The 56484-nt window shown below is 67.4% G+C and carries 49 protein-coding genes and 3 tRNA genes (2 of these 52 only partly in view); 31 read left to right on the top strand and 21 right to left on the bottom strand.

All coding sequences use genetic code 11. The annotated features are described in order from the left end of the window. Nucleotides 1-1301, top strand: partial view of a nucleotide 5'-monophosphate nucleosidase PpnN gene (ppnN, locus tag ACJQWL_RS04175; protein WP_330967578.1) — the 3' portion only. It extends 82 nt beyond the left edge of the window; only the last 1301 of its 1383 coding nucleotides appear in the window; its start codon lies off the left edge, out of view; its stop codon occupies nt 1299-1301. A gap of 45 nt (nt 1302-1346) precedes the next feature. On the opposite strand, the gene ACJQWL_RS04170 is transcribed toward ppnN, so the two are convergent. Further along, complete coding sequence (locus ACJQWL_RS04170; protein WP_330967579.1) at nt 1347-2387, bottom strand: sensor histidine kinase; 1041 nt, start codon at nt 2385-2387, stop codon at nt 1347-1349. Nucleotides 2388-2541: 154 nt separating this feature from the next. On the opposite strand from ACJQWL_RS04170, the gene ACJQWL_RS04165 reads away from it, so the two are divergent. The 6 genes from ACJQWL_RS04165 to ACJQWL_RS04140 are packed head-to-tail and all read left to right on the top strand — an operon-like array spanning nt 2542 to nt 8904. Further along, entirely contained in the window at nt 2542-3138 is a 597-nt protein-coding gene (locus ACJQWL_RS04165; RefSeq protein ID WP_330967580.1) for a GspH/FimT family pseudopilin, read from the top strand. A gap of 14 nt (nt 3139-3152) precedes the next feature. Then, nucleotides 3153-3635, top strand: coding sequence for a type IV pilus modification protein PilV (pilV, locus tag ACJQWL_RS04160; RefSeq protein ID WP_330967581.1), 483 nt, complete (start codon nt 3153-3155; stop codon nt 3633-3635). A gap of 1 nt (nt 3636) precedes the next feature. Beyond that, nucleotides 3637-4635 carry a PilW family protein gene (locus tag ACJQWL_RS04155; protein ID WP_330967582.1) on the top strand — a complete coding sequence of 333 codons (999 nt, stop codon included), beginning with the start codon at nt 3637-3639 and terminating at the stop codon, nt 4633-4635. Beyond that, a complete protein-coding gene (locus ACJQWL_RS04150; RefSeq protein ID WP_330967583.1) occupies nt 4632-5177 on the top strand; it encodes a pilus assembly PilX family protein in 546 nt (181 codons plus the stop codon). Before ACJQWL_RS04155 ends, ACJQWL_RS04150 begins: the two co-directional genes overlap by 4 nt. An 11-nt stretch (nt 5178-5188) precedes the next feature. Beyond that, nucleotides 5189-8446 (top strand): pilus assembly protein, encoded by a 3258-nt coding sequence (locus ACJQWL_RS04145; RefSeq protein WP_330967584.1) that lies wholly within the window; start codon nt 5189-5191, stop codon nt 8444-8446. Nucleotides 8447-8460: 14 nt separating this feature from the next. Then, nucleotides 8461-8904 carry a type IV pilin protein gene (locus tag ACJQWL_RS04140; RefSeq protein ID WP_330967585.1) on the top strand — a complete coding sequence of 148 codons (444 nt, stop codon included), beginning with the start codon at nt 8461-8463 and terminating at the stop codon, nt 8902-8904. 87 nt (nt 8905-8991) lie between these two features. Here ACJQWL_RS04140 and ACJQWL_RS04135 read toward each other — a convergent pair. Then, nucleotides 8992-9068 (bottom strand) — tRNA-Asn (locus tag ACJQWL_RS04135). A gap of 69 nt (nt 9069-9137) precedes the next feature. After that, nucleotides 9138-9674, bottom strand: coding sequence for a GspH/FimT family protein (locus tag ACJQWL_RS04130; RefSeq protein WP_330967586.1), 537 nt, complete (start codon nt 9672-9674; stop codon nt 9138-9140). Nucleotides 9675-9825: 151 nt separating this feature from the next. On the opposite strand from ACJQWL_RS04130, the gene uvrB reads away from it, so the two are divergent. From uvrB to ACJQWL_RS04115, 3 genes are all read left to right on the top strand, one after another. Further along, nucleotides 9826-11886 (top strand): excinuclease ABC subunit UvrB, encoded by a 2061-nt coding sequence (gene uvrB, locus ACJQWL_RS04125; RefSeq protein ID WP_330967587.1) that lies wholly within the window; start codon nt 9826-9828, stop codon nt 11884-11886. A gap of 82 nt (nt 11887-11968) precedes the next feature. Further along, the gene (lysM, locus tag ACJQWL_RS04120; RefSeq protein ID WP_330967588.1) at nt 11969-12484 is read left to right on the top strand and encodes a peptidoglycan-binding protein LysM; all 516 of its coding nucleotides are present in this window, start codon (nt 11969-11971) and stop codon (nt 12482-12484) included. 80 nt (nt 12485-12564) lie between these two features. Beyond that, nucleotides 12565-12639, top strand: a tRNA-Val gene (locus ACJQWL_RS04115). A 68-nt stretch (nt 12640-12707) separates the two neighbouring features. Here the strand turns inward: ACJQWL_RS04115 and ACJQWL_RS04110 are convergent. Next, nucleotides 12708-13118 carry a hypothetical protein gene (locus ACJQWL_RS04110; RefSeq protein WP_330967589.1) on the bottom strand — a complete coding sequence of 137 codons (411 nt, stop codon included), beginning with the start codon at nt 13116-13118 and terminating at the stop codon, nt 12708-12710. 39 nt (nt 13119-13157) lie between these two features. On the opposite strand from ACJQWL_RS04110, the gene ACJQWL_RS04105 reads away from it, so the two are divergent. After that, on the top strand, nt 13158-13529 hold the full coding sequence (locus tag ACJQWL_RS04105) for an MGMT family protein (protein WP_330967590.1): 372 nt from the start codon (nt 13158-13160) through the stop codon (nt 13527-13529). 75 nt (nt 13530-13604) lie between these two features. After that, on the top strand, nt 13605-14237 hold the full coding sequence (locus ACJQWL_RS04100) for a rhomboid family intramembrane serine protease (protein WP_330967591.1): 633 nt from the start codon (nt 13605-13607) through the stop codon (nt 14235-14237). 175 nt (nt 14238-14412) lie between these two features. Here the strand turns inward: ACJQWL_RS04100 and ACJQWL_RS04095 are convergent, their stop codons facing one another. Then, nucleotides 14413-16410 carry a M13 family metallopeptidase gene (locus ACJQWL_RS04095; protein WP_330967592.1) on the bottom strand — a complete coding sequence of 666 codons (1998 nt, stop codon included), beginning with the start codon at nt 16408-16410 and terminating at the stop codon, nt 14413-14415. 167 nt (nt 16411-16577) lie between these two features. After that, nucleotides 16578-18683 carry a M13 family metallopeptidase gene (locus tag ACJQWL_RS04090; RefSeq protein WP_330967593.1) on the bottom strand — a complete coding sequence of 702 codons (2106 nt, stop codon included), beginning with the start codon at nt 18681-18683 and terminating at the stop codon, nt 16578-16580. A 185-nt stretch (nt 18684-18868) separates the two neighbouring features. Between ACJQWL_RS04090 and ACJQWL_RS04085 the strand changes: the two genes are divergently transcribed. Together ACJQWL_RS04085 and ACJQWL_RS04080 are read left to right on the top strand one after the other, a co-directional pair. After that, nucleotides 18869-19831, top strand: coding sequence for an aspartyl/asparaginyl beta-hydroxylase domain-containing protein (locus tag ACJQWL_RS04085; RefSeq protein WP_411300734.1), 963 nt, complete (start codon nt 18869-18871; stop codon nt 19829-19831). A gap of 289 nt (nt 19832-20120) precedes the next feature. Next, nucleotides 20121-21437: a DEAD/DEAH box helicase gene (locus ACJQWL_RS04080; protein ID WP_330967595.1), complete on the top strand. Its 1317-nt coding sequence runs from the start codon at nt 20121-20123 to the stop codon at nt 21435-21437. A 130-nt stretch (nt 21438-21567) separates the two neighbouring features. Here ACJQWL_RS04080 and ACJQWL_RS04075 read toward each other — a convergent pair whose 3' ends face one another. From ACJQWL_RS04075 to trxA, 5 genes are all read right to left on the bottom strand, one after another. Next, a complete protein-coding gene (locus ACJQWL_RS04075) occupies nt 21568-23400 on the bottom strand; it encodes a DUF885 domain-containing protein (protein ID WP_330967596.1) in 1833 nt (610 codons plus the stop codon). A gap of 174 nt (nt 23401-23574) precedes the next feature. Further along, nucleotides 23575-24255 (bottom strand): DUF502 domain-containing protein, encoded by a 681-nt coding sequence (locus ACJQWL_RS04070; protein WP_330967597.1) that lies wholly within the window; start codon nt 24253-24255, stop codon nt 23575-23577. 38 nt (nt 24256-24293) lie between these two features. Next, nucleotides 24294-26327, bottom strand: a complete 2034-nt coding sequence (locus ACJQWL_RS04065) for a bifunctional serine/threonine-protein kinase/formylglycine-generating enzyme family protein (protein WP_330967598.1) — start codon at nt 26325-26327, stop codon at nt 24294-24296. Nucleotides 26328-26409: 82 nt separating this feature from the next. Beyond that, nucleotides 26410-26859, bottom strand: coding sequence for a DUF4442 domain-containing protein (locus tag ACJQWL_RS04060; protein WP_330967599.1), 450 nt, complete (start codon nt 26857-26859; stop codon nt 26410-26412). A 99-nt stretch (nt 26860-26958) separates the two neighbouring features. After that, nucleotides 26959-27831: a thioredoxin gene (gene trxA / locus ACJQWL_RS04055; protein ID WP_330967600.1), complete on the bottom strand. Its 873-nt coding sequence runs from the start codon at nt 27829-27831 to the stop codon at nt 26959-26961. A 90-nt stretch (nt 27832-27921) separates the two neighbouring features. On the opposite strand from trxA, the gene ACJQWL_RS04050 reads away from it, so the two are divergent. Continuing rightward, a complete protein-coding gene (locus ACJQWL_RS04050; protein WP_330967601.1) occupies nt 27922-28521 on the top strand; it encodes a DUF998 domain-containing protein in 600 nt (199 codons plus the stop codon). 15 nt (nt 28522-28536) lie between these two features. Here the strand turns inward: ACJQWL_RS04050 and ACJQWL_RS04045 are convergent, their stop codons facing one another. Further along, a complete protein-coding gene (locus ACJQWL_RS04045) occupies nt 28537-29832 on the bottom strand; it encodes a metal-dependent hydrolase family protein (RefSeq protein WP_330967602.1) in 1296 nt (431 codons plus the stop codon). 67 nt (nt 29833-29899) lie between these two features. After that, nucleotides 29900-31597, bottom strand: coding sequence for a sensor domain-containing diguanylate cyclase (locus tag ACJQWL_RS04040; RefSeq protein ID WP_330967603.1), 1698 nt, complete (start codon nt 31595-31597; stop codon nt 29900-29902). A gap of 298 nt (nt 31598-31895) precedes the next feature. Between ACJQWL_RS04040 and ACJQWL_RS04035 the strand changes: the two genes are divergently transcribed. Next, nucleotides 31896-32045: a hypothetical protein gene (locus ACJQWL_RS04035; RefSeq protein ID WP_330967604.1), complete on the top strand. Its 150-nt coding sequence runs from the start codon at nt 31896-31898 to the stop codon at nt 32043-32045. A gap of 189 nt (nt 32046-32234) precedes the next feature. Here the strand turns inward: ACJQWL_RS04035 and ACJQWL_RS04030 are convergent, their stop codons facing one another. Continuing rightward, nucleotides 32235-34343 carry a TonB-dependent receptor gene (locus ACJQWL_RS04030; protein WP_330967605.1) on the bottom strand — a complete coding sequence of 703 codons (2109 nt, stop codon included), beginning with the start codon at nt 34341-34343 and terminating at the stop codon, nt 32235-32237. A 101-nt stretch (nt 34344-34444) separates the two neighbouring features. Between ACJQWL_RS04030 and ACJQWL_RS04025 the strand changes: the two genes are divergently transcribed. Then, the gene (locus ACJQWL_RS04025) at nt 34445-35155 is read left to right on the top strand and encodes a site-specific integrase (RefSeq protein WP_411300733.1); all 711 of its coding nucleotides are present in this window, start codon (nt 34445-34447) and stop codon (nt 35153-35155) included. A 16-nt stretch (nt 35156-35171) separates the two neighbouring features. Here ACJQWL_RS04025 and ACJQWL_RS04020 read toward each other — a convergent pair. Beyond that, a tRNA-Phe gene (locus tag ACJQWL_RS04020) sits at nt 35172-35247 on the bottom strand. Nucleotides 35248-35484: 237 nt separating this feature from the next. Here ACJQWL_RS04020 and ACJQWL_RS04015 point away from each other — a divergent pair. Beyond that, nucleotides 35485-36033: a DUF6491 family protein gene (locus ACJQWL_RS04015; RefSeq protein ID WP_411300732.1), complete on the top strand. Its 549-nt coding sequence runs from the start codon at nt 35485-35487 to the stop codon at nt 36031-36033. Here ACJQWL_RS04015 and ACJQWL_RS04010 read toward each other — a convergent pair. From ACJQWL_RS04010 to ftsY, 4 genes are read right to left on the bottom strand one after another with little or no spacing between them, the layout of a single operon-like run. Then, on the bottom strand, nt 36003-36284 hold the full coding sequence (locus tag ACJQWL_RS04010; RefSeq protein WP_330967607.1) for an oxidative damage protection protein: 282 nt from the start codon (nt 36282-36284) through the stop codon (nt 36003-36005). The two genes, ACJQWL_RS04015 and ACJQWL_RS04010, sit on opposite strands and share 31 nt — an antisense overlap. Before the next feature lie 33 nt (nt 36285-36317). Further along, nucleotides 36318-37400: an A/G-specific adenine glycosylase gene (gene mutY, locus ACJQWL_RS04005; RefSeq protein ID WP_330967608.1), complete on the bottom strand. Its 1083-nt coding sequence runs from the start codon at nt 37398-37400 to the stop codon at nt 36318-36320. A gap of 40 nt (nt 37401-37440) precedes the next feature. Then, complete coding sequence (locus tag ACJQWL_RS04000) at nt 37441-38712, bottom strand: AsmA family protein (RefSeq protein ID WP_330967609.1); 1272 nt, start codon at nt 38710-38712, stop codon at nt 37441-37443. 39 nt (nt 38713-38751) lie between these two features. Continuing rightward, nucleotides 38752-40056 (bottom strand): signal recognition particle-docking protein FtsY, encoded by a 1305-nt coding sequence (ftsY, locus tag ACJQWL_RS03995; protein ID WP_330967645.1) that lies wholly within the window; start codon nt 40054-40056, stop codon nt 38752-38754. Between the two features lie 66 nt (nt 40057-40122). On the opposite strand from ftsY, the gene rsmD reads away from it, so the two are divergent. The 7 genes from rsmD to ACJQWL_RS03960 all read left to right on the top strand — a co-directional run bounded on the left by rsmD (nt 40123) and on the right by ACJQWL_RS03960 (nt 45937). Next, on the top strand, nt 40123-40782 hold the full coding sequence (rsmD, locus tag ACJQWL_RS03990) for a 16S rRNA (guanine(966)-N(2))-methyltransferase RsmD (protein WP_330967610.1): 660 nt from the start codon (nt 40123-40125) through the stop codon (nt 40780-40782). Nucleotides 40783-40836: 54 nt separating this feature from the next. Beyond that, entirely contained in the window at nt 40837-41340 is a 504-nt protein-coding gene (coaD, locus tag ACJQWL_RS03985) for a pantetheine-phosphate adenylyltransferase (protein ID WP_330967646.1), read from the top strand. Nucleotides 41341-41390: 50 nt separating this feature from the next. Further along, the gene (locus ACJQWL_RS03980; protein ID WP_411300731.1) at nt 41391-41888 is read left to right on the top strand and encodes a hypothetical protein; all 498 of its coding nucleotides are present in this window, start codon (nt 41391-41393) and stop codon (nt 41886-41888) included. Between the two features lie 206 nt (nt 41889-42094). Further along, nucleotides 42095-42346 carry a YfhL family 4Fe-4S dicluster ferredoxin gene (locus ACJQWL_RS03975; RefSeq protein WP_330967611.1) on the top strand — a complete coding sequence of 84 codons (252 nt, stop codon included), beginning with the start codon at nt 42095-42097 and terminating at the stop codon, nt 42344-42346. A 46-nt stretch (nt 42347-42392) separates the two neighbouring features. After that, a complete protein-coding gene (gene ggt / locus ACJQWL_RS03970; protein WP_411300730.1) occupies nt 42393-44153 on the top strand; it encodes a gamma-glutamyltransferase in 1761 nt (586 codons plus the stop codon). A 102-nt stretch (nt 44154-44255) separates the two neighbouring features. Continuing rightward, nucleotides 44256-45146 carry an MBL fold metallo-hydrolase gene (locus ACJQWL_RS03965; protein ID WP_330967612.1) on the top strand — a complete coding sequence of 297 codons (891 nt, stop codon included), beginning with the start codon at nt 44256-44258 and terminating at the stop codon, nt 45144-45146. Continuing rightward, entirely contained in the window at nt 45143-45937 is a 795-nt protein-coding gene (locus ACJQWL_RS03960; protein ID WP_330967613.1) for a TMEM43 family protein, read from the top strand. Before ACJQWL_RS03965 ends, ACJQWL_RS03960 begins: the two co-directional genes overlap by 4 nt. A gap of 30 nt (nt 45938-45967) precedes the next feature. Here the strand turns inward: ACJQWL_RS03960 and upp are convergent, their stop codons facing one another. After that, the gene (upp, locus tag ACJQWL_RS03955; protein ID WP_330967614.1) at nt 45968-46600 is read right to left on the bottom strand and encodes a uracil phosphoribosyltransferase; all 633 of its coding nucleotides are present in this window, start codon (nt 46598-46600) and stop codon (nt 45968-45970) included. 364 nt (nt 46601-46964) lie between these two features. Beyond that, complete coding sequence (locus tag ACJQWL_RS03950; RefSeq protein WP_330967615.1) at nt 46965-49130, bottom strand: AAA family ATPase; 2166 nt, start codon at nt 49128-49130, stop codon at nt 46965-46967. 557 nt (nt 49131-49687) lie between these two features. Here ACJQWL_RS03950 and thrS point away from each other — a divergent pair. The 6 genes from thrS to pheT all read left to right on the top strand — a co-directional run. Further along, nucleotides 49688-51589 (top strand): threonine--tRNA ligase, encoded by a 1902-nt coding sequence (thrS, locus tag ACJQWL_RS03945; protein WP_330967616.1) that lies wholly within the window; start codon nt 49688-49690, stop codon nt 51587-51589. Between the two features lie 92 nt (nt 51590-51681). Beyond that, nucleotides 51682-52206: a translation initiation factor IF-3 gene (gene infC, locus ACJQWL_RS03940; RefSeq protein ID WP_411300765.1), complete on the top strand. Its 525-nt coding sequence runs from the start codon at nt 51682-51684 to the stop codon at nt 52204-52206. 307 nt (nt 52207-52513) lie between these two features. After that, complete coding sequence (rpmI, locus tag ACJQWL_RS03935) at nt 52514-52711, top strand: 50S ribosomal protein L35 (protein ID WP_166295503.1); 198 nt, start codon at nt 52514-52516, stop codon at nt 52709-52711. Nucleotides 52712-52723: 12 nt separating this feature from the next. Beyond that, the gene (gene rplT, locus ACJQWL_RS03930) at nt 52724-53083 is read left to right on the top strand and encodes a 50S ribosomal protein L20 (protein WP_330967618.1); all 360 of its coding nucleotides are present in this window, start codon (nt 52724-52726) and stop codon (nt 53081-53083) included. A 225-nt stretch (nt 53084-53308) separates the two neighbouring features. After that, on the top strand, nt 53309-54319 hold the full coding sequence (gene pheS, locus ACJQWL_RS03925; protein ID WP_330967619.1) for a phenylalanine--tRNA ligase subunit alpha: 1011 nt from the start codon (nt 53309-53311) through the stop codon (nt 54317-54319). Between the two features lie 60 nt (nt 54320-54379). Beyond that, nucleotides 54380-56484, top strand: partial view of a phenylalanine--tRNA ligase subunit beta gene (gene pheT / locus ACJQWL_RS03920; RefSeq protein WP_330967620.1) — the 5' portion only. 283 nt of this gene lie beyond the right edge of the window; 2105 of the gene's 2388 nt are visible here — the first part of the coding sequence; its start codon is at nt 54380-54382; its stop codon lies off the right edge, out of view.

Here is a 56484-nt window from a genome sequence, read left to right as displayed (position 1 = left end):
ACGAGGTTGCGCGCCTGCGCGATGTTTCCACGGGAATGCACGACCTGCTTCGCCGATGCGCGCTCGCGGTGCTGACCAGCGGCAGCACGTCCGACGACCCGCGCGCGGCGCAGGAGCTGTATCCGGATTTCGATGTGCAGGTCGAACAGCAGGACCGGGGCCTTCGCATCGACCTGAAGAACGCTCCGGGCACCGCCTTCGTTGACGGCGAGATCATCCGCGGCGTGGCTGAACTGCTGTTCGCGGTGGTGCGGGACCTGGCGTACACGGCGATCGAACTAGACGGTGATGCGGGGGGGCGGGACCTGTCCACCAGCGCGGGCATCACCGACGCGGTGTTCGACCTGCTGCGCAACGCCCGCGTGCTGCAACCGGCCGATCCCAACCTTGTGGTGTGCTGGGGCGGGCACTCGATCAACCGCGACGAGTACATGTACACCAAGGAAGTGGGTTACCAGTTGGGCCTGCGCGCGCTGGACATCTGCACCGGCTGCGGTCCCGGCGCCATGAAGGGGCCGATGAAGGGTGCGACCATCGCCCATGCCAAGCAGCGGGTCCGGCGGGGTCGCTACGTGGGCGTGACCGAGCCGGGAATCATCGCCGCCGAGTCGCCCAACCCGATCGTCAACCACCTGGTGATCATGCCGGACATCGAAAAGCGCCTTGAGGCCTTCGTCCGCATCGGACACGGCATCATCGTGTTCCCCGGTGGCGTCGGCACCGCCGAAGAGATCCTCTACCTGCTGGGCATCCTGCTGCGCGAGGAGAATGCGACGGTTCCGTTCCCGCTGATCCTGACCGGCCCCAGCAGCTCGGCGCCGTACTTCGAGCAGATCGACCGCTTCCTGCGGCTGACGCTGGGCGAGGCGGCGACCTCGCGCTACGAGATCATCATCGGCGACCCGCCGGCCGCGGCGCGCCGGATGGCCGCCGGGATCCGCAAGGTTCGCGAGCACCGGCTGACACAGCGCGACTCGTTCTTCTTCAACTGGTCGATCGACATCCCGCTGGAGTTCCAGCAGCCGTTCGTGCCCAGCCACGAGGCGATGGCGGCACTGGACCTGCACCACGGCCGCAAACCGTCGGAACTGGCCGCGGACCTGCGCCGCGCGTTTTCGGGGATCGTCGCCGGCAACGTAAAGGAGGACGGCATGCGCCGGATCGAGGCGCACGGGCCGTTCGAGATCCACGGCGATCCCGACATGATGCAGTCCCTGGACGCACTGCTGCGCGCATTCGTCGAACAGCGCCGGATGAAGATCGCCGGGCAATACCAGCCCTGCTACCGGGTCGTGGCCTGACACCGGGCCCCATGCCCGAGGGCGCACTGGCGCCGAGCCGGCGGACTAAGTGGACGGGTGGCGTGGGATGCGCACGGTGGCCTCGTAGCGCCCGTCGACCTCGCGGGTGGTGAGCCGTCCACGGCCATCGGTCAACGCTTCGATGCGCGCACGCGAGGACCGCAGCCCGACGTGGTGCCCTTCCCGCACGGCGGCAGACCCCGTGGGGCCCGGCAGGGGATTGGTGACGGTCACGACCACACCGTCACCGTCGTCGATCACCGATACCGCCACCTCGCCACCGCCCGGCACGCGCTCGACGCCATGGCGGATGGCGTTCTCGACCAGTGGCTGGATCGACAGGGCGGGCACGGCCACATCGGGGAGGGAGTCCGGCAGCAGCCACCGCACCCGCAGCCGGTCGCCGAACCGCAACGCTTCGATCTCGAGGTAGCGGCGCGCCAGGGCCAGCTCATCGGCCAGGGGTATTTCCCGCGGACCGCCCAGGGCCGCGCGAAACAGGTCGGCCAGGTCAACCAACAATCGCTCGGCGTCCCCGGGGCGCTGGTGCACCAGCGCGGCCCCCGTATTGAGCGTGTTGAACAGGAAGTGCGGCCGGATTCGTGCCTGCAGCGCCTCCAGCTCCGCCTGCTTGGCCCTGACCGCCAGCTGCCGGGCGCGCCAGTGGTTCTGGAACGCACCCAGGCCGAGCGTCCCGACCACCAGGATGATGCCGGTCAGGCGCGCGACCAGGCTTGCCCATCCTCCGGGCGTCAGGGACCAGGCCTCGCCCATCAGCCACCATGCCAGCGCGCAGACCAGCCATGTGTTGAGCACCAACAGCGCCAGTGCGAGGTAGGCGACCCGCAACGCGCGCGTGTGCGACAGGCCGTGGCGCAACAGGTAAAGCGAGCCCAGGGTGAGCAGGGCGATCCATTCGATGGCCATTGCCGCCAACCCGAAATACACCGCCCGGTCAGCGGTGACGCCCGGCGCGAGCGCCAGTACCGTCGCCAGGCCCAGGCCGCCCAGGACCACCCAGATCAGGGTAGGCGCCTGCCACAGGCCATCCAGGGGGTGGGATCGGGGCGCGATGGGGGCTGCCATGGCGGAATCCGCTGCGCGGCGCTCCATGATGCCGCATTCGCAAAGGTGCGGTCTCGCCACCGCCCGCGCCGGCATACCGGCCGTCCATCGGGCATTGCTGGATCACAGGGGTAGGGAGCCGTACGGTAGTCAGGCCAAACCATGGGAGGGGTCAATGCAGCACGTGGCAATAGTAGTCCACCCGGACGCCCAGCGACGTTCCGCGCGCGCGACCTCAGGCTTCACCCTGATCGAGCTGCTGGTCGCGATCGCGGTGCTCGCGATCATGATCGCCTTGGCGGTTCCCAGCTTCACGGGGCTCATCAACGGCAACCGGCTGACCGCCAACTCCAACGAGATGGTCGCCTCCCTGCAGCTGGCCAAGATGGAATCGCTGCGTCGCAACCTGCGCGTAGCTGTTTGCGAGAGCGATGATGGCGCCACCTGCACCGACGGTGACGAGTGGGGCCAGTGGATCACCATCGCCGACTCCAACCGAGATGGCACGTACGACCAGGTATTGCGCGTGAGCGTTGTCGAACAGCCGGTGCAGGTGCGGGCCGCCGACACGATCACCGGCAACGGCAACCGCATCGAGTTCCGCGCCGATGGCATGGCGCGGGCCGCCGATGGTGCGCTGCTGGATGCGCTGGTCAGCGTTTGCCTGCCCACGACCCAGCCGCCCCAGAACGAGCGCCTGGTGGAGCTGGCATTCGGTAGCCGCATCAACAGCCGACGCAGCGACGCCGGCGGCGCGTGCGTCGCTCCATGAACGGACAATTGAAGATGGGCAACACAATTCATTCGCGTCAGCGCAGCATCAACGTCTCCCGGGCGTCCATCCGCGGGGCGGGCCTGATCGAGGTGCTGGTAGCCGTGCTGATCATGGCGATCGGCCTGCTCGGCATCGCCGCAATGCAGGCAACGGCGCTGCGTAACAGCCAGAGTTCCCTGGAGCGGAGCCAGGCGGTGGTGCAGAGCTACAGCATCATCGATGCCATGCGTGCCAACCGCGTGGTCGCCCTGGCGGGCGGCTACAACATGGGCATGACCTGCGCCCCTCCGGGTGGAGGCGGCAGCCTGGTGGCCAACGACCAGGCCATTTGGATCCGCGACCTGCAGGACACCATGGGCAGCACCGCTTGTGGCGAAGTCGTCTGCAACGCGGGCAACTGCACCGTGACGGTGCAGTGGGACGACAGCCGTGCGGGGCCCCAGGGCGCCACCGGCGATACCGAGCAAGCCGTAGAAACCCAGACCCGGATCTGACATGACACGCAAATCGACCAATCGCAACACCTACCAGAGCGGCCTGGGTCTCGTCGAACTGATGGTGGCGCTCGTGCTGGGCCTGCTGGTAGTCGGCGCGGCCATCGGCGTTTTCATGTCCAACCGCCAGACCTATACCGCCACCGAGAGCCTGGGGCGCGTCCAGGAGAACGCCCGCGTCGCGTTCGAGCTGATGGCGCGCGACCTGCGCGAAGCCGGTGGAAACCCCTGCTCAAGTCGCCTGCCCATTGCGAACGTGCTGGAGAACCCCACGAGCACCTGGTTCACCAACTTCGGCGACGGGATCCGCGGAGTCGAGGGCGCGTTTGCACTGGAGGAGCCGGGCAATCGGGTGGCAGGCACCGACGCGGTCGAGCTGATGTCCGGCGAAGGCCGGGGTGTCACCGTCGCGAGCCACAACCCCACGGCCGCCGCGTTCCACCTCAATACGCCAGACCACGACCTTGTGGTCGACGAGGTGCTGCTGGTCTGCGACAACCGTCAGGCCACGATCTTCCAGATGACGGGGCCCAGCGCGACGAATGCGACCGTCGTCCATAACACCGGCACCGGGACCGTTGGCAACTGCACCAAGGCGCTCGGAGTGCCGGTGAAGTGCGCTTGCACGGGCAGCCCCACCAACCTGTGCAACAACTACGAGTACGGTGAGAACTCGCAGATGGTCCGGCTCAAGGCGGTTCGCTGGTTCATCGGCGAGAACCCGGCCGGTGGGAACTCGCTCTATCGCAGCGTCCTGCGGAGGGGCGTGATGGGGCCCCCGGAAGAGATCACCGACGGCGTCGAGGACATGCAGATCAGTTACCTGCTCCCCGGGGCAGCAACGTATGTCGCCGCCGGTGCGGTGGGCACGCGTTGGGGCGAGGTGCTTGCCGCACGGATCGAACTCGAGCTGGAAGGTGAAGACCGCGTCGGACTGAACGGCGAAGTGATCGGCCGGCAGCTGGTCCACATCGCGACCCTCAGGAACAGGAACGCATGAACATCCGCATGATCCGCGCCCCGAAGAAGCAATCCGGCGCCGCCCTCATGGTGGTCCTGATCCTGCTGTTGGTGATGACCCTGCTGGGTCTGGCCAGCCTGCGCGGCACGCTGATGGAAGAGCGCATGAGTGCCAACCTGCTTGATCGGAGCCTGGCGTTCCAGGCTGCGGAAGCCGCCCTCCGGGAGGGCGAGGCGGCCATCCTGGCCAATGGTCGCGCCGGTTTTCCGGTCATCGGGTCCGGAGGCTGCAACGGCAACCTCTGTGACCAGCCGACCCAAGCGGAGTTGGAGGCCGGTTACGTGCCGCGCGCCGACCGCAACGGCGCGCACTGGGGTGGCGCCCTTGTGGATGTCGGCGACGTGGCGATCCAGCCCGAGTTCTTCATCGAATACATGGGCGAAGCCCCCAGCTGGCCGCGTTGCGACAGTGAAATCCCGCAGCACCCGAGTTGCCTGAAGCCCCGTTACCGGGTTTCGGCCCGTAGCACCGCCGCCGACCGCGCCCAGGTCGTGCTGCAATCCAATCTCGCCGGCTCTTGATGGAGGCCGACATGAAATCCCCCGCAGTGAAATCTCCCAGCCGTCGCAAGCTGCCGCACCTGCTCAACGGGGTGACGCTCGCCTTCTTTGCGACGCTGCTTGCCCTGCCGGTCCAGGCCGCTCTGACCGTCGACAATGTGCCGCCGCAGTCCGGCAACGGAGTGCTGCCCAATATCCGGTTCATCCTCGACGATTCCGGCTCCATGACCTGGGAACGGATGCCGCAGAATGGCAACCGCGACAGCGGTGGCTTGGCCAATACGATCCAGAACCGGTCGTTTGCGTTCAACGCGATCTACTACGATCCCCGCATCACCTATCAGGCCTGGACGACGGCGGATGGGACCCGGATGACCGGTGGCATGTCCTACGACGCCGCGTACGCGGATTTCAGCAAGGTGGGTGGGGGGACCATCAACCTCTCCGACACTGGCAGTTGCCAGTGGTCGAGGCAGAACGGACAGTGGTTCCAGGTATGTGGCGGCGTGCAGACGTTCTACGTGCCGCGGGACATGAGCCGCACGGACTCCACCTACCTCAACAATGCGGCGAACTTCTTCCGCTACCAGATCCTGCAGGACCTGCGGGTCCGCCGATGCGATCGCGTGGGAACAGGCTGGGGCAATTGCAGCGATGCCACCCCTACGGGTCGCTCGCCGGCTGACGAGCGTCGGAACTTCGCCATCTGGCAGTCCTATCACAGCACGCGCATGAAGGTGGCCAAGGGCGGCTCGGCGGATGCATTCGCACGCCTGGACGGCGGCAAATACCGTGTTGGTTACGACAGCATCTGGAACCGTGAAGAATTCAATATCCCGGTTGATTCCAGCAACGGCGTCTTTACCGGCACCAACAAGAGCACATGGTACGCCCGGCTTTTCAACGCAGAGGGTAGCGGTAACACCCCCTTGCATGGGGCTCTCCAGAGGGCGGGCCAATATTTCTCAGATGGCAGTTCTGGCGGCCCGTACGGCGGGCTCACGGATGGCGATGGCAATCAGTATGCCTGCCGCCAGAACTTCTCGATCCTGACGTCGGACGGCTACTGGAACAACTTTTCCGGCGCCACCGACTCGGGAAACTCCGACAACACGCAAGGTGAGCTGATTTCAAAACCCGAAGGCTCCAGCTACCGGTACACGCCATCCACGCCGTACATGGACAGCAATAGCAACACGCTGGCCGATATGGCCATGCGGTTCTGGAAGCAGGACCTTCGCCCGGACATGGATAACATCGTCCCGGTTTCATCCGCCAACCCGGCGTTCTGGCAGCACATGGTGACCTTCGGGATTTCGATCGGGCTCCGCGGCACGCTGGACCCCGATACCGATCTTCCGCGACTGCTGGCCGGAGACATCAACTGGCCCAATCCCATGGACGCCGAGAACCAGGAGCGCATCGACGATCTCTGGCATGCCGCGGTCAACGGCCGGGGCGAGTTCGTTGCGGCGACCGATCCTGCCGCCTTCGCCTCGGGACTGGAAGAGGCCCTGGCGAAGATCTCGGAGCGTACTTCGTCGAGCTCGAACGTGGCTGCCAACAGCACGACGCTGAGCACGAACACGAAGCTGTTCCAGGCTCGCTACATCGGTGGGCAATGGACGGGTGAACTCCAGGCGTTCGCGGTCACGAGCGGGGGCATCAACGAAAACCCGCCGCTATGGGAAGCATCCGACGGGATCCCGGGTTACACGACCCGTGACGTCTTTACCCACAACGGCACCTCGGGAGCGAGTTTCCCCACCACCGCGCAGCAGACGGCGCTGGCGTACGGCAGCAATACCGGAGCTGCGGTCGCGAACTACCTCAAGGGCCAACGCTCCGGCGAGCAGCGCTTCGATGGCGGCGTCTTCCGAAACCGCAACAGCCTGCTGGGAGACATCATCCACAGCTCCCCGGTGTACTCGGCCGACAGCAACACGATCTTCGTGGGTGCCAATGACGGCATGCTCCACGCGATCGACGCCGACACCGGGGCTGAGAGGTTCGCCTACGTACCGGGCTCGCTCGACATGGCCCGTCTGCGGACCCTGAGCCAACCGTCATATCCCCACTATTACTTCGTCGACGGTCCGATCGTCGTTTCCAACAAGCGCCAGACGCCCGGCAAGAACATCCTGGTGGGAACGCTGGGACGTGGCGGTCGGGGTGTCTATGCGCTGGATGTGACCGACCCGGACTCCTTTGGCAACGCGGACGTCGAGTGGGACGTCAGCAACATCGCGGACCTCGGCCACGTAACCGGCGAGCCCTTCATCGCGAAACTGAATAACGGACGCACGGGTGTGGTGATCGGCAACGGCTTCAACAGCGACAGCGATCAGGCGGTATTGCTGGTCCTGGACCTCGCCGACGGCTCCGTCATAGCTCGCATTCCCACCGGTGGAAGCCTCAACAACGGCCTTTCCGCACCCCGCGGCTGGGACCAGGACGCCAGCGGCACGGTCGATTACGTCTACGCCGGCGACCTCCAGGGCAACCTCTGGAAGTTCGACCTGACCGCGACCAACAGCAATAGCTGGGGGGTTGCGCTGGGAACCAAGACCAATCCCCGCCCGCTGTTCATTGCCACCGACGATGACAACAAGCGCCAGCCGATCACCGGTGGCGTGACGATCGGCATCGACCCGGCGACCTACAAGCAGTGGGTGTTCTTCGGCACCGGCAAGATGATCGAGCCTGGTGACCCGGCCGATCGTTCGGTCCAGAGCATGTACGGCATCATCGATGACGGGGATCGGGTCGCTGATCGCGACACTTCCCTGGTCGAGCGCACGACATCGGCGGTGGGGACCATCGCAGGTCGGACGGTCCGGTCATTCGAGTCTTCCAGCGTGCAGATGCCGGCGGACAAGGACGGCTGGTACATCGACTTCGCCCCCCCGGCACCCGGCACTGCGCAGGGGGAGCGCATCATCGGCGATCCGGCAGTGGTAGCGAATGTGCTGCTGTTCTCCAGCATCATTCCCGATGCCAATCCGTGCCTCCCTGGTGGTGAGGGCTTCCTGAATGCCTTGAACGCTTTCACCGGTGGCAGCGTCCCGGACCACTTCTTCGATGTGGACGGGGATGGCCAATACACCGACGACGAGGTAGGTGGCAACGCAGTTGGCTCCGTTAACACCGGAGTGGGCATGCCCACCGACGGCCTGCTCATCGAGAAGATCATTGGCGTGGGCGGTTCCGGCGGTAACACCGGTTCGGTAGGCGTCAACAACCCAGCTGCGTCGGGCCGCGTGTCCTGGCGTGAACTCGTGACGGATTGACCATGACCAACCCAATGAAGCCAGACCGCCTCCACACCCAGGCGCCGCACCGGCGGCACGTCCGGGGTTTCACCATGATCGAGCTGATGATCACGGTGGCAATCATCGCGATCCTTGCAGGTCTTGCAGTCGCCAGTTACGACGCCTCGGTGACCAAGTCGAGGCGCTCAGCGGCGGCCGCCTGCCTGATGGAACGTGCCCAGGCGATGGAGCGCTACTACACGATCAACCTGACTTACGTGGGGGCGCCCGACCCCCCGGCCTGCGGCCCCGACATCTCACCGGACCATTACACGGTGGCGTTCACGGCGGTACCAACGGCCACCGCTTTCTCCCTGGAAGCCGTTCCCCAGGGCGGCCAGGCATCCAAGGATGGAAAGTGCGGGACGCTTACCCTCGACGCTCAGGGCACCAAGGGGATCGATGGCGGGACCGCGGACGCCGACTACTGCTGGTAACAGTGCGCCACGGGTGGACCGACTGCACCCGGCGCCATCAAGAAAAAAGGGCCGCGGAATCCGCGGCCCTTTCTTGTTCTTGAATACTGGCGCCCGAAGTTGGACTCGAACCAACGACCCCCTGATTAACAGTCAAGTGCTCTAACCGGCTGAGCTATTCGGGCGGGGGCGCATATCGTAAGGGTGGCCCCGGGCAGGGTCAAGCAGGCCGCCGCCTCGCGGCCAGCGCGTCGCTATTGATAGGCGCACTGATCTGCGGCTGCGGCGGTTGGGCGCCCGCTGCGCAGGTGTCCGGTATTGGCCATGACCAGCGTGATCGCTTTCCTCGGGCCTCGCTTGTCGCACAGGGTGAAGGTCACGTTGGACCCCGCCGTGCTGCCCCCCGGCTGGAAGACCAGGCGAGCACGGCCACGGGTGGACCGCAGCCTGACCCCGCCCTCCAGTGCGGCCTCCCTGCGAATGAGTGGCTCGTGGGGCCCGCGCTGGCGGCTCCCGTCTATGTCCGCGAACGACATCCAGCCTACGCTCCAATCCGGGTCCCCCGTGCACGAGAGCCCGTCGAGCGAGGGGCAGGTCACGACCTCCGCGCCACCCACCGTTGCGTTGCGCATGGCGTCCAGCAGGGTGGTGGCGATCAGGCTCCGGGCCTTCCCGGCATGCGCGGCGGAGACCGCGTGGCTCATCGCGGGGACGGCGACGGCCAGCAGCACGCAGGCCAGCCCGAGGGCGATCAGCGCTTCTATCAACGTGAATCCCCTGCGGCACTTCATGCGACATCCCTGTCATGGAACGACGCGCAGGGTGCGTCAATCGATGCCAAGGCGATATCGGGGGCTGGGGGCCGGAGGGGTAGGGAAAGTCCGCGCGCGGCCCCATCTATCCGGCCTCGCTACACTGCTCTGTCCACCCAGGCCGATGCCCATGAACGACAGCACCCCGCCCCAGCCCGGCAGACCCGTAGTGGAAGAAGGGCGGTTCCAGCTCGTCTCCCCCTACCAGCCCGCCGGCGACCAGCCGGCCGCGATCGAGCGGCTGGTGAAAGGGTTCGAGGGCGGGCTGGCCCACCAGACACTGCTGGGCGTGACCGGTTCGGGCAAGACCTACACCATTGCCAACGTCATCGAACACGTGCAGAAGCCGACGCTGGTGATGGCGCCCAACAAGACCCTGGCCGCCCAGTTGTACGGCGAGTTCAAGTCGTTCTTCCCGAACAACGCGGTCGAGTACTTCGTCAGCTACTACGACTACTACCAGCCCGAGGCATACGTGCCTTCGAGCGATACGTTCATCGAGAAGGACAGCTCGGTGAACGAACACATCGAACAAATGCGCCTGTCCGCCACCAAGGCACTGCTCGAGCGCCGCGACGCCATCATCGTGTGCACCGTGTCGGCGATCTACGGGCTGGGAGACCCGAACGAGTACTTCCGGATGGTGCTGCACATGGTGCGCGGCGAGCGCATCGACCAGCGCGAGCTGATCCGTCGCCTGACCGAGATGCAGTACAGCCGCAACGACACCGAGTTGCGGCGCGGCACCTATCGCGTGCGGGGCGAGGTGATCGACGTGCACCCGGCCGAAAGCGACGACGAGGCGATCCGGATCGAGCTGTTCGATGGCGAGATCGAGTCGGTCACCGCCTTCGACCCGCTCACGGGAGAGGCGCTGCGAAAGCTGCAGCGCTACACCATCTACCCCAAGTCGCACTACGTGACCACGCGCCGCACGGTGCTTGATGCCGTGGATGCGATAAAGGACGAGTTGAAGATGCGGCTGGAGCAGCTGTACTCGGCCAACAAGCTGGTCGAAGCGCAGCGGTTGGCGCAACGCACCCAGTTCGACCTGGAGATGCTGGCCGAGGTGGGGTACTGCAATGGCGTGGAGAACTACAGCCGCCACCTGACCGGGCACATGCCCGGCGAGCCGCCGCCCTGCCTGTTCGACTACCTGCCGCCCGATGCGCTGCTGGTCTGCGACGAGTCGCACGTGACCGTTCCGCAGATTGGCGCGATGTACAAGGGCGACCGCTCGCGGAAGGAAACGCTGGTCGAATTCGGCTTCCGGCTGCCCTCGGCGCTGGACAACCGGCCGCTCAAGTTCGAGGAGTGGGAGGGTCGCTCGCCCCGGGCGATATTCGTCTCCGCGACGCCGGGCCCCTACGAGCTCGACAAGTCCGAGGGCGAGGTGGTCGAACTGGTCGTGCGGCCGACCGGCCTGATCGACCCGGTGGTCGAGATCCGTCCCGTTGCGACGCAGGTCGATGACGTCTTGGGCGAGATCACCGAGCGCGTTGCCATGGGCGACCGCGTGCTGATCACCACCCTGACCAAGCGGATGTCCGAGAACCTGACCGAGTACCTGGGCGAGCACGGGGTCAGGGTGCGCTACCTGCACAGCGACATCGACACCGTGGAGCGCGTGGAGATCATCCGCGACCTGCGACTGGGAAAATTCGACGTACTGGTGGGCATCAACCTGCTGCGGGAAGGCCTGGACATGCCGGAGGTCTCGCTGGTGGCCATCCTGGACGCCGACAAGGAAGGTTTCCTGCGCTCGGGCGGGTCGCTGATCCAGACCATCGGCCGCGCCGCCCGCAACGTGCGTGGCAAGGCGATCCTGTATGCGGACCGGGTCACCAACTCGATGCGCAAGGCGATCGACGAAACCGACAGACGCCGCGCCAAGCAGGTCGAATACAACATTGAACACGGGATCACCCCGCGCTCGGTCATCCGGCCGGTGGTGGACATCATGGAAGGCGCACGGGCCGACCCCGACTCGGCAAAGGGCAAGGGCCGCGGCAAGGGCCGCAAGGCCGCCGAGCCGGCGGTCGACTACGCGACGCTGGCACCCGCCGAGGCCGCCGTCCGCATCAAGGCGCTGGAGCAGCAGATGTACAAGCACGCGCGTGACCTGGAGTTCGAGGAGGCCGCCGCGGTACGCGACCAGATCCGGCAGATCAAGGACATCGCATTGCACTGAGGGCGGCGCGGGCGGGCAGGGATGACCGCCCCGTCACGGCCCGGGTGCGAGGGTCGCGGTTCCCCCACAACGGAGACGCCCCATGGGTATGTTCGACTTCATCAAGGATGCGGGCGCCCGCATCTTCGGCCGTGACCACGACCGTAGCGCCACCGATTCCACCAAGCCGCTCAGCACCCACCTGCGTGAGCACGGCATCGACCCCGACGGGATCCGGTTCCGGTTCGAGGGCGACACCGTGGTGATGGAAGGCACCGTGCGCGACCAGGACACCCGCGAGAAGGCCGTGCTCATCGTCGGCAACGTCGAGGGCGTTGGCCGGGTCGACGACCGCCTGAGCATCGGCGCGCCGGGTTCGAACGTCGGATACGCGGGCGGCTCGGCCGGGCAGTCCCACGCGTCGGCCGGCAGCCCGGGCGGCGAATGGACCAGCAAGACCTATACGGTCGAATCCGGCGACACGCTGTCGGGCATATCCAAGAAGGTCTACGGCGACGCCGGCCAGTACAACCGCATCTTCGAGGCCAACAAGCCGATGCTCAGCGACCCGGACAAGATCTATCCCGGCCAGGTCCTGCGCATCCCGCCGCAGGCCTGACGCGGGCTGGCAGGCAGTTGCCGGCCGCCCGCGCGCGGGCTACACTTCGCGCCCTTCGCCGGGTATGTCTGCCGGCGGATGGGCGGTTAGCTCAGCGGTAGAGCACTACCTTGACATGGTAGGGGTCACAGGTTCGAACCCTGTACCGCCCACCAGACATCGAAAAGGCCGTCCCTCGCGGGGCGGCCTTTTTTAGTTGTCCTGCCCGCGCCGCCCGCGGCGGTCAGAGCAGGTCGCCGCCCGCCGACAGCATCCGCTCCATGCGATCGCCCAGCCCGCCGATCTCCAGCACCAGCCGGTCGATCTCCGCGCCGTCAAGACCGTCGTAGGGGCGGTTCTCGCACAGTTGCAGGTAGGGCACGCCGTCCATGTCGCCGATGGCCAGGTAGCCCACCCGGCTCTGCCAGTTGAAGACCAGCGAGCGGCGCGCATCCAGCCCGGTGGTGGGGGCGACGGCAGTGCTGACGCGCAGGTAGGGCCGGCCGTCGTCGTCGTCAAGCTCCGACAGGAAGATCGCCTGGTGCCGCGTGCCCTTCTCGAGGGATAGCTCGATGCAGAGCACCTCGTCCTCCTGCATGCGGATCTGGAAGCCGGCGGACTTGATGTGCCTGCGGATGGATTCGAAATTGCGCACGGGCGGCTCCACTGGGGGCAGGCCCGTATCCTAACCGGCATGGCCCCCACCCACGACTCCAGCGATGCGCGCCCCTGCCCATGCGCCCGGGAGCGTGTCCTAGAGGCCGTGCGAGCCATACCGCCAGGCCAGGTGGCGGGCTACGGGGAGGTCGCACGCAGGGCCGGTCTGGACGGTCGCGCCCGCTGGGTGGCGCGTTTGCTGTCGCTCAACGAAGACCCTGGGCTGCCATGGCATCGCGTGCTGCGTTCCGACGGCCGCATCGCCCTCCCAGAGGGCTCGGACGGCTACCGCGAGCAGTGCCGGCGCCTGCGGGCCGAAGGCGTGCGCATCGAGAACGGACGGGTGCGCGGCCAGCCCGCGGCCGCCAGCGTGGACGCGCAGATTTGGGGGGCGCCGCGAGCCCGGTAGGGCAGGGCAGGCTGCGGTCAGGTGAAGCGGTGGCGGGTGCCTGCCGCTACCATGTCGCATCCCCCGGGAGTTGAAATGTTCTCCAATCTTCCGCCCGTTACGCGGGCCCTGTTGATCGCCAACGGCGTCGCATTCCTGTTGCAGCTGGTCCTGGAGCGGACCGCGCTGGGCCCCCTGATGCTGTGGCCGCTGGGCGACGGTTTCATGCCGTGGCAACTGGTCACCTATGCCTTCCTGCATGGCGATATCGCGCACCTGCTGTTCAACATGCTGGCGCTGCTGATGTTTGGCGCCCCGGTGGAACACACCTGGGGGCCCAAGCGCTTCCTGACGTTCTACTTCGTCTGCGTGGTGGGCGCCGCGGTGTGCCAGCTCGCGGTAGGCGCCTGGACACTGTCGCAGGGTGGGCCCGCGTATCCGACGTTGGGCGCGTCGGGTGGCGTCTTCGGCCTGCTGCTGGCCTACGGCATGCTGTTCCCACACCAGCGGGTGATGCTGCTGATCCCCCCGATTCCGATGAAGGCGCGCACGCTGGTGATCGTCTACGGCGCGATTGCGCTGCTGCTCGGGTTTACCGGCCTGCAGCCGGGCGTTGCCCACTTCGCCCACCTGGGGGGCATGCTGTTCGGCTGGTTGCTGATCCGCTACTGGCGCGGCCATCCGCCCTTCGGCAGGCGTAAGCCGCCGCGTCCACGCATCGTGCGCTGACCGGGGCCGGCCATCGCCGGGTCCGCCTCCTGCAGTCCGATGGCCTCACCCGGAATGGCGGCTTGCAACCCCCACGCGAAGGCCCGTCGTCCGGTGACGCTCACCCGCCCGTCCAAATGAAAAACGGCGCGGGAGTCCGCGCCGTTCTCATTGATGCCGGGCCGGTGGGCGCGACTCAGGGCCAGAGCACCACGCGCTGCCCGTCGGCCAGCTGCATCGGGTCGCTTGCCTTGCAGCCGAAGGTCTCGGCGAAGGCCGCGTGGTTCATCAACGGCGCATTGGTCCGCCACTTGCCGGGGGCATGCACGGAACTGGCGGCGCGGCGGGTCGCTTCGGCCGGGCTGACGTGCTCGGCCCAGATCGAGGCCCATCCCTCGAAGAAGTCCTCTCGGCCCTCCTTGGGTGCATCGGGACGCGCCGCCGTGTAAGCGGCCCACGCCAGCTCCACGCCCGCCAGGTCGGCGATGTTCTCGTCGCGGCTCTGCGCCCCGTTCAACCGGATGCCCTCGATCACCGGGTTTTCCAGCGCGCCGTACTGGGTGATCACCCGGTTGCCCAGCGTGTCCCAGGCGCTGACGTCCGCCGGCGTCCACCAGTCGCGCAATTGTTCGCGCGCGTCCACCAGGCGGCCGCGGACGTCGAACCCGTGGCTGATCTCGTGGCCGACCAGCGCGCCGAAGCTGCCGAACTGCGATGCGGTGTCACGGGTCATGTCCAGCACTGGCGCCTGGAGTATCGCCGCGGTGACCACCAGGCGGTTCTGGGCGATGTCGTACGCCAGTGCCGGTTCCTGCGGCAGCACGTTCCAGCGCCGGTCGGCGTTGTCCGCGCCGATCCGCCGCATCTCCTGCGCGCGGTGCCAGGTGGAGGCAATGAGCATGTTGCCGCCGAAGCTGCCACGGCCCATCGGCTGGATCGTGTAGTCCAGGTCGCGCGATGGCGTACCGACCTCGATCTTCATCGCCGCCAGCTTGGCCTTTGCTTCGGCCTTGGCCTGCGGGCCCAGCCGGGTGTCGCGGTCGAGCGCGGTGCCCAGGGCGTTGCGCACCGCGGTGGCGATCTCTTGCGCCCGCGACTTGGATTCGGCGGGCAGGTAGCGGTTGGCGTACTCGCGGCCCAGCATCGGCCCCGCGGCATGGTTGATTGCATCCAGCACCATCTGCTGGCGAGGGAGTGGGGCGGTACGGCCTTCCAGAACGCGACCGCGGAAGTCGAAGCTCGCATCGCGCCAGGCGCGGGCCATGTAGGGGGCCATCGAATCGCCCACGCGCCAGCGCAGGTAGGCCTTCCACTGCTCGGGCTTGAGTTCGCGCACCAGTGTGTCGACGTGGGCGAACAGCTCGGGATTGGCGACCGACACGGTGTCGTCGCTGACAGACTGGGTATTGAGGAACTCGCCCAGCTTGAGGTTCGGGTAGGCCTTGTCGAGGTCTGCGGTGGCGACCGGCGCGAAGTTGCTGAGCGGGTCGCGAAGCTGCGCCAGCGGGCGGGTCACGTTCGCGATCCGGGTTTCCAGGTCCACCACCATCTGGGCCTGCGCAGCCACGTCCTTCTCCGGCGTGCCGGTCAGCGCGAGGATCTTCTGCACGTATGACGTGTACTGGCCGAGCAGGTCACGGGTGGGCGCGTCGGTGCGGATGTAGTACGCCGGGTCGGGCAGGCCCAGACCGCCCTGGCTGAAGTAGCCGATGTGGCGCTTGAGGTCACGCAGGTCGACGTCGGCGCTGAAGTTGAACGCCACCGGGATGCCGACCTGGTGCAACGCGGCAATGGCCGGCGCGATGTCGCGGTGGCGGCGGATCGCATTGATCCGCTGCAGCAGCGGGGCGATAGGCTGGGCGCCGTCGCGTTCCACCGACGCCAGGTCCACGCCGCTGGCCCAGAAGTCGCCCAGAAGTTGCTGGACGTTGCCCTGCGGCGACTGCATCGCTGCATTGAGCAACTCGACCTGCTGGTGGCGGGCGCGGTCGGTCAGCTGGCCGAGCGCGGAGATCGAGTCGGCACCGGCGGGCAGCGGGTTGTTCTGCAACCAGCTGGCGTTGGCGTGACCGTGGAAATCGGTGCATGCCGCTGGCGGTTCGACCGACTGTGCGTGGGCGGCGGGCCCGGCGACGGTCGAGGCCAGGGTGAGGGCAAGGGCGAGGGCGAGCGGGCGCAGGGCGTGGCGGGGCATCGCGTATTCCATCTGGATGACCGCCGGAGTCTATCAAGCGGGAATCGCCCGGCCATGAACGGCCCGGCGGCGACCCGAATGCGGGTTCGGGCACGCAAACAACGAAGGCCCGGGGATGCCGGGCCTTCGGGGGCCCGGATCACTCCGGGCAGGTCATCGATCCACCGTTACCAGATCACGACCTGGTCGTCGCCGCCACGCACCATCGCGTCGCCGGCCTTGCACTCGTATGCCGCGGCGAAGGCCGGCAGGTTGCTCGGCGCGCCCATCGCGCGGAAGTTCGCCGGTGCGTGCGAGTCGGTGGCCAGGCGCACGTCCAGCTCCTTGTCGGTGAAGTTGCGGCGCCACACCGTTGCCCAGTTGGCGAAGAAGCGCTGATCGCGGGTCATGCCTTCGGTCATCGGGTCGGCGCTGCCGTCGGTGGCCTTCTTCATCGCGTCGTACGCCACCGCAAGGCCACCCAGGTCGGCGATGTTCTCACCCAGCGTCAGCCGGCCGTTCACCATCTTGCCGGGCTTGGCCTCGTAGGCGTTGAACTGCTTTTCCAGCTTGCCGGTGAGGCCACTGAAGCCGGTCGCATCGGATTCGGTCCACCAGTTCTCGAAGTTGCCGGTGGGCCCGAAGCGGCTGCCCTGGTCGTCGTAGCCGTGGATCATTTCGTGGCCGATCACCGCGCCGATGCCGCCATAGTTGAGTGGTGCGTCGGCGTTGGGGTCGAAGAACGGCGGCTGCAGGATCGCGGCCGGGAACACGATCTCGTTCTGCAGCGGGTTGTAGTAGGCATTGACCGTCTGCGGGCTCATGCCCCACTCGGTCTTGTCCACCGGCTTGCCGATCTTGGACAGCTGCCACTTGTAGTTGAACTCCTGCGCGGCCAGGACGTTCTCGATGTAGCTGTCGCGGTCGGTGGCCAGGCCGGTCCATTCACGCCACTTGTCCGGGTAGCCGATCTTCGGGGTGAAGGTCTCCCACTTGGCGATCGCCTTGGCCTTGGTTTCCTCGCCCATCCACTCCAGGTTTTCGATGCGCGGCTTCAGGGCGGCGCTGAGGTTGTCCACCAGCTCCTGCATCTTGGCCTTGGAATCGGCCGGGAACGCCACGTCCACGTAGAGCTGGCCCAGTGCTTCGCCGGCCTGGCTTTCGATGGTGTCGAGCACGCGCTTGCCGCGCTCCTTGAGTTCTTCCTGCCCGCGCATGGTCTTGCCGTAGAACTCGTAGTTGGCCTGCACGAACTCGTCGGAGAGGTACGGCGATGCGCCGTCGACCGTGTGGAAGCGCAGGTAGCTTTGCCACTGCTCGACCGGTACGTCCTCCAGCATCTCGCTGACTTCAGCGTGGAAGGCCGGCATCGCCAGCGAGAACATGGCCGGTGCGGCAACGCCCTGCGAGTCGAAGAAGCGGGTCCAGCTGAAGTTCGGGGTCAGTGCGTCGGCCTCTGCCGGGGTGACCGGGTTGTAGTACAGCGAGACGTCGCGCGACATCTCCTCCTGCGACTTGGACACGCCGGCCAGGCGCTTCTCGAATGCGACCACCTGTTCGGCCTGCGTGGCGGCGTCCGCCGCGGGCACGCCGGAGAGCTCCAGCACATTGGCGACGTGCTGCTCGTAGGCGGCCAGCTTGTCGGCCTTGTCGGCGTCGAAGTAGTAGGTCTTGTCCGGCAGGCCGAGCCCGGCCTGCATGGCGTAGGCGATGTTGTTCGCGGAATCCTTGAAGTCCGCTTCCGGGCCGAAGCCGAACAGGACGTTCTGGCCCTTGGCGGCCGTGGTGCGCAGGTGCTCGGCGACGGCTTCACTGCTGTCGAGGGCGGCGATGGCGTCCAGCCGGTCCTTGATCGGGGTGATGCCGGCGGCGTTGATCGCCTCGGCGTCCATGCCGGTGGCCCACAGGTCGCCGACGATCTTCTCCACGCCATTGGCGTCATCAAGCGCGGCCGCCTGTTCGGCCAGCTGGCGCTGCACGGCCTTGGAGCGTTCGTCCAGCATCTCGAATGCGCCCCACGAAGTACGGTCGCCCGGGATGTCGTTGGCCGCCAGCCACTTGCCGTTGACGTGCCCGCCAAAGTCGGTGCAGGCGTCGACGGCCGGATCCAGGTCGGCCTGGGTAAAGCGGTTCACCGGCGGCAGGTTGGTCTCGTCCACGGTGAAGCGGGCGGTTTCGGCGGCGGTGTCGGTGCTGCCGGTGGCCGGGGTGTCGGCGTCCTGGCGGTTGCAGCCGGCAAGCACGCCGGCGATGGCCAGCGACAACAGGAGGATCTTGGGGTTCTTCAGGTTCACAGTTGCTCCGGCCTTGCAGGCATGGGAAGGGTGGCCCCGGAAACGGGGCTGCCCACCATCTTGGACCCGAACCCGGGCCGGTGGGGGTGTCGAAGGTCATAGTCGGCACCCGGTTGACGACAGAGGCATCCGTCGCGCGCTGCCGCCATGGGAGACTGCGCACTGTCATGCAGCAGGGGCGGCCCGTGGCCAGCAGCGCAGAACTCGATTTCCTTGGCCGCATCGAAGCGGCGGCGGACCGCAATGAGGTTCATGACGCCTGTCGTCGCCTGCGCGCGGACCGACGGGCAGCCGGGCAGGCGCCTGCCCGCAGCGAAGTCCAACTGGCTGGCGCCGCCTACGCCTATCTGCGCGGCATCTCCACCCATCCCGCGTTCCAGCGCTGGGTGGAGAGCTACTTCGGTCGGCGCACCGAGACCTTTCGCTCGGGACAGCAGAAGCCTGCTTTCCTGTATTACGCGGCCCTGGAGCCCGTGCCCTGGTTCGCAACCTCGCAGGTGCCGGACCTGGCGGGCGTGCGGGAAGGCATGCCGGGGCTGCGGGAAGAGCTGCTCGGGGTGGTGGCCGCGGAGCGGAACTTCTCGCCCTATGTGCAGGTGGAGGCCGCCCGCGACCCCCTGTGGCGAGGGCTGGCCGGCAGCTCCGACTGGCTGGCCACACACCTGCTGCAGGGTGGGCGATGGAATTCGGCGCTGATGCAGCGCCTGCCGCGGACGCGGGCCTTCCTGGACCAGGTGCCGCTTGCGCAATGTCCGCCGCACGCGCCCGAGTGCTTCATCTCGCGGCTGCGGCCGGGCGTGGAGCTGCCCCCGCATTACGGCCTGTCGAACATCAAGCTGACAGTGCACATGGCCATCGAGCTGCCGACTGCCGGCTGCTCGATCACGGTGGGCGGCGTCACCCGGACCTGGACACTGGACGACTTCCTCATCTTCGACGATTCCTTCCTGCACACCGCCGCCAACCGCTCGCGACAGGACCGGACCGTGCTCATTTTCGACGTATGGCACCCGGGGCTGTCGGCGGACGAGCGCGATGCCGTCGCCCACGCGATCGCGGTGCTGGACGAGATGCGTTCGGCCTGGGGTGGCCTGGACGAGGGCGCGATCCCTGCAGCCGAACAGGCCGCGCCGCAGGGCAGCGGCTGAACGAGCGGGGCGTACCGGGCTGGCGCCGGAACGGGCGGTAGCGTACGATTCCCTCCGTTCAGCGCACGGCTGCCTCCCCGCAAGGGGTACGTTTCCCAGGTTGCCTGTCGCCTCGCCGGTCGCAATGACCCCGACGCGACTATTTATCCCGCACGTCTTTCGTAGCGCCGACACGGTCCCGGAGCATCCGGTACCGTTTAAAACCTGATTACTCGCAGCGCGGTTTAGGGAACGCTCCGGGTTACTCCGCGACATTGGCTCGCGGATCGCACACCTGGAGTTCCAACACATGTCTTTTGAATCCCTCGGGCTTTCGCCCGCGTTGCTGCGCGCGTTGTCCGAACAGGGCTACGACACGCCCACCCCCATCCAGACCCAGGCCATTCCCCTGGTGATGGCCGGCCACGACCTGCTGGGCGGCGCCCAGACCGGCACCGGCAAGACCGCCGCGTTCGGCCTGCCGCTGCTCAACCTGCTGTCCAAGCAGACCGGCGTCAACGGTCCGCGCAAGCCGCGCGCGTTGATCCTGGTCCCGACCCGCGAGCTGGCCGTGCAGGTCAATGACAGCATCCGCAGCTACGGCAAGCACCTGCGCCTGGGCACCACCACCATCTTCGGCGGTGCCGGCATGGGCCCGCAGGTCGATGCACTGCGCCGGGGCGTGGACATCCTGGTGGCCACCCCCGGCCGGTTGATCGACCACATCGAGCGCGGCACCGCCAAGCTCGACGGGATCGAGATCCTGGTCATGGACGAGGCCGACCGCATGCTCGACATGGGCTTCCTGCCGGCGATCAAGCGCATCCTGGCCCGCCTGCCGCGCGATCGCCAGACGCTGCTGTTCTCGGCCACCTTCGAGGCACAGCTCAAGGCACTCGCGCTGGAGTTCATGCGCAACCCGCAGCAGGTGCAGGTGGCGGCCAACAACACCATCATCGAGACCATTGCGCACCGCGCGCACCCGGTGGACTCGGGTCGCAAGCGTGACCTGCTGGTCGATATCCTGGCTTCGCGGCCGAACGACCAGGTCATCGTGTTCGGCCGTACCAAGCACGGCTGCAACCGCTTGTCCGAGCAGTTGGAGAAGGCAGGCCTGAAGGCGGTCGCGATCCACGGCAACAAGAGCCAGGCGGCACGGCAGAAGGCGCTCAATGCGTTCAAGGCCAACCGCGTGCGGGTGCTGGTGGCGACCGACGTCGCCGCGCGCGGCCTGGACATCCCCGACCTGCCGCTGGTGATCAACTTCGACCTGCCGATGGTGGCCGAGGACTACGTGCACCGCATCGGCCGCACCGGTCGCAATGGCGCGACGGGCGAGGCGATCTCGCTGGTTTCGCCCGACGAGGGCGGCCTGCTGCGGCAGATCCAGCGCATCCTCAAGGACGACATCGAGATGGTGACGGTTGACGGGTATGCGCCCAGCCGCCCGATCCGGCTGGATATCGCCATTCCCAACCCGCGCAGCCCGGGTGGCCGCAACAATGGGCCGCGCAAGCCGGCGCACCGCCCGCACGGCAAGCCTGCCGCGCGCCATGCGCACGCGGGCCCGAAGCAGCACCGTGGCGGCGCCGGCCGCAGCAGTGCGCGCCGGGACGTGGGTGCCTGACGCACCTGCGGACTTGATGTAACGAAGGGCCGGCAGCGATGCCGGCCCCTTTTTTGTTCCCTGGGCCTGGTGCTACGCGCGGCGACGGCCTCCAGCGCCCTGGCGGACCGGTGTTCGCCTGGCTTGCGGGTCAGCCCTTGCGCGCCGCGATCCAGCGGTTGATCTTGCCTTCCAGCACGTCCAGCGGCACCGAGCCGTCCTTGAGCACTTCGGCATGGAACTCGCGGATATCGAAGCCCGCGCCCAGCTCGGCCTCGGCCTTCGCCCGCAGTTCCTTGATCTTCAGCTCGCCGATCTTGTAGGCCAGTGCCTGGCCGGGAATGGCCATGTAGCGCTCGGTCTCGGAGATGGCAGGCGTTTCCGCGGTGGCCGAGTTCTCCAGCATGTAAGCGATCACCTGCTCGCGGGTCCAGCCCTTGCTGTGCAGGCCGGTGTCCACCACCAGGCGGATCGCACGCCACAGTTCGTTCTGGAGGTAGCCGAAGTAGTTGTACGGGTCGGAGTACAGGCCCAGGTCCTTGCCGAGCGACTCCGCGTACAGACCCCAGCCTTCGGTGAAGGCGGTTTCGCCGCCGAACCTGCGGAATGCCGGAAGGCCGGTCAACTCCTGCTGCAACGCCAGTTGGAAGTGATGGCCGGGGATCGCCTCGTGCAGGAACAGGTCCTCGGCATCCCAGGTTTGCCGGGAGGGCAGGTCATAGGTGTTGACGTAGAAGATGCCCGGGCGGCTCCCGTCCTCGCTGGGTCGCATGTAGGAGCCGCCGGCCGCGGACTGGGCGCGGAACGGCTCGACCGGACGGATCTCGAACGCCGCCTTGGGCGTGAGCGAGAACAACTTGGGCACATGCACGTTGACCTTGTCCTCCAGCGACCGGTAGTAGGTCAGCAGCGCCTCTTCGCTCTCGAACTGGAAGCGCGGGTCGTTCTTCATGAACTCGAAGAACGCCTGCATGTCGCCCTGGAAGCCGACCTCGGCCATCACCTTGCGGATTTCTCCGTGGATGCGGGTGACCTCGTCCAGGCCGATCCGGTGGATCTGGTCGGGCGTCAGGTCGGTGGTGGTGGAGTTGCGCGCGTTGTAGGCGTACCACTCGGCCCCGCCGGGCAGCGCGCCCAGGCCGGCGCTGTCACGGGTGCGGGGCATGTATTCGTTGGCGACGAACGCACGCATCTCCCGGTAGGCCGGCATCAGCTCGTCCTCGATCATGGTCCGGTACTCGGCCGTGATACGTGCGCGCTCGGCGGCCGGGAACGTGTCGGGCATGGTCTCCACCGGGCGCCAGAACAGGGTCTGCTCGGCGTCGTCCTTGATCAGCGCGTCAAGCTGCGGGATGACCTTCTCCATCAGCGCACGAGGTTGGACGATGCCGCTTTCCATGCCGGTGCGGCTGTTGGCGATGGCGGTGTCGAACAGCGCCGGGATGCGCGAGGCACGCTTGCGCCAGTTGTCGTAGTCCTCGACGGTCTTGAACGGCTGCGCGCCGGTGCCCGAACCCAGCTGCACGGCGGTGGAGGCGAAGTTGTAGAACTGGTTGATGGGTTGCTGCCAACCGGGGAAGCGCTCGCCCGCCAGCTCGTTCTCCGCGTCACGCACGAAGATCTGGTAGCTCAGCAGGTCCTGCCCTCGCAGTCCCTCCGGCCCAATCGCGCGCACGGTGTCGAGCCAGCGCTGGGTGAACGCGCGCGATTGCTCGCGGTACCCGGCCGACAGGAAGTCGGGCAGGCGGTCGTTGTAGCGGCTGTCGCCCTGGTACGTGGCGGCCAGCGGATTGAGTTCCAGCAGTTCTTCCCAGTACTGGGCGTAGAGGGCATCAAGGCGCTCGGCCTTGGTTTCGGCAAGCGCTGCGGCGCCCGCTGGGTCGATGGACGCGGACGTGGGCGATTGCGCGGTGCTTGCGCAGCCCAGCAGGGCGGTCGACAGGGCCAGGGCAAGCAGGGAGCGGTGCAGGGCAACGGGCTTCATCGCGTTCTCCAGTTCGGGTCGGGGCATCGGGCCGGACAGGACCGTCCCGCAGCATAGCCCCCGAGCCTCGCCCGGCGAGATGGCGCCGGCATGGGCCGAAGGTCACCGCAGGGGTGGCCGGCTGCGTGAAACCGCGGAGCAACGGTTGCGCGTCTTCCGCCGGCCGCGACGGGTTCAGGCTGGTGCGTCGTGCCGGGGAGGGGAGAACGGGATCGTCTCGGGGGAAACCGCGCCGCCGGAGATGATGAAGCTCATCGCCTGGTCCACGCTCCAGTCGGTGGGGGTGAGTTTCTCCACCGGCACGATCTCCAGGTAACCCGACGTGGGATTGGGCGTGGTGGGCACGTACACCGCGGCCAGCTCCCGGCCGGTGCCCTGCTCCTTCAATACCCGGGTGACGAAGCCGATCGACTTCATCTCGGTGTGCGGGAAGTCCACCAGCACCACGCGCTGGGTGCCATCGGGCTTGGTCTGGAGGATGTCCAGCAACTGCCGTGCGCTTCCGTAGATGGTGCTGGCGAATGGAATGCGCCGGATCAGCGATTCGAGCCATCGCAGCATGCGCTGGCCAAACACGCGACGGGTCATGACGCCCGACAGCAGGATCACCAGCACGGTGGCGACCAGTGCGATGCCGTGGTCGACCCAGGGCTGCACCAGCCAGCCCCAGGCGGTGGGGTTGGCCTTGGCCAGGCTCTGCAGTACCGGGCCGGTGATGGGCCGGCTGATGTCCGACAGCAGCACGAAGACGAACTTCACCACCACCCAGGTCAACCAGATCGGCAGCAGGGTGAGCAGGCCGGTGAGGAGGGTGGCCTTGAAGCTGGCGCGGGGCAGGGCTGTGGGATGCGACATGGCGCGCATTGTAGGGGCGCCCCGGCGCGAGGCCGGGGTCAGAGCTCGCGCAGCAGCCGGAAGCCGACGTCGTCGTAGCCACGCGAGGCGGCCAGCGCGCGCTGGCCCTTGCCGTCGCGCCACGAGCCGCCGAGCACCTGGCGCTGTTGGCAGTCGGTGCCGCAGTCGCGCACCCAGAGGGAAAGCGGCCGGCTGCCGACCTGGCTGGCCAGCTGTCGGGCTTCGGCGCTGCTGGGCAGCCGGTAGCGGTGCCCGCTCTGGCGGCTGTACCAGCCCGCGAAGGCTTCTGCATCGGCGACCGATACACAGACCACCGGGTCGTTGTTGCCCTGTGCGAAGCCCGGTTCACGCCAGCTGCGGGGGTCGATCACCCGCAGCAGGGATACGCGCTCCCGGCACAGGGAAGCCTCGCGTCCGGTGGATTCGATGAAGCGTGCGTACAGCGCGCGCGACACCGGCCGCCGCGCAAGTGCGGCCGAGTCATCGATGATGACCGCCCCCAGCGGGTCGCCCGCCACCGCCTGGCCACGCCGGGGAATCGCATCGGCGCGCGCGCGCAGGGCGTCGGCCTGCGCTTTGGACAGGCCCAACTCCACCCCCAGCGCGGCCAGGCGCTGGACAGCGGCGGCGTCGTGATCGGCGACGGCGGCGTCGGCACGGGCTGCAAGCGCCTGTCCGATGCCTTCGCGCATGCGACCGAGCGCGTCCGAGTCGGTGGTGCGCGTCGTGGTGGCCAGCTGCGTGGCGTGACCGAGGTACTCGCGCGCCCGGTCGTCCCGCCCGGCCCGCAGGTGCGAGGTCAACTCCCCGGCGAATGCATCGGTCAGCCCGGCAATGGCGGTCTGGACGTTGGGGTTGTCGGGCTCCACGCGCCAGGCGCTGAGCACGCTGGCGTAGGCGTTGTTGCCCTCGGGTTCGGTGAGGTTGCGGGCGGCCATCTGGCGACGGGCGTTTTCCAGCGACGTCTGCAGGGGCGCCTCGGGCAGGGGCCGTAACATCGCGTCGGCGACATCGACGCCGTTCGCCGGCGGACCGGCGGCCTCGCCGGGTGCCAGCGAGGCGCGGAAAAAACCGTCCCCCTCGGCGCGATCTCCGGCCAGCAGCCACGCGCCTGCCCCCACCACCGCAAGCAGCGCGGCGGCAATGGCAACCGCCCGCGGCCTGCGGCGGAGACCCGCCAGGCCGCGTCGCATCGGCACCAGGCCTGGCAGCGGACGACGGCCTTCCACCTTGTCGATGGCCTCGCGCATTTCCGCCACGTTCTGGAACCGCGCCGCAGCCTGCTTGGCGAGCGCACGGTTCATGAAGCGCTGCCAGTGACGCAGTTCCGCCGGCAGTCGGGGAATCGGGTCCTGCGCGTGCATCACCGCCATCGTCAGCGCATCGCCGGCCTTGAACGGCAGATCGCCGGTCAGCATCTCCCACAGCAGCACGGCCAGGCTGTAGAGGTCGGCGCGTCCATCCACCGTCTCCCCGCGCGCCTGTTCGGGGGCCATGTACGCGGTGCTGCCCACGGCCATGCCCGCCGAGGTCACGCGCGGACCGAATCCGCGGCGCAGGGCGATGCCGAAATCGGCCAGCATCGGCCGTTCGCCATCGTCGAACAGCACGTTCTCGGCCTTGACGTCGCGATGGACCACGCCGCGGCCGTGGGCATACTCAAGCGCCGACAGCAGCGCACGGGTGATCCCAAGCACGCGGCGCTCGTCCCCCCGCCCGACGTCCTCGCGGAAGCTCCGCTGGCCCAGGTGCCCGCGCGGCATGTGCGGCATGGAGTAGTAAGGCAGCCCGTCGCGGGTGCGCCCGACCTCGTGGATGCCGACGATATGCGGGTGTTCCAAACGGGCGATGGTGCGCACTTCGTTCTCGAAGCGGCGGCGGCTGACTTCGTCGGTCAGCGCCTGCGGCATCATCACCTTGACCGCGACCTCGCGCGACAGCGCGACCTGCTCGGCCAGGTACACGGTGGACATGCCGCCGTGGTTGATGACGCGCAGCATCCGGTAGCCGGCGATATCCGGCAGCGGCGATGGATCGTTGTCGTTGTCGTCGTCGGACACGAGGTTCGACATGGGCCGCCCCCTGTTGCGACCACCGAGCATACCGCGCTCCGGCACTCGGCGCGTTCCCAGAGCGAAGCAGGGGCCCCTCGGTCTAGCGCCCCCGCTTGCGCCGCACGTAAAGCTGCTTGCGGATGCGGGCAACCACCTCGCCGTCCGCGTCGCGAACGTCGGTGTCGAACCAGCGCAGCGTGCGGTCGCCGTCGGCGGTGGCATGGCGCAGTTCGTCGAGTACGGCGTCCTCCAGGACGAACTGCGCATGCACCGTGCCGCGCCCGGGCTTGACGAACTCGATGGTGCCGGCCTTGTCCCAGACGATGTACTCGCGCCCGATCGATTTCATCGCCAGCAACATCCAGAACGGGTCGGTCATCGCAAACAGGCTGCCACCGAAGTGGCTGCCGACATAATTGCGGTTCCAGGGCCGCATCCGCATCTCGACCCGGGCACGCCGGAAGTCATCCGACATCGTGGTGACGTGGATGCCGGTGAACAGGAAGGGTGGCCAGAAGTTGAGCAGGTGCCGGAAGGTGCTGGCTTTCATGCGGGTGCGGGCAGGAGGGGGTGCCCAGCCTGCCATACGCGGGCGTACAGTCAACCCGTCTTTTAGTGGAAGGCCCCGGCGCCGGTGGCCTTGCCCCGCTCAGAACAGCAGCGAGGACATGCGTCTGCGGTAGCGGCCCACCAGTTCGGCGTCGTCGATGATGCGGAAGGCGTCGATCAGCACCTTGCGTGGCAGCCCGTCGTCGAAATCGCGGTCGCGCCGCAGCATTTCCAGGAACTGCTCCAGCCCCAGCTCGGCGCGCCCGCCGACCACGTGGTGCACTCCCAGCAGGTGCCGGGCACGAAGGTCGTCGGCGTCGGTGGACACGGCCGACTCGAGTTGCGCGACCGTGGGCGCATCGGCCAGCAACGCGGCAAACGCCAGGCGCGCACGTGCGCGCTGGGCGCGGTCGTCGGTGGAGAGGTTGGCGGGCAGGGCGTCGAGCAGGGTGCGCGCTTCGTCGCTCGCGCCGGTCTGCAGCAGCGCCACTGCCAGCTCCAGCTTGTGTTCGTCGTTGCCGGGCGCGGCCTCGAGCTCGGCGCGCAGGCGCTCGACTTCGGCGTGCGGGTCAAGCGGCGCGGCTTCGGTCTCCGGCGGTGGCTCGGCATCCTTGGCAGGCAGCGGTTCAATGCCGTGCTGCTTGAGGAACTCGCGCAGCTGCCCTTCCGGCAGCGCGCCCGGGAAGCCGTCCACCAGCTCGCCCCCCTTGACCAGCATCACCGTGGGGATCGAGCGGATCTGGAACGCGGCCGCCAGCTGCTGCTCCTTGTCGACATCGACCTTGGCCAGCTCGAATGCGCCGTTGTAGTCGGCCGCCAGCTTCTCCAGCACCGGTCCGAGCTGCTTGCATGGCCCGCACCACTCGGCCCAGAAGTCGACCAGCACCGGCACCTGCAGGGACCGTTGCAGGACCTGCGTCTCGAAGGCATCGGCAGTGGCATCGAATACGTGGAGGGCGGCATCGGCGGTCATGGGCGGCACTCGTTCGGGGTCGTACGGCAGATGGGGGCGCGCGTGGCCGGACGCAACCGGCCGCGGGGGCGCGCACGCTAGCATGCGCGGATGGATCGGAACGATGGGATGCAGGACATCATGCGACATGCGGGCACCGCGACGCTGGCCCTGTGCCTGCTGGCGCTGCTGGGACTGGCCGGCGCGCTGGACGGGTATTCGCACCTTGAGCACCCGGTGGGGTTGCCCGGCGCCGCCGGCATGCCCGCTGCCGCCACCTTCAACGTGCTGGTGTTCGTGCTGCCGGGTGCCATGGCGGCCGTGCTGGCGGTGCGACTGCGCGGCCGCTTGCCAGCCGGAGCAAGCCCGCTGGCGGGGATCGGCTGCTGGATGCTTGCGCTGTCAGGCCTTGCGTTCGCCGCGCAGGGCCTGCTGCCGCTGGACGCGAACCAGCTGGACAGCCCGGCCAGCCAGCGTCATGCGACCGCCTGGCCGCTGTGGTGGGTGGCATTCGTGCCCGCGAGCGCCGCGCTTGCCCTGGGGCTGCTGCGCTGCGCCGACTGGCGCGGGTTCGCGCTCACCCAGGCCATGCTGGGCGCCGTGGTGCTGTTGATGGTGCTGGCGCCCACGCCGTGGTGGCCGGCGCCGGTATCCCAGCGCGTCGCGCTGGTCGCATGGCTGCTCGCGGTGGCGCTCGCCGGGCGACGCTGAGGCCGGCTGCCGTCCTCAGCCCCCGGGAGACGCGTGGATGGTGCCGTCCTTCATCACGAAATCCACCCCCAGCACCGCGTTGATGTCGTCCACCGGATTGCCGGGCATGGCGATGATGTCGGCCCGCTTGCCGGCCTCGATCACCCCTTGGTCGTCGACGCCGAGCACTTCGGCAGCATGCACGGTGGCCGACTGCAGCGCCACCGCGGCGGGAATGCCGGCCTCCACCATGTAGATGAACTCTCGCGCGTTCTCGCCGTGCGGGCCCACGCCCATGTCGGTGCCGAAACCGATCTTGACGCCGTTGCGATATGCACGTGCCGCGGTGTCCTGGATCAGCGCGCCGACGCGCGCGGCCTTGGGCCGCACCACTTCCGGGAAGTAGCCGTCGATCTTGGCTTTCTCCGCCACGAAGCGTCCCGCATGGATCGTGGGCACGTACCAGGTGCCATTGCGCTTCATCAGCGCCATCACCTCGTCGCTCATGTAGGTGCCGTGTTCGATGGTGTCGACCCCGGCCGCCACCGCCCGGCGCATGCCTTCCTCGCCGTGCGCGTGCGCGGCGACCTTGTAACCGTAGTCGCGCGCGGTGGCGACCACTGCGGCCACCTCGTCCTGCGTGAACTGAGGGGCGTCGGCGGAGCGTGCGTAGGACAGAACGCCACCGGTGGCGGTGATCTTGATCACGTCGCTGCCCTCCTTGTACCGCTGGCGCACCGCCTGGCGGGCCTCCTCGGGCGAGTTGATGACGCCCTCGGTCGGGCCGGGCGGACCCATCAGGTGCGACAGCGCGTCGTTCACGCCGTTGCTGGGGTCGGCGTGGCCACCGGTGGTGGCAATCGACTTGCCCGCTGCCCAGATGCGTGGCCCCACGATCAGGCCCTCGTTGATCGCATCGCGCAGGTGCGGACTGACTTCACCGCCCAGGTCGCGCACGCTGGTGAACCCGGCCATCAGCGTCTTGCGTGCGTAACCCACGGAGCGGAACGCGTAGTCCACGGGGTCGAGCCGGAATCCTTCCGAATAGCTCTCCGGGCTCGACTGGCTGCCCAGGTGGACATGCAGGTCGGTCCAGCCCGGTGAGCAGCTGTGGCCCGACAGGTCCACGGCCCGGGCGCCCGGCACCTCCACGCGGCCCGGCTCCACCCGTTCGACCAGGCCGTTGCGCACCACCACGGTGTGCGCATCCAGCATGCGCCCGGCGCGGGCATCGAACAGCCGGCCGCACTGCAGGGCGACGGGCTCCGCAGCGGCGACACTGCCGGCGGCAAGGGCACTGATTGCAAGCGCAAGGCGGGCGATGCGGGTCATTGCGGGGTTCCCCAGTCGACAGACGCTGGATTGAACCACACGGCGGCCAGGGTCGCTTCCCGGCTACTCAGCCAGACACCACCCGGTCACGGCCCTCGGACTTGGCGCGATACAGCGCCGTGTCGGCCACCTCGAGCAGCCGGGCCGGCGCGTCGCCGTCGTTGGGGAAGGTGGCCACACCGATCGAGGCGGTGTTGGGTCCGAGTGTCTTGCGCAAGTGGCTGACCGTGGTGGCGCCGATCGCGGCACGGATTTCGTCGGCTCGCCGCCGTGCGCTTGCGGCGTCGGCTTCCGGCAGCACCACGGTGAACTCCTCGCCGCCGTAGCGGCAGGCGATGTCTTCGTCGCGCGTGAGTTGCTGCAGTGTCTGGCCGATGCGCGACAGCAGCGCATCCCCGGCCGCGTGGCCGTGCTCGTCGTTGAAGCGCTTGAAGTGGTCCACGTCGACCATCAGCACCGACAGCGGCAGCCCGCGCCGTTCGCAACGCTGGAGCTCGCGGTGCAGGTTTTCTTCCAGGTAGCGCCGGTTGAACAGGCCCGTGAGCGGATCACGAAGGGACTGCACGCGCAATGTCTCGCGAAGCTGCAGGTTGACCATCGCCAGGCTCAGTTGTTCGCCGATCGCCTCCAGAAGCGCGATGTCGCCATCGTGGCCATTGCCGTTCTCGGGTCCGGTGACGTGCAGCAAGCCCAGCGACGTGCCCTGGGCCATCAGGGGCACGCAAAGGCTCCATGCTTTCGGCCGCCCCGGCTCCACCCGCAGGTGCGGGCAGTGGACGTGGCCATGTTCCTCGCCGGTGCGGTGGGGTTGTCCGCGGCGCAGCGCCCAGCAATCTTGGGGCTGCAGGAGTTCCTCGCTTGGAATCAGCTCATCGCCGAAGCGTGCAGTGGACTCGGCCATATTCTGTGATGAGCGCAGGGTGTAGCAGCGGCCACCCGAGTCCGGCAGCAGTTCGGCGATCACGCTGGCGGTCAGCGTCATGGCCTCGTCCAGGCTCTGGCAGCTCTGCAGCAGGCCCGCATACACGCCAAGGCTCCGGCGCTGCTCGGAAAGCCGGTCGCTCAGCACCACTGTCGCTTCGAGGTCCCGCATGGCCTGGCGTGCCTCGCGTTCCAGCGACCGGCTGCGACGGGTTTCCTGCACCAGGCCAGCCAGCAGCAGGCCCAGCAGGGCCAGCGGCAGCACGATGCCCAGCGCGATGAAGCCGATCAGGAAGTTGGCCCTGAGCAGGGTCTCGCGGCGGCTGGCGTCCAGCAAGGCGCGTTCCGCGGCCCGCATGCGCGTGGCCAGTCCGGCCAGTCGGGTGGTTTCGCCCAGGCCGACGCCCGCCATTGATGAAAGCCGGGCTTGCTCGGCTCCCTGCATGTTCTGCAGCTGGACCAGGGCAGCCAACTCCCCCAGCCGGCCTTCCACGCTTGCCCGCAGCTCGCGCGCACGACCGGACTGGGCGGGGTCGCCACGCGTCAGAGCTTCAAGTTCCGCCACATGGGCCAGGGCGGCGGGGACGGCAGCCAGATATTCGGCCTGCTGCTCCGGACGGTCGGTCAGGCGATATCCCCGGGCGGCCGACTCGACGGTGCGCACCGAGGTTTCAACCGCGTCGATTCCCGCGATGACCTGGTAGGAGTGCTCGACCCACTCCGCGCTGCGGGCAAACCCGCGGATTCCCCATACTGTGGCCACGCCCACCCCGACCAGCAACACCGCAGCGACCGCGAAGGCGGCAAAACGCAGGGGTCGCGAGCGTGGCGTTGCAAGAAGCATGGACTGGTATTCCCGCGGGGGTGCGATCCGAGTCTAACCAGGCAGGCAATAACCATGCCTTGGCAGCCCACTGCCCGGCCGGTTCCGGTTCAGCGCCTTCCTCCTGTTGAAGGGGGAGCCTACGGGCTCCGCCGGAGGCAAGTCGCTGATCCTGGCAGGACCCTCGGTCGCCGGCCGAACGGTCTGATGACAAGGCCCTGCATCCGCGCAAACAGTGTGACGCGGCCTTCCGATCCACCACCAGCACTAAATTCGCGGTAAACCTTTCGATCCATCCCGCTTTCGCCAGTCCCGACAAATGAGTGCCAATGGCGAAAGCCACGCTGCGCAGGTCGCCCGCAGTATCCACTTCGACCCGGCGTCGTATTGCGCATCGGCCGGCGTGCAGTTCGCCAATCTAGAGGCGGCCGCGCTGCATTACGTGGTGAGGGGGAATTCCGGAACCTGAGCCCCTGTCCCGCGTTCGACCCCGCCGTGTACCGGGCGACCTGTGCGGACCTGGCGGACTTTCCCCGGCCGTTGCTGGTTCACTTCACCACGCGTAAACAGGAGGAAGCCGGTAACCAGACAAACTAAAAGGGACGGAAGCAGCCAGTGGAAAACAGCCGCCTCCGTCCCTTGATCATGGGCCCGCGCTTCAGAAGCTGAAGTTGGCGCCCAGATACACCGCGCGGGGCGAGCCCGGCATCAGGTTGTTGTCATTGTGCGCGCTCGCGAAGTAGTCGGTGTCGAACAGGTTCTCCACGTTGAGCTGGAAGCGCAGTCGCGGGTTCAGTGTGTAGTAGACGGCGGCATCGACGCGGGCGAAGCTGTTGAGCGTCACCTTGTTGCTGGTGGTGGCGAAGACATCGTCGCGGTAGACGGCGCCCAGGCCGAAGCCCCAGGCATCGTCGAGGTCGAAGCGGTTCCAGATGGCCGCGCTGTGCCGCGGCAGTTGCGCGGGGCGGGCATCGGGTTTCACCGGGTCCTTGATGGTGCCGTCCTGGTAGGCGTAGCTGGCGATGACGCTCCAGCGGTCGGTCACTTCGCCGGCAAGGCTGAGCTCGACGCCTTCGGTGGTCTGGCCGTCGAACAGGATGAACTCGCCAGCCTGCAGGGGATCGGAGACCACCACGTTGCTGCGATCAAGCTGGTAGACCGCGGCGGTGAACATGAGGTCCGGTTGCACGAACCACTTCATTCCCAGCTCGTGGCTTGCGAACTCCTCCGGGTCCAGAAGGCTGGCGTTGCCGTCGTCGGCGTATGCGGGTATGGAAGACAGCTGCTCACCCACGCGTGGCAGGCTGGCCGTGGTGTAGCTGGCGTAGAGCGACAGCGCTTCGACCGGCTGCCAGATCACGCCGACGCGCGGGGACCAGAGGTCGTCGCGGGTGCTCAGCGAAGCGGGGGCGAGCGGATCGTTCGCTTCCACCTCGAAATGGTCGTAGCGCAGGCCGACCACGGCCTGCCACTGCGGCGAGAACTCGATCTGGTCCTGCACATAGACGGCGGCGACCTTGGCCACGCTGTCGAGGTCGATGCGAGGGGTGAAATCGACGCCGCCGACGTAGCGGGGGTCGCTGATCGGCAGGCGCGAGGGGCCGGTCAGCGTGGCACGGGTGCGGAAGATGCCGGTTTCCTGGCGACCGAACTCGGCGCCGACCAGCAGCGTGTGGTCGATGGCGCCGCCTTCGAGCTTCATCACCAGGTCGGTCTGGTTGAAGACGTTCTCGCGATCCATGTTGTTGTTGTAGGCGGAGATGTCGACGAACAGTTCACCGTCGGCATTCGCGGTGACGTTGCCCGGATACACGTTCTGGTAGAAGCGGCTGTAGTCGGCGATCCGGGTACGGTTGCGAAGAACCACGTCGGGACTGAACTGGTGTTCGACGAGTGCGCTGAAGGCATTGACCTCGGCGTCGACGTAGCTCAGATCCGGGCTGCCGAAGAAGGTGTCCAGCGGCACGTCGACCGGGCGGCCGTTGAACGAGGGAATGCCGCGGTCGGCGACCCGTTCGTCGCTGAAGTACTCGTAGCCGAGCACCACCGAGGTGGCGTCGCCGATGCCGAAGGCGAAGGTCGGGTTGATGCCGTAGCGCTCGAGTTCGAAACCATCGCGGAAGCTTTCCGAATCCTCATACAGGCCGGTTACGCGGAAGCTGCTGCCGGCGGTGATCGGCTGGCCGAAATCGAAGACGCCGCGCGCTCGATCGAAGCTGCCGACCTGGACGCCGAGCTCGCCGTAGGTGTTGCCGTCGGCCACCTTCGTTACGCGGTTGATTACGCCGCCGACGCCGCCGCGGCCGAACACCATCGCATTGGGGCCTTTCAGCACTTCGACGCGTTCGACGTTGTAGATGTCGCGGATGTACTGCACGTCGTCGCGGATGCCGTCGACGAACATGTCGGAGGTGGAGGTGTTGCCGCGGAAAATCGGTGCATCGCGATGGCCTTCGCCCTGGGCGACCCCCACGCCCGGAACCAGGCGCAGGACGTCGGTCATGGTGCCCAGGCCCTGGTCCTGGATCAGCTGCTCGCTGATGATCGTGACCGCCTGCGGCACGTCCTCCAGGTCGGTATCGGTCTTGGTGGCGGTGCTCGTGGCCTGCGGTCCGTACCCTTCCCGCTCGGCACGGACCTCGATGCGGTCCAGGTCCACTGGCAGCGTGGCCAGGGCGGGAGTGGGTCCCGGGTCGGCGTGGGCGAGGCTGGAGCAGGCAACGAGGATGGCGCCGGCAAGGGGCGCGATGCGGAACGAGGGGTTCACTGGTCTTCCGTTGGTGAGCAGCAGTGGCTGCGGCGCGTGCATCTTAATGATAGTGATTCGCGTTTACAACTCGTGCGGTTCAATCCGGCTTTCCGCATGCTGTGGCTCGATCGCGTGTACGAGATCACGTCGAGCAGGCACAGCACAAATCGCGCCTGCGCCGCGCCCGCGCGCCGTGTGGGGATGGTTGGACACCATCCCCAAGGTCCGGCTGTATCGGGGAACCGAAGGGGCGAATCCGCTTTCTTTCCCCGGATGAAGCGCGGCGGCTCCTGTCGGAGCTGCCAACCCATCTCCGGGACATGGCGCAATTCGCGCTCGCAACCGGCCTGAGGCAGCGCAATGTGTCCTTCCTGCGGTGGGAGCAGGTGGACATGGCCCCCCGTGTCGCGTGGATCCATCCAGACGAAGCCAAGGCTGGTCGGGCCATTGGCGTCCCATTGAACGCGTCAGCGATGGATGTGCTGGCGCGGCGACACGGGCAGGACGCTGAGTACGTGTTTACCTACGAAGGTAGGCCGGTGGCCCAGGCTCCGCCAAGGCATGGAAGAAGGCGTTGGAACGCCGGCATCGAGCGGACGTTCCGTTGGCACGATCCACGACACACCTGGGCGTCGTGGCAGGTGCAGAACGGGACGCCGTTGCAGGAACTCATGGAGCGGGGCAGTCGGGCCAGCTACGAGATGGCCCTGCGGTACGCGTTCGCGGTAGACCCTCTGCGTGGGGCCGCGTGCCGGATCGACGGCACACTGAGGTCACAGCCGCCAGAAACGAAAAGCCCGCAACGAGTGCGGGCTTCGGCAACGCCTTGATCTCACTGCCACCAAATGGTGGCCGGGGAGGGAATCGAACCCCCGACACGGGGATTTTCAATCCCCTGCTCTACCAACTGAGCTACCCGGCCACGTCACGGACGGGCCGTGTGAGGAGCGGCATCATACGGACGGGTCGGCAGGCTGGCAAGCACGCGCGGGACTGAATGGCCGGTGGCCGCTGCAACCTGCGCGGGTGGGCAGGGCGCATGATGGGCCGCCCCCAGCAGCCGCGCCACCGCGACCACTACGCGCTCGAGGCGCAGTCGTCGCGCGGGCACCGAGCTGATTCCGCAGCAGGTCCATCACGCAAAGAGGAGGAGCGGGCAATGAATGATCGAACACAGGGCAATCGCAGCGCAGGCTGCCGCGCCGGTAGTGGTCGAGCGGGCGGCGCGCGTACGGCCCGCTGTTGGCGTTGGCGCTTCGCTGCTGCGCTGTCGGTGGTGCTGCTGGCAGGGTGCGCGACGGATGCCGGACTGCGCGACGAGCAGCGCCTCGCTCTGTACCACCAGCATTCCGGTGCTCCGGTGGACAGCTTCCACTACTCCGGGCGCATCAGCGGCTGGACACCCCTGGGCGACCGCGCGCTGGCGCTGTGGACCCGCCCCAGCCAGGCCTGGCTGCTCGAGCTGACGGGTCGGTGCACCGACCTGGCATTCGCCCATGCAATCACCTTGACCCACCAGTCCCGACGGGTGCATGCGCGCTTCGATGACGTGGTCGCGCTGGGGCCCGGCACCACGCACTTTCCGTGCCGGATCCAAACCATCCGCCCGCTGGATACAAAGGCCCTCAAGCAGGCCGAACGGGATATGCGCGATTCGGTCGAAATGATGGAGCGCGGTCAGGCACCGGGTGCGGCCGGCGGCACGTAGCCGGCCGGTGCTTCGACGTCACCCTCGAACAGGAAGCGCTCCATCTGTGCGGCCAGGAACGCGCGGTGGTCGGGGTTCATCGGCGAGAGCCGGTTCTCGTTGATCAGCATGGTCTGGTGCGCCAGCCACGCCGACCATGCCGGCTTGCCGATGTTCTCGAACACCCGTTGCCCGAGCGCCCCGGGCCAGGGTGCGAAATCCAGCCCTTCGGTCTCGCGCTTCTCGAACTGGCAGTAGACGGTGCGGGGCATGTGCGGTCCTGTCGCGTGGGGTCGGGTGGCAGTTCAATTGCAGCTGGATTCCAGCAGGCGCCGAACGGGCGCGGGAATCCCGAGCGTTCGCAGCTGGTCGTAGCGCAGCCAGCGCAAGTCGTCATTGTCGCGCAGGTGGTCGGCCAGATCGACGCCGCGCCAGCGGCTGGGGTACAGCCGCAGCCGATAGTGGCTGAAGGCGTGGTCGATGGGCTCCAGCTCGGTGCCCCCGGGCGGCGTTGCGCGTGCATTGGCGGCCCACCACGCCCGTGCCCCTGCGGCATCGTCGACCTGCGGCAGTGACCACAGCGAGGCCCATACGCCCGTCGAAGGGCGGCGCTGCAACAACACGCGCCCTTGTGGGTCTTCCAGCCACATGACCTGGGCACTGCGTTGGGGCAGTGCCTTGGCCGGGCGCGGCGTGGGCAGGCTGCCGGTACGACCTTCGATGCGTGCGATGCAGTCAGCCTGCAGCGGGCACAGCACGCAGGCGGGGTTGGCGCGTGTGCAGATCGTCGCGCCGAGGTCCATCTGGGCCTGGGTGTAGTCGGGCATGGCGGCCGCGTCGAGGCAGGGGTGCGCGACGTGGTGCTCGGCAATCGTCCACATCCGTTTCTCGACCACGGGCCGCCCCGGCCACCCATCGATGCCGTGGTAGCGCGCCAGCACCCGCTTGACGTTGCCGTCGAGGATCGCGCACCGCTCGCCCCACGCCTGCGACAGCACCGCCGCGGCGGTGCTCCGGCCTATCCCGGGCAAGGCGACAAGAGCGTCCATGTCGCGGGGCAAGTGGCCTTCGTGGCGCTCAACGCAGAGCCTGGCGGCCGCGTGCAGGTTGCGGGCACGCGCGTAGTAACCCAACCCCGACCACAGCGCGAGGACGTCGTCGAGCGGCGCGGCGGCCAATGCCGGAACGTCGGGCAGGGAGGACACGAAACGCTCGAAGTAGACGGTGGCGGTGACCACTTGCGTCTGCTGCAGCATGATCTCCGACAGCCACACGCGGTACGGGGTGCGCGGGTGCTGCCAGGGCAGGTCATGGCGACCGTGGCCCTCGAACCACGCCAGCAGACGGGGGGCGAAACCGTCGCTGGACTCCACGGGGCCCGCCTTCATGGAGCTGGAGTCACGGAGCCGGCGGACACGCAGCTGGCCGTCATCGACCGGACTCCGTCACCGGCTCGTCCTCGAACTCGATCTCCACGCCATGCAACTGTGCGCCCGCAATCTCCAGCCGGGGCGCCACCAGCTTTCCGCGCAGCGGGGGCAGTGGCGTGCCCGAGGTCCGCGACTCCAGCCATTCCAGCACCGCCGGCAGCCGGAACGCGGCATCGAAATGCGTTCCGTCCCGCTCCAGCCGCAACGCCGTCCCACCCGACAGGTCGGGCGCACCCCGGTACTGCAGTTCGAATGGCAAGGGCGAAACAGAGGACCCCAGGGGTTCCGGCAGGGCCGGCCACGCCCGTGGCCACTGCGCAAGCGTGCCTTCGAGCGCCATCGCCAGTTCGTCGTCAAGCAACAGCCTGCCGCCGGCGTGCAGCGAAGGAACCAGCGTGGTCCCGCCGATGCCCACGCCCAGCGGTGCAAGTTGCAGGCGACCGTCGCGGTAACGCAGGCGTCCGGCCAGCCCGAGCGCGAACGGCTCGTCGACCGAGCCACCGACGTATCGCGCGTCCGCCGCATAGCGCAGCCGATCGAGCCCCAGCCCGTCATCGCCCTCGTGCAGCCGGCCACTGGCGATGGCGGCCATCGGCAACCGCCAGGTGCCGGCCTGGACCTCCACGCCGCCCACCAGCCCGAGCCCGGCACCCCGCGAAGGCCGGGTCAACGCGGCCCGGAAGGCGAAGGGCACCGCTACCCGTCCGCTGACGTAGCGACCCGAGACCTCGGCGGCGACCGGCCGGTCGGGATGGAAGGACGGCACGTCCAGGTCGACGTGTTCGATCGACCAGTTGCCGCCCAGGATGCGCCCGTCGGCGACCTGCAGCCCATCGGTAAGGGTTGGCAACCGGGTGGGCGCGGTCGGGCGCGTGGCCTTCCATGCCTGGTAGGCGGCCAGGTCGAATCGCGGTCCGTCCAGTTCGACCCGGTGCACGACCCGTTCGGCCCCGCGGGCACGCAGCGTGGACCATGGCAGCGACAGCAGGATGCGCTTGGCCTGCAGCAGCGGCGTCGCCGCGCCGGGTTGGCGCACCTCGACCTCGCGCAGCACCAGCGTGGGCCGGTCGCGCAGCCGGTATTCGCTGGCGCCGCCGACGGTGATCTCCAGCCCGAGCGCCGCCTCCACCCGCGACAGCACCGCGGTGGCGACTCGCGACGGTCGGCTTCCCCAGTACGCCATCGCCAGCAGCACTACGACGACCGCTGCCAGTACAAAGGGCCAGCGGCGGCGACGGACGGCGGGGGAAGCGGGCGCGGCGTCGCTCATCTGCTGGGGTGCGAGTGCCGGGGGGCGAGGCGGGCGACGTCAGCGGCCGAGGGTTGCGGGCAGCAGGGCGTCGACGAACGCCTGCGCGTCGAACACCCTCAGGTCTTCCGGACGCTCCCCGATCCCGGCGAACCGGATCGGGATCCCGAATTCCCGCGCCAGCGCGAACACCACGCCGCCCTTGGCCGTGCCATCGAGCTTGGTCACCACCAGCCCGGTCACGCCGACCGCAGCGTGGAACTGCCGCAGCTGGCTGAGTGCGTTCTGGCCGGTGGTGCCGTCGATGACCATCAGCACTTCGTGCGGCGCGGAGGCGTCCAGCTTCTGGATGACGCGCTTGATCTTGCCCAGCTCGGCCATCAGGCCCTGCTGGGTGTGCAGTCGGCCGGCGGTATCGGCGATCAGCACCTGCGTGCCCCGTGCCTTGGCCGCCTGCAGCGCATCGAACGCGACCGAGGCGGCATCCGCGTTCTGTCCCTGCGCCACCACCGGTACGCCGTTACGCTCGCCCCAGGCCTGCAGCTGGGCGACGGCGGCGGCACGGAAGGTGTCGCCGGCGGCCAGCATCAGCGGTCGACCTTCATTCTTGAAGCGGTGGGCCAGCTTGCCGATGGTGGTGGTCTTGCCGACGCCGTTGACGCCGACGGTCAACACGACGAAGGGCTTTGAGGCTTCGTCGATCACCAGTGGCCGCGCGACCGGGGCCAGCAATGCCGCCAGGTCGGCGCGCAGCGCATCCAGCAATGCGCCGGCGTCGGCGAATTCGCGAGCCTTCATGCGCGTGCGCAGGCCCTCGACCAGCTCGGTCGTCGCCGAAACGCCGACGTCGGCGGTGATCAACGCGGTCTCGATCTCGTCCAGCAGGTCGTCGTCCAGGCGCGGATTCCGCGAGAACAGGCCGCCGAAGCTGCGCGCGAAGGCGCTGCCGCGCAGGCGGTCGCGCCAGCCGCTCGAACCGGGCGCCGCGGCGGGCGTCCCATCCGGGCCCGGGTCGGTTGTGGATTCCGTATCCGGCGGTGGTTCTGCTTCGGGATCCGGTTCGCGCGCCGGGCCTGGGGTTGCGTCGGTCGATGGCGCGGCATCCTCCATCGCTGCGGCGATGATTTCAGCCGGGACAGGCTCGGGTTCGGATCGAGCCGGTGCGGGCGACTGCGCTGCCCCGGTCTGCGAGCCCGCGGGCTGATCCGGCGCAGGCGACGACGACGGGTCATCGGCGGGTGGCGCGTCGCGCGAGGACGGCGCATCGCGGTTGGCATCCGGGAACGCGGCGGCCAGTTCCTCGATGTCGTAACGGCGCTTGGAGGCGGGCGTTTCGGGCTTCTTGCGGCGGAAGAAACTGACCATCGAGCGGGGCTGTCTGCAGATGCGCGAGAATGCCGACATGCTAGCACCCGACCCCCGCCGGACCCCATGAACAAAGCCTCTCGCAACGGACGCACGCGTGCCGGCCAGGGCGATGCTCGCGCGCCGGGCGTGGTGCGCATCATCGCCGGCCGCTGGCGTGGCACGCGGCTCCCGGTGCCGGATGTCGAGGGCCTGCGCCCCACCACGGACCGGGTACGCGAGACGCTTTTCAACTGGTTGCAACCGGTGTTGCCGGGTGCGCAGGTCCTGGACCTGTTCGCCGGCAGTGGCGCACTCGGCCTGGAGGCCCTGTCGCGGGGTGCTGACGGCGCGGTGCTGGTCGAGCGCGACCGGACGCTGGCCGGATCACTGGTCGCCACCCTTGAGCGACTGCCGGGCGGCGAGGCCGGCCGTGTGGTCAATGCCGATGCGGTGGCGTGGCTGGCGCGGCAACCAGTGGCCAGCTGGGACATCGCCTTCGTCGACCCGCCGTTCGCCGCCGACCTGTGGCAACCGGCGCTTGGGGCCTTGCTGCCGCGGATGCGCGCCGACGCCTGGCTGTACCTGGAGTCGCCCGTCGGGGCGGCCCATCCGCTGCCGACGGATTGGCACCTGCACCGGGAAAGCCGAAGTCGCGACGTACGCCATGCGCTGTACCGGCGTGTCGCGCGGCCCGCTGATACACTGCCCCCAGACGTCGCCGGCGCCGTCCCGGCCGGCGGTTGATCGCTTCCCGCCCATTCCCGGGCCGTCATGTCCCAACCGGTTCAAGCCTTCCGAATGACCGTGGCACGCACCCGCATCGCCGTCTACCCGGGCACCTTCGACCCGATCACCAACGGCCACATCGATTTGGTCGACCGGGCCGCGCCGTTGTTCGAGCGGCTGATCATCGGCGTGGCCGAAAGCCCCGGCAAGGGCCCGGCGCTGCCGCTGGAGTTGCGCGTGAAGCTGACGCGCGATGCCGTCGCCCACCACCCCCACGTGGAAGTGCGCGGTTTCGACTGCCTGCTGGCGCATTTCGTCGACCAGGTTGGGGGCGGCGTGCTGCTGCGCGGCCTGCGCGCGGTGTCGGACTTCGAGTACGAGTTCCAGCTGGCAAGCATGAACCGCCACCTGATCCCGGAGGTGGAGACGCTGTTCCTCACCCCGGCCGAGCAGTACGGCTTCATTTCCTCGTCGCTGGTGCGCGAGATCGCCCGCCTCGGCGGCGACGTCTCCGGCTTCGTTCCACCGGCAGTGGCCACTGCGCTGCAGGCCGAATGGCAGTGCACCCGCGAATGAGCGTCCAACCACGATCCACCACGCACCACAAAAACCGAATGGGGAACCCGATGAACACCACCACCCGCATGCTGCTGGTCGCCTGCCTTTCCCTGCCGATGCTGGCTGCCTGCCAGGACGACGGCGCCGACGAAGCCGCCGTGGTCGAGCAGGCGCCGCTGACCGCACCGGCCGACAACAACGATGACGCATGGGGCAACTACCTGACCGAGGTGGTCCGCCGCAACATGGACGACGTCGTGACCAGTCCGTACCTGTACTACCTGCCCGCCGAGGATGCCGAGGGTTTCCAGGGCTTCTACGACCGCCAGCTGGAGAAGGCCCAGGGCGACGTCGCCCGGGGCGTGACCGAGGGCAACATGCTGGCCTACGGATCGCCGGCGTCCGGCCGGATGGCCGACCTGATCGTGTCCGCGTTCGAAGGTGTCGCCCCGGATACGTTGAAGGGCGTCAAGGTGCTCTTCATCGGCAACGCCGCCGACAGCGCACGTGTCGAGGCCGCCGTCGCACCGGCCGGCGTCAACTACAAGTTCGTCCCGGCCCAGTGACTGGTTGCGCGTGGCCGCATCGCGGCCACGCGCAGGCATTTGGGGCGTCGCTGCGATGACCGCGTGCCGGTAGACGTCACTGCCTTGGCGCAAGACCACCGGGCGGCTCCCTGCAATCCGGAGCACGCGCTGCGGACTCGCGCCATGCCGTACAGCGTTCCACCCGAACGCTTGATCGGCGAACGCGCCCCTCCTACCGTGCCCCCATGTCGCTGAAGATCAACGAGCTTTGCGTCAATTGCGACGTCTGCGAGCCGGCCTGTCCCAACGAGGCCATCTCCCAGGGCGAGGTGATCTACGTGATCGACCCGGCGCGATGCACCGAATGCGTCGGCCATTTCGACGAGCCGCAATGCGTCGTGGTCTGCCCGGTCGAATGCATCGACCCGGACCCGGACCATGCCGAAACCGAGGGCCAGCTGCTGGCCAAGCTGGCGCATCTGCGGGCCCCGGCCTGAGGTATCCGCCCGGGCAGGCGACCGCACACCCACGGAGTACCGCTGCATGTTCGATGCGTTGCGAACCACTGTGCTGGCCGCCCTGTTCTGGGCCGGGGTGCCCGTGCTCCATGCCGGGGACGTCCAGCGCGCCGCGCAGGCAGGCGAGCCGGCGATCGCGGCCACGCCGCCGGGCACCGCCATCGCCAGCGCCCACGCGCTCGCCACCCGGGCCGGCTTCGAGGCGATCGAGGCGGGTGGCAACGCGTTCGATGCGGCGGTCGCGGTCTCGGCCGCGCTCTCGGTGGTGGAGCCGATCAGCTCCGGGTTGGGCGGGGGTGGCTTCTTCCTCCTGCACGAGGCCGGCAGCGGGCGCGACGTCTTCCTTGATGCGCGCGAGACCGCCCCGATCGCCAGCGCCGCGCCGGGCGTGTACCTGGACGCGGACGGCGCGCTTGATCGCGACCGTGCCACCAACGGTCCGTGGGCGGCAGGCATTCCCGGGCTGCCGGCGGCGCTGGTCCACGTCGCGGAAAAGTACGGGCGCCTGCCGCTGCAACGCACGCTGGCGCCCGCGATCCGGCTGGCGCGCGATGGCTTCCCCGTCTACGAACGCCTGGAACACGGCTACAAGGCGCGTGCCCAGGTGATGGAGCGCTATGCCGGCACGCGCGCGGTGTACCTGGCCGATGGCGACGCGCCCCAAATGGGTGAGACGCTCCGGCAGCCCGAGCTTGCGCAAACGCTGGAGGCGATCGCCCGCGACGGTTTCGCTGGCTTCTACCGCGGTGACGTGGCCCGCCGCCTGCTGGCGGGTGTCGCCGCGGAAGGCGGCCGATGGTCCGCGGAAGAACTGGCCGGCTACCGGGTGCGCGAGCGCGAGCCGTTGCGGTTCGAGTACGACGGTTGGGAGATCGTCACCGCGCCGCCGCCCTCCTCGGGCGGTGTGGCGCTCACGCAGATGATGCAGATCCTCTCGGCCTGGGACCTGGCCTCGCAGCCGGAACCGCAGCGGGTGCACCTGACCGTCGAGGCGATGCGCCGCGCCTTCCGCGATCGCACGTTCTACCTGGGCGATCCAGACTTCATCGAGATACCGCTCGAGCTGCTGACCGATCCGGCCTACGCCGCCGGCCTGCGCTCGACGATCCACCCGCAAAAGGCGACCCCCAGCGAACTGCTGTCCGGCCAACCTACGCCGCTGGAGGACGAGGAGACCTCGCATTTCTCCATCATCGATTCGGAGGGAAACCGGGTCGCGGCCACCCAGACAGTCAACCTGCTGTTCGGCTCCGGACTGGTACCCCCGGGCACGGGCGTGATGCTCAACAATGAAATGGACGACTTCGCACTCAAGCCCGGCACGCCCAACGCGTACGGGGTGATGGGGTTCAAGGCCAATGCGGTCGAACCGGGCAAGCGGATGCTCAGCTCGATGACTCCCAGCTTCATGGTCTCCGACGAACGCATTGCCGTATTGGGCACGCCGGGCGGAAGCCGGATCATCACCATGGTCCTGCTGGGCATGCTCGGTTATGCCGATGGGCTGGACGCCGCTGCGGTGGTGGCATTGCCGCGCTACCACCACCAGTGGCTGCCCGACGTGGTCTCCGCCGAAAGCGGCGCGCTGTCCGATGACGTGGCTGCCGCGCTTGAAGCCATGGGCCATGCCGTCAAGCGACCTGCCGAGGAGGTCTCGGGCAGTACATCCAGCCACACCTGGGGCAACCTGCAAAGCGTTTCGTGGAACCGCGTCGACAACACCCTGGAGGCTGCCAGCGACCCGCGCCACACCGTGGGCGAGGCGGCGGTGCGACGCACACGGTAGGCCGTCCATGTGTGGCAATGCCGGCATGACCTTCGTCAACACACGTCGATGCCGTACGCAGTACCGTATCCATCCCGCACCGACGCAACGCAGGAGCCGGCCATGAAACTCTGGTCGTTGATGGGCAACTCGCAGAAGCTCGACGGCGGTGCCATGTTCGGCAACGCGCCGCGTGCCCTGTGGGCCCGATGGGCGGAGCACGATGGGGAAAACCGCATCGACCTGGCGTGCCGGGCGCTGCTGGCGAGCCCGCTCAACGGCAGGACGGTGTTGTTCGAGGCCGGCATCGGCACCTTCTTCGATCCGAAGCTGCGCGAGCGCTACGGCGTGGTCGAGGAGCGGCACGTGCTGCTGGACTCATTGGCAGCCGCCGGTCTTGCGCCTGCCGACATCGACGTGGTGGTGCTCTCCCACCTGCACTTCGACCACGCGGGCGGCCTGCTCACGCCGTTCGAGGAAGGGCAGCCCCCCCGCCTGGTGTTTCCGGACGCCACCTACGTGGTGGGCCGCGAGCACTGGCAGCGCGCCACGCACCCCCATCCCCGGGACCGCGCCAGCTTCATCCCGGAGCTTCCCGCGTTGCTCGAAGCGACCGGGCGGCTCGAACTGGTCGACGGCCCCCATTCGCAAGCACTGGGCGATGCCGTCCGCTTCCACTTCAGCCACGGCCACACGCCGGGGTTGATGCTGGCGGAGATCGTGGGCCCCGAGCGCGTGGACGGGGAGCCGCACGGTGGGGTCGTGTTCTGCGCCGACCTGATCCCGGGGCGGCCGTGGGTGCATGTCCCCATCACCATGGGCTATGACCGCAACGCCGAGTTGCTGATCGACGAGAAGCAGGCATTCCTGGCCGACATGCTGGTGCGCAACGTCCACCTGTTCTTTACCCATGACCCCGGGTGCGCGCTGGCCCAGGTGACCCGGGACGAGCGCGGGCGCTACGGCACCGCGCACGAAGTGCGCGAACTGCACGCTCGGACGCTGGCTGCATGAATTGCGGGCGCGCGTGGCGCGCGGTGGTCGTGGCGTGCCTGCTGTTGGCCGCCTCACCCATGGCCGCCGCGGTCGCCAGGACGGCACCCGCCCGCCCGGTGCTGCTGGTGGAGGAAGCCATTCCCAGCCCGGGTGCGGTGCTGGCCGACCCCGACTTCGGCGTGACCACGCGTGCATTCGGACTCGACCGGCAGGTGCAGATGTACCAGTGGCGACGCCATCGCGGCCGCCTGGAACGGGTGTGGAGCGCAGGCCGGATCGAGTCGGCCGACTTCGGCGACGCTCACCAGAACCCGGAATTGCCGCTCGATGCGCAACGCTGGTGGGCACGTGACGCCACCCTGGCTGGACACCCCATGGATGCGACGGTAATCCAGGGCCTGGGTGAATGGCGCCCGTTCCGCCCCGGGTTCAGCGAGCTGCCACTCAACATGGCCGCGACGTTCCAGCCTGAAGGCGATGGCCTTGGCAGTGCCGAGAACCCGCTTGCGCCGGAGGTCGGCGACCTGCGCATTACCTGGCGGGAACTGCACCTGCCGCCCCTGCTGGGGCGCGTGGAACTGCGCAACGGACGCTGGCAGCTCTCGCCGCGTACTGCCGAAGCCGCACTCAACGCCGCGCCGCTCCCACCGGTGTCCGCACCCGAGGCGGTGGCCAACGAAGCCACCGCTGCGCCGCCCGCCGCCACCGGTCGCCCGGGCGGCACGCTCTGGCCATGGCTGCTCGCAGGTGCGCTGCTGGCGCTCGCGCTGGCAGGCCTGGTTTACGCCCGCCGCCGCCGCCCGGGCTGAGGAGCGACGTGTCGAGCGGTGGCCCGCGGGTCACCCGTGGCGGGTGCCGAAGATCTTGTCGCCGGCGTCGCCCAGCCCCGGCAGGATGTAACCGACCTCGTTGAGCCGCTCGTCGATGGATGCCGTGTACACCTCGACATCCGGATGGCGCCCTTCGAGCGCGCGCAGGCCCTCGGGCGCCGCGACCAGGAAAAGTCCCTTGATCCGCCTGCAGCCCGCGGCCTTGAGCAGGTCCACCGTCGCCACCAGGCTGCCACCCGTGGCCAGCATCGGGTCGAGGATGATCGCGGTGCGCTCGTCCATGCGCCCGCTCAGTTTTTCGTAGTAGCCCACCGGCTGCAGCGTGGCCTCGTCGCGCTGCAGTCCGACCACGCCCACCTTCGCGGCGGGGATGAGTTCAAGCACGCCCGGGAGCATGCCCAGCCCGGCGCGCAGGATCGGCACCAGGGTGACCTTCGCGCCCTTGATCCGGCGGGTTTCCACCGGCCCCGCCCATCCCTCCACGGTGACCGCCTCGGTCTCCATGTCGGCCGTGGCTTCATAGGTCAGCAGCATCGCCACCTCCGATGCCAGCTCGCGGAAACTCTTGGTGCTGTTGTCGGCGCGGCGCATCAGGCCCAGCTTGTGCTGGACCAGCGGGTGTAGGACTTCCCTGATTTTCATGTAGGACTTCCGGAGGGGTAGGGGTAGGGCGTGGAGCGAAAACCAGCGTCCAATTGTGTCGCAGCGACCCGGCGCGTTACACCTGACGCTCTGGAGGTGCGGTGTAGCCGGACTCACGCTAACCCAGTGCCAAAACAGCGGTGGGGCGACGCGCGATCGACCACGACATCTCTATCGCCGATTTCCCCGTCTATCGGATCAACCTGCCCTCAGGTGGCCGCGCTGAGAATCTGCGGCGGGGCAGCCGGCCGCGTTTGCTCGCGGTCAGCAGGGGTAGTCACGCCATGGCCTAACTACCATCGTGACGGCGATATACCTATTGTAAGCGTCACGTGCCGTGACCGTCGGCGAGAAATCCATAAAATCAATGAAGCTCGCGTACGTCGGTGAACAACCGGCGCAGGTGACCGTCCGACATATCTAGGATGGGTTCGTACATGAAAGAATTTAGATGAATGTTCTCCGGCGTCATCAATGCTACGCGCTGCAGAATGCTCAGTGTCGCACGCTCAGACGGAAAGAGTTCCTGAAACTTACGAACAAGAGTGCCGGTCTGGTTGGACATAATACCCTCTAAGAATTCTTGATCATTTATGCGGGAGGCCATAAACCTTTCCGCGGTCAGGCGCGTGGCAATTGCAAGCACGACTTTGTTGGGGAAGTTTATGCCCTCCGGCGCACTCAGGCAGTGTGCCGCCTCTTCCTCAATGAGGGCGACCACCCCTTGTGAGGGATTCGCCGACGTTCCGTTTGTGCCGAATAGGCCGTTGTAGATTGCGTCTAAGTCCGACACTAATATCGTCCCCGAGTCGGCTTTCCAATGTAGCAACGAGGTCAGTTTCAAGAACTCATGGTCGCTTTCGCCGCGGGTGTACTCAATTAGGTTTCGCATAAATGAAATGCACGCGAGCATTTTAAGCGAACTGGAGAAGAAGGCCTCCTTCCAATCCCTGATGAACACGTTCTTGACGCCTTCCGCGGGCATCAGCTCGACACCCGCACTGGTTTTGGCGACCATCCGACAATTGGGATAACCGACGAATCGGCTCTCCACGGTGCGATAGAAATCGAAGTTGTGCGTGAGAAGGATTTGCTTAAAGTGCGGCCCCTGGGCGATGTCCATTAGATACTGGATAATCGCGTACTTATTCTTGTAGTCAAACGAATCCGCGATGTCATCAACCACCATTAGCGTGTCCTGACCCGCCTTCTTCCTCGCTTCTATCTCAAATAGCACGTTGAGCACGTAGAGGGCCTTTTTCTCACCCGTGCTCAGCGACTGAAGCAGGGACGCTCTATCTACAGGGGCCTGCTCGGTGCCGTCGTCGAACACAAATCCCAAGCTGAGCATCTCCTCTAACCCGAGGATCACGTCCATCCGGTTCGATACCTTTAGGCGGAATGGCACGAAGAATCGTGAGTTGAAGATGTCGATCACGTCTTCCCACTGAGTTCGCTCGCGCTGGGCCTGTTGCTCGATTTCTTTCCTACGTGTTTCTGCCGCCTGGTACTTGTCTAGCAGCGCCTTGTACTCGGCATGGCAGGTGTCAATGTATGCTTTCCAAACCTCCTGTCGGAAATCTGCCATATTTGCAAACTTGGTCAGCAATTCCTCGTGATCAAGCAAATATGCTTCGAATTCACGCACAGTCACATTCTTCTGAATTAGTTTCTCGATCTCTGCAAATTTCTTGCGCAGTTCTTGGTCGTTGCTGATCGCATCCTTCTCAGCGGCGATCAGCCTCTCAAGCTGCTCTTGCGTGGTGATCTCGATGGTCTCGCTGGCATTGAGATTAATTGAATGTTGGGCTTTGAAGAAACCGTTATCTGCTAGCTGCTTGGCCACCTGTGTGGCGTTGTAGTAGTTGAAGACCCCTTTCTTAAAGTAGGTCGAGGCCGCCAGCAATTCGTTATGCTTCTTGATGAAATCGTCGATGGCGGTCCTAAAGTCCTTGGTCTCAAGGAAGCCTAAGACTTTCTCGTCGAAAATCAGGTCATAGGGCACGTCTCGCAGCATTGATTCTGGCCCGTCAGCGACTTCGTCCTTGATCCTATTCAAAGCGACATAGAGTTTGTCTGGCGCCGCCGTGAAGACCATTGAGATCTCCTTTGATACATCGCGCTTGGTCTTGGATCGATCTCGCACCGCTGCGAGAAATTCCGCCTTTGCTGATTCGATTTCGGCATGCAGTTCCTCGTACTCGTGGCGCAGTTCAGGATTCACTAACAATGTGGAGGTGCGCGCCGAGTGCCCGACGGTCTCGTCATAGGGACGAATGACGAGGACACTTTCCCGCGAGATATCTACGCCCGTCTCGTCCTTCACGATGCGCTTAGTCACGCGGCTTGCGAAGATGCGGTCTCTCGACGGCTGGTCGCTCGCAATGTCGTGGAACGTTTGCGCAAGCGAACTCTTCATCGAGCCGTTCGGGGCATAGATGGCGATCGCTTTGGTCCTGGAAAAATCTAAACTCGCTTCCAGCTTACGAATCCCGTAGCAGTTCTCGAGGTCAATGGTCAGTACGTTCATATCGCCCCCCTGGTGTTGGCGCGTTACCGGCAGTTGTAATTCATCGTTCTTTTTACTAATCCGGATTTCAATGAGTCGATTAGCAGCAAGTTCCCTGTGACGCGGGCTAGAGGATATTAGGGGGGGCTTCGTATCAAGCACTGCGACACCCCAGCTTCGCCGTTCATCTGAGTTGAGCGCAATTTGATGGCCTCGACGCATAGACATACGACAGGGCAGGGCATAACGCAGTGGCTCGACACGGAATCGATGACCGCCAAGCTACGAGGAGCCGGAGTTCTTGTTGTCCGGCCCTGGAGCCGCCTGTCACGCGACCGGGCTGGTGTGGGTAGAATCGCCCCCTGACTCCCCCTACCCGGGTGGCCCGCGGAAACGCCGGCCGAGCGTGCGACATGAGCACTACCATCGCCCCCTGTTGACCCGCCCGAGGCTGCTTGGACACAGGCGCCCTCGCGGCGCTTTTTTGTTGCCCACCCGCCGGCGCGTCGCGCGCCACGGGCCCGGCACCTCCTGCACAGATCGCGGCTGAGCCCGCGCCCACCGATTCGAAGGCCCCCATGATCACGATCACCCTCCCCGACGGCAGCCGCCGCGAATTCGAACAGCCCGTGTCCGCCATGGACGTGGCCCAGTCCATCGGCGCCGGGTTGGCCAAGGCCACCGTGGCCGGCGAAGTCGATGGCCGGCTGGTGGATGCCTGCGACATCATCGATCGCGACGCCACGCTGCGGATCATCACCCCCAAGGACGCCGAGGGCGTGGAGATCATCCGCCACTCCTGCGCCCACCTGGTGGGGCACGCGGTGAAGCAGCTCTACCCCGAGGCCAAGATGGTCATCGGCCCGGTGATCGAGGACGGCTTCTACTACGACATCTGGAACGCCCGGCCGTTCACGCCCGAGGACATGGCGGCGATCGAGCAGCGCATGGCCGAGCTGATCGACACCGAGTACGACGTCATCAAGAAGGTGACGCCGCGCGACGAGGTCATCGCCACGTTCAGCCAGCGCGGGGAGGACTACAAGCTGCGGCTGGTCGAGGACATGCCCGACGAGCAGGCGATGGGGCTGTACCACCACCAGGAATACGTGGACATGTGCCGCGGCCCGCACGTGCCCAACACACGCTTCCTCAAGGCCTTCAAGCTGACCCGCATCTCCGGCGCCTACTGGCGCGGGGATTCCAAGAACGAGCAGCTGCAGCGCGTCTACGGCACCGCGTGGGCCGATCCCAAGCAGCTCAAGGCCTACATCCTGCGGATGGAGGAGGCCGAGAAGCGCGACCACCGCAAGATCGCCAAGCAGCAGGAACTCTTCCACCTGCAGGAAGAGGCCCCGGGCCTGATCTTCTGGCACCCCAAGGGCTGGGCGATCTGGCAGGCGGTCGAGCAGCACATGCGCCGGGTGTACCGCGAATCGGGTTACCGCGAGGTGCGCTGTCCGCAGATCCTCGACGTGTCCTTGTGGAAGCAGTCCGGCCACTGGGACAACTACAAGGACAACATGTTCTTCACCGAGTCGGAGAAGCGCACCTACGCGCTCAAGCCGATGAACTGCCCGGGCCATGTGCAGGTGTTCAACCACGGCCTGCACAGCTACCGCGACCTGCCCATCCGCTACGGCGAGTTCGGTGCCTGCCATCGCAACGAGCCCTCCGGGGCGCTGCACGGCATCCTGCGGGTGCGCGGCTTCACCCAGGACGACGGCCACGTGTTCTGTACCGAGGAGCAGGTCGAGGCCGAGGTCACCGCGTTCCACCAGCAGGCGATGCAGGTGTATGCGGACTTCGGCTTCAGCGACGTACAGCTGAAGATCGCCCTGCGCCCCGAGCCCCGGCTCGGTGACGACGCCACCTGGGACAAGGCCGAGGCTGCGCTGCGCTCGGCCCTGCGCTCGGCAGGGGTGGAGTGGGAGGAGCTTCCGGGCGAAGGCGCGTTCTACGGCCCGAAGATCGAGTACCACCTGCGCGACGCCATCGGCCGGACCTGGCAGCTGGGCACCATGCAGGTCGACTTCATGATGCCGGCCCGCCTCGGCGCGGAATACGTCGACGAGCACAGCCAGAAGCGCCACCCGGTCATGCTGCATCGCGCCATCGTGGGCTCGATGGAGCGCTTCATCGGCATCCTGATCGAGCACCATGCCGGCCAGCTGCCCCCGTGGCTGGCCCCGGTCCAGGCGGTGGTGATGAACATCACCGATGCACAGGCGGAGTATGTGGACGAGGTCCGGAAAACCCTTGCAAATCAAGGGGTACGGGTCGAGGCGGATTTGCGGAACGAGAAGATCGGACGTAAGATCCGCGAGCACACGCTGCAACGGGTGCCATACCTGCTGGTGGTCGGCGACCGCGAGCGGGATAATGGGGAGGTTGCCGTGCGCACGCGGGGAGGGGAGGATCTGGGGACGATGAGCCTCACCGGATTCGCTTCGCGTCTACGCGACGAGCACGTGCGTTGAGCCAGTTTTACCCGTCCGCGCCCTAACAGCGGAACCCGAACACGCCCGGCCGCGGATTGCGGCCGGTTTCGATCCACACCGGAGATTGCAACATCAGTACCCCCGACAAGCGGAACCGCAAGAACCAGGAGATCCGCGTACCCCGAGTGCGCGTGATCGGCAGCGATGGCGAGATGGTCGGCGTGCTGACGCGCGACGAAGCGCTGGCGCTCGCCCAGGAAGACGGGCTGGACCTGGTCGAAATCCAGCCGCATGGCGACCCACCGGTCTGCCGGGTCATGGACTTCGGCAAGTTCATGTTCGACCTGCAGAAGAAGGCCAACGCGGCCAAGAAGAAGCAGAAGCAGGTCGAGATCAAGGAAATCAAGTTCCGCCCGGTCACCGACGAGGGCGACTACCAGATCAAGCTGCGCAAGATGCGCGCTTTCCTGGAGGAAGGGGACAAGATCAAGGTCAACATCCGCTTCCGTGGCCGCGAGATGAGCCACCAGGAGCTGGGCCGCGAAATGGCCGCGCGCATCGAGGCCGACCTGGGCGAGGACATCGTCATCGAGTCCCGTCCGCGCCTGGAAGGCCGCCAGATGGTCATGATGATCGCGCCCAAGAAGAAGACCTGAGCGGTTCAATCCGCCCACGGTGCCGCGCGGTATGGGCGCACAGGACCTGGAGGCGCCCAAGGGCGCCTTCGTCAGTCTTGCCCGCCATGCGGCCCGGCGGCATGCCCTTGCCGAAACGCATGATTTGCAAGCAAATCGCGCCGCTGCCATAATGCGCGGCCCGGTTCGCCGGGTTGGTTGTATGCACCATCAGGACCAGTCGATTGATGCCTTATGGATCAACGACTTACAAGCCGGCAGGGCAGGACGGAAAGAGTGGCCACGCCACCGCCCCCGCCAGTGACGAAATCTCCGAAAGGACATCGCAATGCCCAAGATCAAGACCCATCGGGGCGCGGCCAAGCGCTTCCGGAAGACAGCTTCCGGCAAGTACAAGTGCGGCCACGCCAACCGGAGCCACATCCTCACCAAGAAGGCGACCAAGCGGAAGCGCAACCTCCGGCAGACGAACCATGTTCGTGCCGAGGACGCGGGCCGTCTGGACCGCATGCTTCCCTATTTGTGAGGAGACTGAGCAATGGCACGAGTTAAACGTGGTGTACAGGCGCGTCGCCGCCACAAGAAAATCCTGAAGCAGGCCAAGGGCTACTACCACGCCCGCCGCAAGGTCTTCCGCGTCGCCAAGCAGGCGGTGACGAAGGCCCTGCAGTACGCCTACATCGGCCGCAAGCAGAAGAAGCGCAATTTCCGTTCGCTGTGGATCGCCCGCATCAACGCGGCATCCCGCGCCAACGGCATCAGCTACAGCCGCTTCATGAACGGCCTGCTGAAGGCCGGCATCACCCTGGACCGCAAGGTGCTGGCCGACATCGCCGTGCACGACGCGACGGGTTTTGCCGCGCTGACCGAGAAGGCCAAGGGCGCGCTCGCAGCGTAAGGTGTCGCGTCGCGTGGCACCGGGTCCCGGTGCGCGCGGTCGGACAACCGGGGTACACGCATGGGGAAGGGCGCAAGTCCTTCCCCATGTTTCGTTTTGCAACAGGGGTCGGTGGGAGCGCCCTGAGCCGCGCTTGGATATGAGGTCGCGCGAGCGGTCACGCGCTTGCCGCTGAGGCCGCTCCTACAGAAGCATTGGCATTGCGCCTGTGACAGGAATCCGCGCATGAGTGATATCGAGAACCTGACCGCCCGGGCCCTTGCCGACATCGCTGCGGCCGACTCGCCGCAGGCGATCGAGGGCTTGCGCGTGGCACTGCTGGGCAAGGCCGGCTCCGTCACCGCCCAGCTCAAGCAGTTGGGGTCTTTGCCTGCCGACCAGCGCAAGGCCGCAGGCGAAGCCATCAACAAGGCGCGCGACGCGCTGGGCAGTGCCCTGGCCGAACGCAAGGGCGCCCTGGACGATGCGGCGCTCGACGCGCGACTGGCGTCGGAAACCATCGACGTGACGCTGCCCGGGATCGATGCGGAGCGCGGTGGCCTGCACCCTGTCAGCCGCACGCTGGAGCGCATCGCCGACATCTTCGGCCGGCTGGGCTTCGAGTTGGCGGACGGGCCGGAGATCGAGGACGACTGGCACAACTTCGAAGCCCTCAACTTCCCCCCGCACCACCCGGCGCGGGCGATGCACGACACGTTCTACTTCGATGATGGCCGCCTGCTGCGCACGCACACCTCGGGCGTGCAGGTGCGCTACATGCAGGACCTGCTCGCACGCGGCGGCAAGCCGCCGCTGCGCATGATCGCCGCCGGCAAGGTCTATCGAAGCGACAGTGACCAGACCCACACGCCGATGTTCCACCAGGTCGAGGGCCTGCTGGTCGACGAGCACGCCAGCTTTGCCGACCTCAAGGGCACGCTGGCCGAGTTCGTCCGTGCGTTCTTCGAGCGCGACTTCCAGATGCGCTTCCGCCCGAGCTATTTCCCCTTCACCGAGCCATCGGCGGAGGTCGACATCGCCTGGCAGCAAGCGGATGGATCGACCCGCTGGCTGGAGGTGCTGGGCTGCGGCATGGTCCACCCCAACGTGCTGCGCAACGTCGGCATCGATCCCGAGCGTTACACCGGTTACGCCTTCGGGCTGGGTGTCGAGCGCTTCGCGATGCTGCGCTACGGGGTCGATGACCTGCGCAGCTTCTTCGACAACGACGTTCGGTTCCTGCGTCAGTTCGCCTAGCTCCCTGCTTCCCCTCCCGTTGAAGGGAGGGTCGAGCCCCTCGCGCCTGGATGACCCGCGATGAAGTTTTCCGAAAACTGGCTGCGCCAGCATGTGCCCACCACCGCCACGCGCGATGAACTCGTCGCCACCCTGACCGCGATAGGTCTGGAGGTCGAGGAGGTCACCGCGCTGGGCGACTCGCTTGACAGCGTCGTGGTGGCGCAGATCGTCTCCGCGGAAAAACACCCCGAAGCCGACCGCTTGCAGGTGTGCCAGGTCGATACCGGCGCGGGCACGGTGCAGATCGTGTGCGGCGCGCCCAACGCGCGCGCGGGGCTCAAGGCGCCGTTGGCCATGGTCGGGGCGGTGCTGCCCGGCGGCATGGCGATCAAGGCGGCCCGTCTGCGAGGCGTCGAATCGGCCGGGATGCTGTGCTCGGGCAAGGAACTGGCGGTCGACGCCGATGCCTCCGGGCTGATGGAGCTGCCGTCCGACGCACGCGTCGGCCAGCCTCTGGCCGAGGCGCTGGGGCTGCCCGACGCGAGCATCGAGATCAAGCTGACCCCCAACCGCGCCGACTGCTTCGGCGTGCGCGGCATCGCCTTCGACGTGGCCGCCGCTTCCAATGCGGAGGTCGCGGCGATGGACGTCGCGCCCGTGCCGGCGACGTCCGATGCCCGGTTGCCGGTCGAACTGAATGCCGGTGCCGATGCGCCGCGTTATTGCGGTCGCGTGGTCGAAGGCGTTGATGCGTCGGTGCCGACGCCGTTGTGGATGGCCGAGCGGCTGCGCCGCAGCGGCGTGCGGCCGGTGTCGTTGCTGGTGGACATCACCCAGTACGTGATGCTGGAGCTGGGCCAGCCGATGCACGCCTTCGATCGGGACCTGCTGCAGGGGCCGGTGGGCGTGCGCAAGGCTCGCGCGGGCGAGAAGCTGGCGTTGCTTGATGGCCGAGAGGTCGCGGTGGACGACGGCTTCCTCGTCATCACCGACGCCGATCGCGCCGTGGCACTGGCGGGCCTGATGGGGGGGCTGGACACGCGCGTGACCGACGCCACCCGCAACGTGTTCCTGGAGTCGGCGCACTTCGCGCCCGCCGCCATCATCGGCCGGGGCCGCAAGCTGGGCCTGCACACCGAGGCCGGGCATCGTTTCGAGCGCGGCGTCGACCCGGAACTGCCGCGCACCGCGATCGAGTACGCAACCCGCCTGTTGCTGGACATTGCCGGCGGCGCGCCGGGCCCGGTCGTCGAGGCGACGGTGGCCGCGGCGCTGTCGCAGCCGACGGCCATCAGCCTGCGTCGCGCCCGCCTGGCCCGGGTGCTGGGGCTGGAGGTGGCCGACGGCGAGGTCGAGCGCATCCTCGGGGCTCTGGGTCTGGACGTCGAGACCATCGGCGAGGGATGGCAGGTCACGCCGCCCAGCCGCCGCTTCGACATCGCGATCGAGGAAGACCTGATCGAGGAGATCGCGCGCATCCACGGCTACGACGCCGTGCCCACCACGCTGCCGGCCGGCGCGTCGGCGCTGGTCGCTCCTGGCGAGGGGATGGTCGACGAGGCCACGTTGCGGCGCCAGATGGCGAGCCGTGGCTACCTGGAGGCGATCAACTACGCCTTTGTCGAGGCCGACCTGCTCGACGCATGGGGTCTTGCCGATGGCGCGGTGACGCTGGCCAATCCGCTCAGCGCCGAGCTGGCGGTGATGCGCACGGCGTTGCTGCCGGGGCTGGTGGGCGCACTGGGCCGCAACGCCGCGCGCCAGCAACCGCGCGTGCGGCTGTTCGAACTGGGCCACGTGTTCCAGGGTGGCGCCGTGGGCGGGTCTCCGGACCAGACCCAGCGCCTGGCTGCGGTCGCATGTGGCGAGGTCGCCCCCGAGCAATGGGGCAGACCCGCCGCACCGGTCGGGTTCCATGACCTCAAGGGCGACCTGGAGAGCCTTGCCGCGGCCACGGGCGCCGAGCTGGAGTTCCGACCCTCGAGCCAGGCCTGGGGACACCCGGGGCGCTCGGCCGATGTGTACCGGATCGATGGGGAGGGCGCCGGGCTCATCGGCTGGATCGGCCAGCTGCATCCGCGCCTGCAGCGCGCGCTGGAACTGGACGTGGACGTGGTGGCCTTCGAAGTGGACCTGCGTCCGCTGCAGCGCCGCGCGTTACCTGTTGCCAGCGCCACTTCGCG

Source organism: Novilysobacter viscosus (assembly GCF_046600715.1).
In the GTDB taxonomy this organism is placed as follows: domain Bacteria; phylum Pseudomonadota; class Gammaproteobacteria; order Xanthomonadales; family Xanthomonadaceae; genus Lysobacter_C; species Lysobacter_C viscosus.
This window is presented reverse-complemented; position numbering and strand designations above follow the sequence as displayed.

What these genes read in the sequence shown, in the direction of transcription:
- ACJQWL_RS04000 (WP_330967609.1), bottom strand. Translation starts at nt 38,712, where the DNA reads ATGAGCGACGCCGCGCCCGCTTCCCCCGCCGTCCGTCGCCGCCGCTGG.
- ACJQWL_RS04075 (WP_330967596.1), bottom strand. Translation starts at nt 23,400, where the DNA reads ATGAAGCCCGTTGCCCTGCACCGCTCCCTGCTTGCCCTGGCCCTGTCG.
- ACJQWL_RS04155 (WP_330967582.1), top strand. Translation starts at nt 3,637, where the DNA reads ATGACACGCAAATCGACCAATCGCAACACCTACCAGAGCGGCCTGGGT.
- ACJQWL_RS04070 (WP_330967597.1), bottom strand. Translation starts at nt 24,255, where the DNA reads ATGTCGCATCCCACAGCCCTGCCCCGCGCCAGCTTCAAGGCCACCCTC.
- rplT (WP_330967618.1), top strand. Translation starts at nt 52,724, where the DNA reads ATGGCACGAGTTAAACGTGGTGTACAGGCGCGTCGCCGCCACAAGAAA.
- ACJQWL_RS04145 (WP_330967584.1), top strand. Translation starts at nt 5,189, where the DNA reads ATGAAATCCCCCGCAGTGAAATCTCCCAGCCGTCGCAAGCTGCCGCAC.
- ACJQWL_RS04035 (WP_330967604.1), top strand. Translation starts at nt 31,896, where the DNA reads ATGAGTGCCAATGGCGAAAGCCACGCTGCGCAGGTCGCCCGCAGTATC.
- lysM (WP_330967588.1), top strand. Translation starts at nt 11,969, where the DNA reads ATGGGTATGTTCGACTTCATCAAGGATGCGGGCGCCCGCATCTTCGGC.
- ACJQWL_RS04095 (WP_330967592.1), bottom strand. Translation starts at nt 16,410, where the DNA reads ATGCCCCGCCACGCCCTGCGCCCGCTCGCCCTCGCCCTTGCCCTCACC.
- ggt (WP_411300730.1), top strand. Translation starts at nt 42,393, where the DNA reads ATGTTCGATGCGTTGCGAACCACTGTGCTGGCCGCCCTGTTCTGGGCC.
- ACJQWL_RS04140 (WP_330967585.1), top strand. Translation starts at nt 8,461, where the DNA reads ATGAAGCCAGACCGCCTCCACACCCAGGCGCCGCACCGGCGGCACGTC.
- pilV (WP_330967581.1), top strand. Translation starts at nt 3,153, where the DNA reads ATGGGCAACACAATTCATTCGCGTCAGCGCAGCATCAACGTCTCCCGG.
- ACJQWL_RS04065 (WP_330967598.1), bottom strand. Translation starts at nt 26,327, where the DNA reads ATGTCGAACCTCGTGTCCGACGACGACAACGACAACGATCCATCGCCG.
- coaD (WP_330967646.1), top strand. Translation starts at nt 40,837, where the DNA reads ATGACCGTGGCACGCACCCGCATCGCCGTCTACCCGGGCACCTTCGAC.
- ACJQWL_RS04045 (WP_330967602.1), bottom strand. Translation starts at nt 29,832, where the DNA reads ATGACCCGCATCGCCCGCCTTGCGCTTGCAATCAGTGCCCTTGCCGCC.
- thrS (WP_330967616.1), top strand. Translation starts at nt 49,688, where the DNA reads ATGATCACGATCACCCTCCCCGACGGCAGCCGCCGCGAATTCGAACAG.
- ACJQWL_RS04015 (WP_411300732.1), top strand. Translation starts at nt 35,485, where the DNA reads ATGAATGATCGAACACAGGGCAATCGCAGCGCAGGCTGCCGCGCCGGT.
- ACJQWL_RS04040 (WP_330967603.1), bottom strand. Translation starts at nt 31,597, where the DNA reads ATGCTTCTTGCAACGCCACGCTCGCGACCCCTGCGTTTTGCCGCCTTC.
- ACJQWL_RS03960 (WP_330967613.1), top strand. Translation starts at nt 45,143, where the DNA reads ATGAATTGCGGGCGCGCGTGGCGCGCGGTGGTCGTGGCGTGCCTGCTG.
- ACJQWL_RS03965 (WP_330967612.1), top strand. Translation starts at nt 44,256, where the DNA reads ATGAAACTCTGGTCGTTGATGGGCAACTCGCAGAAGCTCGACGGCGGT.
- rsmD (WP_330967610.1), top strand. Translation starts at nt 40,123, where the DNA reads ATGAACAAAGCCTCTCGCAACGGACGCACGCGTGCCGGCCAGGGCGAT.
- ACJQWL_RS03975 (WP_330967611.1), top strand. Translation starts at nt 42,095, where the DNA reads ATGTCGCTGAAGATCAACGAGCTTTGCGTCAATTGCGACGTCTGCGAG.
- uvrB (WP_330967587.1), top strand. Translation starts at nt 9,826, where the DNA reads ATGAACGACAGCACCCCGCCCCAGCCCGGCAGACCCGTAGTGGAAGAA.
- upp (WP_330967614.1), bottom strand. Translation starts at nt 46,600, where the DNA reads ATGAAAATCAGGGAAGTCCTACACCCGCTGGTCCAGCACAAGCTGGGC.
- ACJQWL_RS04060 (WP_330967599.1), bottom strand. Translation starts at nt 26,859, where the DNA reads ATGAAAGCCAGCACCTTCCGGCACCTGCTCAACTTCTGGCCACCCTTC.
- ACJQWL_RS04080 (WP_330967595.1), top strand. Translation starts at nt 20,121, where the DNA reads ATGTCTTTTGAATCCCTCGGGCTTTCGCCCGCGTTGCTGCGCGCGTTG.
- pheS (WP_330967619.1), top strand. Translation starts at nt 53,309, where the DNA reads ATGAGTGATATCGAGAACCTGACCGCCCGGGCCCTTGCCGACATCGCT.
- ACJQWL_RS04100 (WP_330967591.1), top strand. Translation starts at nt 13,605, where the DNA reads ATGTTCTCCAATCTTCCGCCCGTTACGCGGGCCCTGTTGATCGCCAAC.
- trxA (WP_330967600.1), bottom strand. Translation starts at nt 27,831, where the DNA reads ATGACCGCCGATGCCGCCCTCCACGTATTCGATGCCACTGCCGATGCC.
- ACJQWL_RS03980 (WP_411300731.1), top strand. Translation starts at nt 41,391, where the DNA reads ATGAACACCACCACCCGCATGCTGCTGGTCGCCTGCCTTTCCCTGCCG.
- ftsY (WP_330967645.1), bottom strand. Translation starts at nt 40,056, where the DNA reads ATGGTCAGTTTCTTCCGCCGCAAGAAGCCCGAAACGCCCGCCTCCAAG.
- ACJQWL_RS04170 (WP_330967579.1), bottom strand. Translation starts at nt 2,387, where the DNA reads ATGGCAGCCCCCATCGCGCCCCGATCCCACCCCCTGGATGGCCTGTGG.
- ACJQWL_RS04050 (WP_330967601.1), top strand. Translation starts at nt 27,922, where the DNA reads ATGGATCGGAACGATGGGATGCAGGACATCATGCGACATGCGGGCACC.
- mutY (WP_330967608.1), bottom strand. Translation starts at nt 37,400, where the DNA reads ATGAAGGCGGGCCCCGTGGAGTCCAGCGACGGTTTCGCCCCCCGTCTG.
- ACJQWL_RS04150 (WP_330967583.1), top strand. Translation starts at nt 4,632, where the DNA reads ATGAACATCCGCATGATCCGCGCCCCGAAGAAGCAATCCGGCGCCGCC.
- ACJQWL_RS04010 (WP_330967607.1), bottom strand. Translation starts at nt 36,284, where the DNA reads ATGCCCCGCACCGTCTACTGCCAGTTCGAGAAGCGCGAGACCGAAGGG.
- ACJQWL_RS04130 (WP_330967586.1), bottom strand. Translation starts at nt 9,674, where the DNA reads ATGAAGTGCCGCAGGGGATTCACGTTGATAGAAGCGCTGATCGCCCTC.
- ACJQWL_RS04165 (WP_330967580.1), top strand. Translation starts at nt 2,542, where the DNA reads ATGCAGCACGTGGCAATAGTAGTCCACCCGGACGCCCAGCGACGTTCC.
- ACJQWL_RS04105 (WP_330967590.1), top strand. Translation starts at nt 13,158, where the DNA reads ATGGCCCCCACCCACGACTCCAGCGATGCGCGCCCCTGCCCATGCGCC.
- ACJQWL_RS03950 (WP_330967615.1), bottom strand. Translation starts at nt 49,130, where the DNA reads ATGAACGTACTGACCATTGACCTCGAGAACTGCTACGGGATTCGTAAG.
- rpmI (WP_166295503.1), top strand. Translation starts at nt 52,514, where the DNA reads ATGCCCAAGATCAAGACCCATCGGGGCGCGGCCAAGCGCTTCCGGAAG.